At 70.1% G+C, this 57,333-nt stretch carries 49 protein-coding genes, 1 tRNA gene and 1 riboswitch (2 of these 51 cut by a window edge); of the genes, 18 read left to right on the top strand and 32 right to left on the bottom strand.

Features of this window, described 5'->3' with window-relative positions:
* The 5 genes from hisS to mfd all read right to left on the bottom strand — a co-directional run.
* Positions 1–388, bottom strand: partial view of a histidine--tRNA ligase gene (hisS, locus tag GV015_RS10035; RefSeq protein WP_159878163.1) — the 5' portion only. It extends 920 nt beyond the left edge of the window; 388 of the gene's 1,308 nt are visible here — the first part of the coding sequence; the start codon lies at positions 386–388; its stop codon lies off the left edge, out of view.
* A gap of 60 nt (positions 389–448) precedes the next feature.
* Positions 449–1,117 carry a MazG nucleotide pyrophosphohydrolase domain-containing protein gene (locus tag GV015_RS10030; protein ID WP_371416555.1) on the bottom strand — a complete coding sequence of 223 codons (669 nt, stop codon included), beginning with the start codon at positions 1,115–1,117 and terminating at the stop codon, positions 449–451.
* Positions 1,114–2,565 (bottom strand): aldehyde dehydrogenase family protein, encoded by a 1,452-nt coding sequence (locus tag GV015_RS10025; RefSeq protein ID WP_159878162.1) that lies wholly within the window; start codon positions 2,563–2,565, stop codon positions 1,114–1,116. The genes GV015_RS10030 and GV015_RS10025 overlap by 4 nt, the downstream gene beginning before the upstream one ends.
* 77 nt (positions 2,566–2,642) lie before the next feature.
* Positions 2,643–3,587: an alpha/beta fold hydrolase gene (locus tag GV015_RS10020; protein ID WP_124768960.1), complete on the bottom strand. Its 945-nt coding sequence runs from the start codon at positions 3,585–3,587 to the stop codon at positions 2,643–2,645.
* 86 nt (positions 3,588–3,673) lie between these two features.
* Entirely contained in the window at positions 3,674–7,285 is a 3,612-nt protein-coding gene (mfd, locus tag GV015_RS10015; RefSeq protein WP_079705469.1) for a transcription-repair coupling factor, read from the bottom strand.
* A gap of 124 nt (positions 7,286–7,409) precedes the next feature.
* On the opposite strand from mfd, the gene folP reads away from it, so the two are divergent.
* From folP to GV015_RS10000, 3 genes are all read left to right on the top strand, one after another.
* Positions 7,410–8,342, top strand: a complete 933-nt coding sequence (gene folP, locus GV015_RS10010; RefSeq protein WP_159878161.1) for a dihydropteroate synthase — start codon at positions 7,410–7,412, stop codon at positions 8,340–8,342.
* 22 nt (positions 8,343–8,364) lie between these two features.
* Positions 8,365–9,117 (top strand): pyrimidine reductase family protein, encoded by a 753-nt coding sequence (locus GV015_RS10005; protein ID WP_159878159.1) that lies wholly within the window; start codon positions 8,365–8,367, stop codon positions 9,115–9,117.
* Positions 9,118–9,211: 94 nt separating this feature from the next.
* Entirely contained in the window at positions 9,212–11,305 is a 2,094-nt protein-coding gene (locus GV015_RS10000; RefSeq protein ID WP_159878157.1) for a hypothetical protein, read from the top strand.
* Positions 11,306–11,312: 7 nt separating this feature from the next.
* Here GV015_RS10000 and pth read toward each other — a convergent pair whose 3' ends face one another.
* The 3 genes from pth to GV015_RS09985 form a co-directional block, all read right to left on the bottom strand.
* A complete protein-coding gene (gene pth, locus GV015_RS09995; protein WP_159878155.1) occupies positions 11,313–11,894 on the bottom strand; it encodes an aminoacyl-tRNA hydrolase in 582 nt (193 codons plus the stop codon).
* 128 nt (positions 11,895–12,022) lie between these two features.
* On the bottom strand, positions 12,023–12,631 hold the full coding sequence (locus tag GV015_RS09990) for a 50S ribosomal protein L25/general stress protein Ctc (RefSeq protein WP_079705465.1): 609 nt from the start codon (positions 12,629–12,631) through the stop codon (positions 12,023–12,025).
* Positions 12,632–12,805: 174 nt separating this feature from the next.
* Complete coding sequence (locus GV015_RS09985) at positions 12,806–13,309, bottom strand: gluconokinase (protein WP_229938709.1); 504 nt, start codon at positions 13,307–13,309, stop codon at positions 12,806–12,808.
* Between the two features lie 266 nt (positions 13,310–13,575).
* Here GV015_RS09985 and gndA point away from each other — a divergent pair, with 266 nt between their 5' ends.
* The gene (gene gndA / locus GV015_RS09980; RefSeq protein ID WP_159878153.1) at positions 13,576–15,036 is read left to right on the top strand and encodes an NADP-dependent phosphogluconate dehydrogenase; all 1,461 of its coding nucleotides are present in this window, start codon (positions 13,576–13,578) and stop codon (positions 15,034–15,036) included.
* 75 nt (positions 15,037–15,111) lie between these two features.
* Here gndA and GV015_RS09975 read toward each other — a convergent pair whose 3' ends face one another.
* The 3 genes from GV015_RS09975 to GV015_RS09965 all read right to left on the bottom strand — a co-directional run bounded on the left by GV015_RS09975 (position 15,112) and on the right by GV015_RS09965 (position 17,725).
* Positions 15,112–16,089: a ribose-phosphate diphosphokinase gene (locus tag GV015_RS09975; protein ID WP_079705464.1), complete on the bottom strand. Its 978-nt coding sequence runs from the start codon at positions 16,087–16,089 to the stop codon at positions 15,112–15,114.
* Between the two features lie 35 nt (positions 16,090–16,124).
* Positions 16,125–17,606, bottom strand: coding sequence for a bifunctional UDP-N-acetylglucosamine diphosphorylase/glucosamine-1-phosphate N-acetyltransferase GlmU (gene glmU, locus GV015_RS09970; RefSeq protein ID WP_124768955.1), 1,482 nt, complete (start codon positions 17,604–17,606; stop codon positions 16,125–16,127).
* A gap of 47 nt (positions 17,607–17,653) precedes the next feature.
* Positions 17,654–17,725, bottom strand: a tRNA-Gln gene (locus GV015_RS09965).
* Positions 17,726–17,837: 112 nt separating this feature from the next.
* Between GV015_RS09965 and GV015_RS09960 the strand changes: the two genes are divergently transcribed.
* Positions 17,838–18,332, top strand: coding sequence for a MarR family winged helix-turn-helix transcriptional regulator (locus tag GV015_RS09960; RefSeq protein ID WP_064296482.1), 495 nt, complete (start codon positions 17,838–17,840; stop codon positions 18,330–18,332).
* Between the two features lie 83 nt (positions 18,333–18,415).
* Here GV015_RS09960 and GV015_RS09955 read toward each other — a convergent pair whose 3' ends face one another.
* From GV015_RS09955 to GV015_RS09940, 4 genes are all read right to left on the bottom strand, one after another.
* Entirely contained in the window at positions 18,416–19,075 is a 660-nt protein-coding gene (locus tag GV015_RS09955) for a methionine ABC transporter permease (RefSeq protein ID WP_064296483.1), read from the bottom strand.
* Position 19,076: 1 nt separating this feature from the next.
* Entirely contained in the window at positions 19,077–20,105 is a 1,029-nt protein-coding gene (locus tag GV015_RS09950) for a methionine ABC transporter ATP-binding protein (protein WP_159878151.1), read from the bottom strand.
* A 103-nt stretch (positions 20,106–20,208) separates the two neighbouring features.
* On the bottom strand, positions 20,209–21,117 hold the full coding sequence (locus GV015_RS09945) for a MetQ/NlpA family ABC transporter substrate-binding protein (protein ID WP_124768953.1): 909 nt from the start codon (positions 21,115–21,117) through the stop codon (positions 20,209–20,211).
* 138 nt (positions 21,118–21,255) lie between these two features.
* A complete protein-coding gene (locus GV015_RS09940) occupies positions 21,256–23,055 on the bottom strand; it encodes an ABC-F family ATP-binding cassette domain-containing protein (RefSeq protein WP_159878149.1) in 1,800 nt (599 codons plus the stop codon).
* Between the two features lie 61 nt (positions 23,056–23,116).
* Between GV015_RS09940 and GV015_RS09935 the strand changes: the two genes are divergently transcribed.
* From GV015_RS09935 to GV015_RS09925, 3 genes are all read left to right on the top strand, one after another.
* The gene (locus GV015_RS09935) at positions 23,117–23,992 is read left to right on the top strand and encodes a spermidine synthase (protein WP_159878147.1); all 876 of its coding nucleotides are present in this window, start codon (positions 23,117–23,119) and stop codon (positions 23,990–23,992) included.
* Positions 23,993–24,108: 116 nt separating this feature from the next.
* Entirely contained in the window at positions 24,109–24,675 is a 567-nt protein-coding gene (locus tag GV015_RS09930) for a TetR/AcrR family transcriptional regulator (protein WP_121289883.1), read from the top strand.
* Positions 24,672–25,703: a diacylglycerol kinase family protein gene (locus GV015_RS09925; protein ID WP_121289880.1), complete on the top strand. Its 1,032-nt coding sequence runs from the start codon at positions 24,672–24,674 to the stop codon at positions 25,701–25,703. The genes GV015_RS09930 and GV015_RS09925 overlap by 4 nt, the downstream gene beginning before the upstream one ends.
* Positions 25,704–25,838: 135 nt before the next feature.
* Here GV015_RS09925 and GV015_RS09920 read toward each other — a convergent pair whose 3' ends face one another.
* Genes GV015_RS09920 through GV015_RS09910 form a run of 3 tightly spaced genes read right to left on the bottom strand, consistent with a single transcriptional unit; the run spans position 25,839 to position 28,998 of the window.
* On the bottom strand, positions 25,839–27,503 hold the full coding sequence (locus GV015_RS09920) for an FAD-binding oxidoreductase (protein WP_159878145.1): 1,665 nt from the start codon (positions 27,501–27,503) through the stop codon (positions 25,839–25,841).
* Positions 27,500–28,204: a 1-acyl-sn-glycerol-3-phosphate acyltransferase gene (locus GV015_RS09915; protein ID WP_138946648.1), complete on the bottom strand. Its 705-nt coding sequence runs from the start codon at positions 28,202–28,204 to the stop codon at positions 27,500–27,502. Before GV015_RS09915 ends, GV015_RS09920 begins: the two co-directional genes overlap by 4 nt.
* Entirely contained in the window at positions 28,201–28,998 is a 798-nt protein-coding gene (locus GV015_RS09910; RefSeq protein ID WP_159878143.1) for an SDR family oxidoreductase, read from the bottom strand. Before GV015_RS09910 ends, GV015_RS09915 begins: the two co-directional genes overlap by 4 nt.
* Before the next feature lie 79 nt (positions 28,999–29,077).
* Between GV015_RS09910 and GV015_RS09905 the strand changes: the two genes are divergently transcribed.
* The 3 genes from GV015_RS09905 to GV015_RS09895 are packed head-to-tail and all read left to right on the top strand — an operon-like array spanning position 29,078 to position 33,157.
* Positions 29,078–29,980 (top strand): hypothetical protein, encoded by a 903-nt coding sequence (locus tag GV015_RS09905; RefSeq protein WP_229938712.1) that lies wholly within the window; start codon positions 29,078–29,080, stop codon positions 29,978–29,980.
* Positions 29,977–32,373: an SDR family oxidoreductase gene (locus GV015_RS09900; protein ID WP_159878141.1), complete on the top strand. Its 2,397-nt coding sequence runs from the start codon at positions 29,977–29,979 to the stop codon at positions 32,371–32,373. Before GV015_RS09905 ends, GV015_RS09900 begins: the two co-directional genes overlap by 4 nt.
* Complete coding sequence (locus GV015_RS09895; protein WP_124768945.1) at positions 32,363–33,157, top strand: ferritin-like domain-containing protein; 795 nt, start codon at positions 32,363–32,365, stop codon at positions 33,155–33,157. Before GV015_RS09900 ends, GV015_RS09895 begins: the two co-directional genes overlap by 11 nt.
* A gap of 72 nt (positions 33,158–33,229) precedes the next feature.
* Here the strand turns inward: GV015_RS09895 and GV015_RS09890 are convergent, their stop codons facing one another.
* The 6 genes from GV015_RS09890 to rsmI form a co-directional block, all read right to left on the bottom strand.
* A complete protein-coding gene (locus tag GV015_RS09890; RefSeq protein WP_064296493.1) occupies positions 33,230–34,168 on the bottom strand; it encodes a 4-(cytidine 5'-diphospho)-2-C-methyl-D-erythritol kinase in 939 nt (312 codons plus the stop codon).
* Positions 34,169–34,208: 40 nt separating this feature from the next.
* The gene (mgrA, locus tag GV015_RS09885; protein ID WP_159878139.1) at positions 34,209–35,276 is read right to left on the bottom strand and encodes an L-glyceraldehyde 3-phosphate reductase; all 1,068 of its coding nucleotides are present in this window, start codon (positions 35,274–35,276) and stop codon (positions 34,209–34,211) included.
* 9 nt (positions 35,277–35,285) lie between these two features.
* Positions 35,286–36,137, bottom strand: a complete 852-nt coding sequence (gene rsmA / locus GV015_RS09880; protein ID WP_124768943.1) for a 16S rRNA (adenine(1518)-N(6)/adenine(1519)-N(6))-dimethyltransferase RsmA — start codon at positions 36,135–36,137, stop codon at positions 35,286–35,288.
* 75 nt (positions 36,138–36,212) lie between these two features.
* Positions 36,213–37,118 (bottom strand): TatD family hydrolase, encoded by a 906-nt coding sequence (locus GV015_RS09875; protein WP_159878137.1) that lies wholly within the window; start codon positions 37,116–37,118, stop codon positions 36,213–36,215.
* The gene (gene metG, locus GV015_RS09870; RefSeq protein WP_159878135.1) at positions 37,115–38,695 is read right to left on the bottom strand and encodes a methionine--tRNA ligase; all 1,581 of its coding nucleotides are present in this window, start codon (positions 38,693–38,695) and stop codon (positions 37,115–37,117) included. Before metG ends, GV015_RS09875 begins: the two co-directional genes overlap by 4 nt.
* Positions 38,696–38,736: 41 nt before the next feature.
* On the bottom strand, positions 38,737–39,594 hold the full coding sequence (gene rsmI / locus GV015_RS09865) for a 16S rRNA (cytidine(1402)-2'-O)-methyltransferase (protein ID WP_159878133.1): 858 nt from the start codon (positions 39,592–39,594) through the stop codon (positions 38,737–38,739).
* 68 nt (positions 39,595–39,662) lie between these two features.
* Here rsmI and GV015_RS09860 point away from each other — a divergent pair, with 68 nt between their 5' ends.
* Both GV015_RS09860 and GV015_RS09855 read left to right on the top strand, forming a co-directional pair.
* Complete coding sequence (locus tag GV015_RS09860; protein WP_236555392.1) at positions 39,663–41,225, top strand: dolichyl-phosphate-mannose--protein mannosyltransferase; 1,563 nt, start codon at positions 39,663–39,665, stop codon at positions 41,223–41,225.
* A 13-nt stretch (positions 41,226–41,238) separates the two neighbouring features.
* A complete protein-coding gene (locus tag GV015_RS09855) occupies positions 41,239–42,258 on the top strand; it encodes a YeiH family protein (protein WP_159878131.1) in 1,020 nt (339 codons plus the stop codon).
* Positions 42,259–42,286: 28 nt separating this feature from the next.
* On the opposite strand, the gene GV015_RS09850 is transcribed toward GV015_RS09855, so the two are convergent.
* A complete protein-coding gene (locus GV015_RS09850; protein ID WP_079003866.1) occupies positions 42,287–42,610 on the bottom strand; it encodes a multidrug efflux SMR transporter in 324 nt (107 codons plus the stop codon).
* 14 nt (positions 42,611–42,624) lie between these two features.
* Positions 42,625–42,688: riboswitch (guanidine-III (ykkC-III) riboswitch) on the bottom strand.
* Between the two features lie 108 nt (positions 42,689–42,796).
* Between GV015_RS09850 and GV015_RS09845 the strand changes: the two genes are divergently transcribed.
* The 3 genes from GV015_RS09845 (at position 42,797) to GV015_RS09835 (ending at position 48,164) form a co-directional block, all read left to right on the top strand.
* The gene (locus GV015_RS09845; RefSeq protein WP_159878129.1) at positions 42,797–44,086 is read left to right on the top strand and encodes an O-acetylhomoserine aminocarboxypropyltransferase/cysteine synthase family protein; all 1,290 of its coding nucleotides are present in this window, start codon (positions 42,797–42,799) and stop codon (positions 44,084–44,086) included.
* 199 nt (positions 44,087–44,285) lie between these two features.
* Positions 44,286–44,777, top strand: coding sequence for a CoA-binding protein (locus GV015_RS09840; RefSeq protein ID WP_370282230.1), 492 nt, complete (start codon positions 44,286–44,288; stop codon positions 44,775–44,777).
* A 111-nt stretch (positions 44,778–44,888) separates the two neighbouring features.
* The gene (locus tag GV015_RS09835) at positions 44,889–48,164 is read left to right on the top strand and encodes a BTAD domain-containing putative transcriptional regulator (protein ID WP_159878125.1); all 3,276 of its coding nucleotides are present in this window, start codon (positions 44,889–44,891) and stop codon (positions 48,162–48,164) included.
* A 24-nt stretch (positions 48,165–48,188) separates the two neighbouring features.
* Here the strand turns inward: GV015_RS09835 and GV015_RS09830 are convergent, their stop codons facing one another.
* On the bottom strand, positions 48,189–49,004 hold the full coding sequence (locus GV015_RS09830; RefSeq protein WP_064296503.1) for an ABC transporter permease: 816 nt from the start codon (positions 49,002–49,004) through the stop codon (positions 48,189–48,191).
* Positions 49,001–50,014 carry an ATP-binding cassette domain-containing protein gene (locus GV015_RS09825; protein WP_159878123.1) on the bottom strand — a complete coding sequence of 338 codons (1,014 nt, stop codon included), beginning with the start codon at positions 50,012–50,014 and terminating at the stop codon, positions 49,001–49,003. Before GV015_RS09825 ends, GV015_RS09830 begins: the two co-directional genes overlap by 4 nt.
* 179 nt (positions 50,015–50,193) lie before the next feature.
* On the opposite strand from GV015_RS09825, the gene GV015_RS09820 reads away from it, so the two are divergent.
* Both GV015_RS09820 and GV015_RS09815 read left to right on the top strand, forming a co-directional pair.
* A complete protein-coding gene (locus tag GV015_RS09820; RefSeq protein ID WP_124768937.1) occupies positions 50,194–51,567 on the top strand; it encodes an L-serine ammonia-lyase in 1,374 nt (457 codons plus the stop codon).
* 72 nt (positions 51,568–51,639) lie between these two features.
* Entirely contained in the window at positions 51,640–52,101 is a 462-nt protein-coding gene (locus tag GV015_RS09815) for a rhodanese-like domain-containing protein (protein ID WP_159878122.1), read from the top strand.
* A 34-nt stretch (positions 52,102–52,135) separates the two neighbouring features.
* Here GV015_RS09815 and GV015_RS09810 read toward each other — a convergent pair whose 3' ends face one another.
* The 5 genes from GV015_RS09810 to GV015_RS09790 form a co-directional block, all read right to left on the bottom strand.
* Complete coding sequence (locus GV015_RS09810; RefSeq protein ID WP_159878121.1) at positions 52,136–54,067, bottom strand: thioredoxin domain-containing protein; 1,932 nt, start codon at positions 54,065–54,067, stop codon at positions 52,136–52,138.
* A gap of 21 nt (positions 54,068–54,088) precedes the next feature.
* On the bottom strand, positions 54,089–54,868 hold the full coding sequence (locus GV015_RS09805) for a DUF1684 domain-containing protein (protein WP_159878120.1): 780 nt from the start codon (positions 54,866–54,868) through the stop codon (positions 54,089–54,091).
* 132 nt (positions 54,869–55,000) lie between these two features.
* Entirely contained in the window at positions 55,001–55,936 is a 936-nt protein-coding gene (locus GV015_RS09800) for an ABC transporter substrate-binding protein (RefSeq protein ID WP_159878119.1), read from the bottom strand.
* Between the two features lie 89 nt (positions 55,937–56,025).
* On the bottom strand, positions 56,026–56,829 hold the full coding sequence (locus tag GV015_RS09795) for an ABC transporter permease (protein ID WP_159878118.1): 804 nt from the start codon (positions 56,827–56,829) through the stop codon (positions 56,026–56,028).
* Positions 56,826–57,333: the 3' portion of an ABC transporter permease gene (locus GV015_RS09790; RefSeq protein WP_079705429.1), read on the bottom strand. Its footprint extends 203 nt past the window's final position; only the last 508 of its 711 coding nucleotides appear in the window; its start codon lies off the right edge, out of view; the stop codon is at positions 56,826–56,828. The genes GV015_RS09795 and GV015_RS09790 overlap by 4 nt, the downstream gene beginning before the upstream one ends.

The following is a 57,333-nucleotide window of genomic DNA, read 5'->3' as shown; positions in this document are numbered from 1 at the left end:
GCGGACGTTCGCCGCGCCAGACCGGAGCGATCTGGATCGAACGGAACACCGGCGGGAGCTCAGCCCGGTGCGTCGCGTAGAACCGGGCGAGCGGCACGGTGAGGTCGAAGCGCAGGCCGAGGTCGGTGAGTTCGGTCTGGTTGTCCGCCGCGGCCACGATGGCCTCCGGGGTGAGCTTGCGCCGGAGGATGTTGAACGCCATCTTCTCGTTGTCGCCGCCGAGCCCGGAGTGCAGCCGGTCGTACTCCTCGACCACCGGCGTCTCGATCTCGTCGAAACCGTGCGCGGTGAAGACCCGACGGATGGTGCCCAGCGCGTGCTCCCGACGGGCCTTGTCGGCGGGGAGGAAATCGCGCATGCCGCGCGGCGGGTTCACTGGAGCTGCCATGCCTCAATTCTGGCATGGCGGGGAACCGGCACCGTGAGCAGGCGCCCGGCGACCCCTCGCTCAGCCATCGGTCGGTGACGCCACCGGACGCTCGGCGTCCTGCACTCGCGCGCTCAACCGACGGACGGCACCCCGGAGCGCCCGTTCCGCGTCGAGCCCGTTCGCCCGTGCTGCAGCGACCACGGCGAGGAGCTGCTCCCCCAGGGCGTCCTCGTCGTCCACGACATCAGCGTCGACCGTCGGGCCCACCCCGAGCGGCACGGCCCTGCCCAGCACCTTGTCGGCGAGGGCGAGCGACGGCATCCCCTGCGGGATCCCCTCGAGCGCGCTGCTGCGCTTCGCCTTCTCCTCGGCCTTCGCAGCGTTCCAGACGCGCACCACGTCCTCCGGGGTCGGCGCTGCTTCGTCGCCGAACACGTGTGGGTGACGGTGGACCATCTTGCGGGTGACGGCCTCGGCGACGTCGTCGAAGTCGAACGGCGCATCGGCGTCACGGGACGCGATCTCCGCATGGAAGACGACCTGCCACAGCACGTCGCCGAGTTCCTCGACGAGTTCGTCGCGCGTCCCGGCCTCGACCGCTTCGACGAGCTCGTAGCTCTCCTCGATGAGGTACGGCACGAGCATCTCGTGGTCGATGCCCTGCGTCCAGACGCAACGGTCGCGGATCTGCCGCATGGCGTCGACGAGGCGCTCAGCGGAGGTGTCGCCGACGGGCTCGCTGCTCACCGACGGGCTCCCCACGGGCGGCGGTCGTCGGTGCTGCCGGTCTTCGAGATCAGTCGCGCGATCCGGTCGCGCGCTTCGGTGAAGGGCGGGTAGACGAGCGACAGCGTGTCCGGGGACAGCGGCTTGGAGAACACCGCCTTCGCGTGACTGAACGTGTCGAAGGAATGGCGACCGTGGTACGCGCCCATCCCGCTTGCCCCGACGCCGCCGAACGGCAAACCCGGCACGAGGAGGTGCGCGGCCGGCACGCCGAACGCCAACGCGCCAGAGGAGGTGTCGCGCGTGAACCGCTTCCGCGTGGCGCGGTCGTCGCTGAAGACGTAGAGCGCGAGCGGCTTCTCCCCTGCCCGGATGTGCGCGATGGCCTGTTCGAGCCCGGACACGTGGAGGATCGGCAGGATCGGACCGAAGATCTCCTCCTGCATGATCGACGCCGTAGCGTCGACGCCGTTCACGACCGTCGGGGCGATGTACCGCTCCGAGGCGTCGACCACGCCGCCGAGGGCCGGCTCGAGACCGTCGAGCAGACCGCTGACCCGGGCGAAGTGCTTGTCCGAGATGATGCGGCCGTAGTCGGCACTGTCGGCGGGGTCCGGGCCGTAGAGGGCTGCGATCGCGTCGCGCAGGTACGGGACGAGTCGATCGGCGACCGAGCGCGTCGCGAGCAGGTAGTCCGGGGCGACACAGGTCTGGCCGGCGTTCATGAGCTTGCCCCAGACGATCCGGCGGGCCGCGTCCGCGAGGTCCACGGTGTCGTCGACGTACACCGGCGACTTCCCGCCGAGTTCCAGGGTGATCGGGGTCAGATGTTCCGCCGCGGCACGGGCGACGACCTTGCCCACGGCGGCTCCACCCGTGTAGAAGATGTGGTCGAACCGCTCGGCGAGGAGGGCCGTGGCGACCTCCGCATCGCCCTCGACCACCGCGACGGCACGGTCGTCGAGGTACTCCGGGAGGAGACGAGCGAGTGCGGCGCTCGTGGCGGGGGCGAGCTCGCTGGGCTTCAGCAGGACGGCATCACCCGCGGCGAGCGCCCCGATGACGGGACCGATGCAGAGCTGGACCGGATAGTTCCACGGGCCGATGACGAGGACGACGCCGACCGGTTCCGCCACGACCGATGCCGACGCCGGGGCGAGGGTGAGTGGCACCGCGACGCGTCGGGGCCGCACCCAACGCTTCAGGTGCTTCAGCGTGTGATCGATCTCGCCGACGAGGAGGCCGATCTCGGTGATCTGCGCCTCGGTTCCGCTCTTGCCCAGGTCGGTCGCCAGCGCCCGCTCGAGCTCGACGCCCCGTTCGAGGAGCAGTTGCTTCAGCGCACGGAGCTGGCGGAGCCGCCAGGCGACGGGCTTCGTGGTGCCGCGGTCGAAGGCCTGTCGGAGCCGGGCCACGGCGTCGGCCACGACCACCTTCGGCTCCTGCTTCGTCCGGATGCTGGTCGCCATGGGTTCCTCCGACTCGACGGGATCGTGGGCACCAGCATACGTCCGTCCGCAGACCGACGGCCTGGCCCGTCGACCGGCTACCCGACGCCTGGAGTCGCGAGGAAGCGGTCGACGTCCGCGGCGATCTCGCGGGACTTCGTGTGGTGCAGGTAGTGGTCGGCGTCGAGCGGCACGACCTCTCCTCGGTCGACGCTCGCAGCCTGCTCCTCATGGAGCGGCAGCCACCCCGCCACCGTCGGGTTGTCCCGCTGGGCGAAGAGCAGCACCGGGAGGTCTGCCGGGAAGGTCTTCCCCTTCGCCGCTCGGAAGTTCGCCGCGATGCGCGACATCTCGTCCGAGGACGTCGCACTCGAGGTGTTGCGCAGCGAGATCATCCCGAGCTGCTCACGCGTGTGCTGGTCGTACGGCGGATCCGGGTACGGGTCGCCCGACAGCGCCGTGACGACCCGGGTGATGCCGAGTGCCTTCGCCGCACGCAGGGCGTCGACCGGCAGCGCGGCATCCATGCCCGGCTGATCGGGCACGCTGCTGTCGATGCCGACGAACGCCGTCACCTCGCCGCGGAACCGCTCGACGTAGTCCAGCGCATAGATCCCCGCGATGGAGTGCCCCATCAACACGTACCGGTCGATGCCGAGCCCGGCGACCGCCTCGTGGATCTCGGAGACGATGTTCTCGGTCGTTCGCGGCACGTCGGTCTGGTCGCTCAGCCCGTATCCGAAGGGCTCGACCACGACCACCCGGTACGACGACGAGAGCTCCCCGACGAGCGGCGAGAAGTCGAGCACGGGCGAACCGGTGCCGAAGCCGGGCAGGAGGACGATCGTCTGATCACCCTCCCCCGTGATCGACACGTTCATGCGTTTGCCGTCGACCTCGACCCGCTGCCCGTACTCCTCGATGCGCGTGGCCTCAGAGGCCGATGCGGCGGTGTTGACGATGGTGGTCGTGAGGAGCCCGGCGAGCACGAGCGCGACGAGCGCTGCGATCCCGGTGAGGACGATGCGGAGGAACTTCTTCATCCCTCCACGCTAGGGATGGACGACGACCGTCGGATCGGCCGCGGGTACCGACGCTGTCGTCCCGCGGGCCCATCTGCGGCTGCCCGCTAGGACGACGTCGAGCCCTCCGGCAGCGGGTAGATCGCGTTCAGGAACTGCTGCACCCAGGCTATGAGGTCGGTGTCGGCCAGCGGTTCGTCGCCGACGCGCGGCAACGGCACGATGACGGTGTTCGTCTGGGCCAGGTACTTCGCGCCGGGATACATGCGTCGCAGCCGCGTCTGGATGGAGTCGGGGAGGTCGGCGGGCGTGACCCGCAGGTTCGGTCCGACGGCGATGAGGTCGCTGAGTCCCGAGCGCTGCGCACGCTGACGGAGCCGCGACACGGCGATGAGCGTACTCACCTGCGCCGGCGGCTCGCCGTATCGGTCGGTGAGTTCGTCGATCACGAGGTCGATCTGGCCGTCCTTGGCCGCAGGTCCGGACGCGGCCGACAGCTTCTGGTAGGCCTCCAGCCGCAGCCGCTCGCTGTCGACGTACTCCTCGGGGATGTGCGCGTCGACGGGCAGTTCGAGCCGCAGCTCGGTCTGCCCTTCGGCGACGTCGCCACGGAAGGTGGACACGGCCTCGCCGATCATGCGGAGATAGAGGTCGAAGCCGACGCCCGCGATGTGGCCGGCCTGCTCGCCCCCGAGCATGTTGCCGGCGCCACGGATCTCGAGGTCCTTCAGGGCGACCTGCATGCCGCTGCCGAGCTCATTGTTCGCCGCGATGGTCGAGAGCCGGTCGTGGGCGGTCTCGGAGAGCGGCTTGTGCTCGTCGTAGAGGAAGTACGCGTAGGCGCGCTCGCGGCCTCGACCGACACGACCCCGCAGCTGGTGCAGCTGGCTCAGGCCGTACTTGTCGGCGCGGTCGATGATGATCGTGTTCGCGTTCGAGATGTCGAGGCCGGTCTCGATGATCGTCGTGCAGACGAGGACGTCGAAACGGCGCTCCCAGAAGTCGACCACGACCTGTTCGAGCGCGGCCTCGCCGAGCTGCCCGTGGGCGATGGCGATGCGCGCCTCGGGGACGAGCTCCGCGAGGTCCGCCGCGACGCGGCTGATGGACGAGACCCGGTTGTGCACGAAGAAGATCTGGCCCTCGCGCAGGAGCTCGCGCCGGATCGCCGCACCGACCTGCTTGCCGTTGTACGGACCGACGAAGGACAGGATCGGGTGGCGGTCCTCCGGTGGCGTCGCAAGCGTGGACATCTCCCGGATGCCGGTGACCGCCATCTCGAGCGTGCGCGGGATCGGGGTCGCGCTCATTGCCAGGATGTCGACGTTCGTCTTCAGCTTCTTGAGGGCGTCCTTGTGCTCGACACCGAACCGCTGCTCCTCATCGATGATGACGAGGCCGAGGTCCTTGAAGTGCACCTTGTCGGTCAGCAGACGGTGCGTCCCGATGATGACGTCGACCGTGCCGTCGGCGAGTCCGGCGAGCGCCTCCCGCGCCTCCTTGTCGGACTGGAACCGGCTGAGCGGCCGCAGGTGCACGGGGAACCCGGCGAACCGCTCCTGGAAGGTCTCGAAATGCTGCTTGACGAGCAGGGTGGTCGGCACGAGCATCGCGACCTGCTTGCCGTCCTGGACGGCCTTGAACGCGGCACGGACGGCGACCTCGGTCTTCCCGAACCCCACGTCGCCGGAGAGGAGGCGGTCCATCGGGATCTCGCGCTCCATGTCGGCCTTGACCTCGTCGATGGTCTGCAGCTGGTCGGGGGTCTCCGCGAACGGGAACGCCTCCTCGAGCTCGCGCTGCCACGGGGTGTCGGGGCCGAAGGCGTGCCCCTTCGACGCCATGCGCGCCGAATAGAGCTTGACCAGCTCGACGGCGATGTCGCGGACGGCCTTGCGCGCCTTGCTCTTCGCCTGCGACCAGTCGCTGCCGCCCATCTTGCTGAGCTGCGGAGCCTCGCCGCCCACGTAGCGGGTGAGGAGATCGAGCTGGTCCGTGGGGACGAGCAGCTTGTCGCCCGGGTAGCCGCGCTTGGAGGGTGCGTACTCGAGCACGAGGTACTCGCGGGTGCTCTTCACCGGGTTGCGTCCACCGCTCGAGACCTCGCGCTGGGTCATCTCGACGAACTTGCCGATGCCGTGGGTCTGGTGCACGACGAAGTCGCCGGACCGGAGCTGCATCGGGTCGACGACGTTCTTGCGTCGGGTGGCGAGCTTCTTGACCAGGCGCGAGTCGTACCCGGCGGTGCGTCCGTAGAACTCGGTCTCGCCGAGCAGCATGAGCTTCGACGTCTCCAGCTCGAAGCCGCCCTCGACGTCGGCCTGCAGCAGGTAGGCGACCCCGGGCTCCGGGTCGGCCGGCAGCTCGTCGACCATACGGGCCGCGATCTCGTGCTCGGCGAGGACGTCCGCCGCACGCTCGACGAGACCGACCCCGCGGGCGGCGACGATGACCGTCCACCCCTCGCGGATGCGGTCGGCGACGTGTTCGATGGCGCCCTCGACGTTGCCGTGGAAGCTCGGCACGGTGTCGCCGTCGACCGTGACGGTGAGGAGCTCGTCGAGTTCGAGGTGCTCCGGGAGCGTCTCGACGTCGGGGCCGGCGCGGAATCCGCTGAACGTCCACCACGGGTGGTCGGGCGCCGGCTGGCCAGGAGCGCTGAAGGTGACGGACTCCTTCAGAGCGCCCAGCGAGATGAAGTCACCGGAGGCGAGGTCGATCGGCGCGTTCGCACCGACGGTCGCGGCGCTCCATGCGGCGGCGAGGAACTCGCGGTTCGTCTCGGCGAGGCTGATCGACCTCGTGACGACGCGCTCCGGCGAGACGACGGCGATTGCCGCTCCATCCGGCAGGTAATGGGTGATCGGGACGAGGCGGTCGACGAGGGCCGGGGAGAGCGACTCCATGCCCTCCACCGCGATGCCCTCCGCGATCTTCTCGAGGATCCCGGTGAGGCTCGGGAACTCGTGCTGCATCTCCGCGGCGCGCTGCCGGACGGCCGGGCTGAGGAGCAGCTCACGGGACGGCGGCAGTCGGATCGCGTCGACCGGCTCGGGCAGCGATCGCTGGTCGGCGACCGAGAACGCCCGGATGCCGTCGACCTCGTCGCCGAAGAACTCGACCCGGTACGGGTGGTCGGCGACCGGCGGGAAGACGTCGAGGATGCCCCCGCGCAACGCGAACTCACCACGCCGCGACACCATGTCGACCCGGGTGTACGCGAGTTCGACGAGTCGCAGCGCGATCGCGGCGAGGTCGTGGCCGCGACCGCCCTGGACGAGTTCGATCGGAGCGGTCTCGGTGAGGTTGTCGGCCACGGGCTGCAGCGCGGCGCGCACCGACGCGACGAGGAGGAACGGTCGCTCCCCCGTCCAGGCGCCGAGCCGCCGCAGCGCCTCCAGGCGTCGGCCGACGATCTCGGCGCTCGGGCTGAGGCGCTCGTGCGGCAGGGTCTCCCAGGCCGGGAACTCGACGATCTCGGCCTCTGGCATGAGGTCGCTGAGCGCGGAGCGGAGCCGCTCGGAGTCGCGGCCGGTCGCGGTGACGACGAGGGCCGCCTGGGCGGCACCCTGCCGACCGCGCTCGTCCATGAGCGCCGCGAGGAGCGGTGCACGCAGCCCGTCGATCACGGAGAAGTCCGCGCTCTTGCCCGCGTACGCGAGGGCATCGTCGATCGTTGCGGCGCGCCGAAGCGCGTGAGTCAAACCCTGAAGCGTCACCGGGACAGCCTACGCCGAGCCACCGACACCCATGACCCCATCGCCCACCGGCCACCGCTGTCAATCGGCTGCGGACGACGCGTCACGCGGCATCCTCTCGCGCCGGACGCGTCATGATTGACCCATGACGAGCACGGAGCCCCGGTCAGACCGACACCCCGAACGGACCGGCGGCTTCCCACTCCCCCCGATCCGCCAACCGATCCGCCGGATCGGAGCGCGGACGTTCGACTTCTCGAAGCAGGTCGCGGTCATGGCGATCATCAACCGCACCCCGGACTCCTTCTTCGACCAGGGCGCGACGTTCTCGCTCGACCGAGCCGTCGACGCCGCCGTGACCGCCGCAGAACAGGGCGCCGACTGGGTCGACATCGGCGGAGCCAAGTTCGCCCCTGGGCCGGAGATCCCCACCGCCGAGGAGATCGACCGCGTGCTCCCCGTCGTCGAGGCGCTCGCCGCACGGAGCGACGTCGTCATCTCCGTCGACACCTTCCGCCCCGAGGTGGCGGCGGCATGCATCGCGGCGGGCGCCTCCGTCATCAACGACACCACGGGGATCCACGACCCGGCGCTCGCGGACGTCGTCGCCGCGAGCGAGGCCACGCTCGTCATCACGCACAGCCTGGCCAGGCCGAGGCAGCCGCATCCCCGCCCCCACTACGACGACGTCGCCGGTGAGGTCGCCGCCTTCCTGACGGCCCGCGTCGACCTCGCACTCTCCCACGGCGTCCCCGAGTCACGGCTCATCGTGGACCCCGGGCACGACCTCAACAAGAACACCGTGCAGACGCTCGAACTCACCCGACGGTTCGACGAGATCGCCGCGCTCGGGCTGCCGACGCTCGCCGCGGTGTCGAACAAGGACTTCATCGGCGAGTCCCTCGACCGCCCGAAGTCGGAACGTCTCGAGGGGTCCCTGGTGTCCGCTGCGGCGTGCATCCTCCTCGGCGCCCGCATCGTGCGGATGCACGCCGTGCCCGAGTCGATCGCGGCCGTGCGGATGACCGAGGCGATCCTCGGCTTCCGTGCACCGGTGGCGCCCGTCCACAACGTCTGATCCGGAACCCTCGAGGAGTCACATGAGCACCCCCAGCATCACGAGCCTGGTCCCCGCGCAGGACCGACCGCTGTCGGTCGACGAGCTCGTGGCGGCCTACACCGTCGAGGACCGCTCCGCCACGACCGTCCGCGTGAACTTCGTGACGAGCCTGGACGGTGGAGCGACCGTCGACGGCGTCTCCGGCGGGCTCGGCGGCCCGGCCGACAAGACCGTGTTCGACATCCTGCGTCGGCTCTCCGACGTCGTGCTCGTCGGTGCCGGAACCGTGCGCGACGAGGGCTACGGTGCCATGCGGCTCGACGTCGACGCCGCGGCGTGGCGCGACGACCACAACCTCCCCCTGCACCCGGTGTTCGCGATCGTGTCGGGCTCGCTCGACCTCGATCGCCGCTCGGAGGTCTTCACCCAGGCGCCGGTCCGGCCGCTCGTCGTGACGACAGACCACGCCGACCCCGCGAAGCGCGCGGCGCTCGAGGCGGTCGCCGACGTGGTGGCGTGCGGCGACGAACACGTCGAACCGGCGCGTGTCGTCCAGGCGCTGTGCGACCGCGGCCTGCGGCAGATCCTGTGCGAGGGTGGTCCGGCACTCTTCGGCTCGTTCATCGCCGCTGACGCCGTCGACGAACTCTGTCTGACGATCAGTCCGTCGCTCGTCGGCGGGGAGAGTGTCCGGGTCTCCGCGGGTCCCGCGTCCGAAGCACCGCGACCGATGCGGTTGCAGCACCTCCTGCGCTCGGACGAGCTGCTGATCTCGCGGTACGTACGCGCCTGAGCCGTCGCAGGCCACGCGACACTCGACTGAAATCTAGAACATCAGCGGTTGATACAGTGGTGATCCTCCCCCTGCCATACCGTTGGGATCCCGCGTGCGCGCTCTGCTCCATACTCATCCGTCCGGTCGCCGCTTCCGAGCCGGTTCGGCCTCACTCGCCGTCGTCGTCGCCGTAGCCGGCAACCTCGCACTCGCCTCGTCGCCGGCGACGGCGACGGCGACGGCGACGGCGGCGGCGGCGGCGGCGAGGATGACGATGCCGTCCGCACCGGTCCGGTCCGTCAGTGCCGTCGCCGGGACGGCACCGGCACATCCCCCGGTCTTCCTCGAGGACTTCGAACGCGCGCCGGACACGGGGAGCGGCACCTCCATCCGCGACTACGTCGGCGCCGACGGTGCCCGCTTCGAGGCTGACGACTTCTGGGCCGACCGCTCCGCCTGCAACGGCCTCATCCTCTCGTCGGCGAACGTCGAGGAGGACTCGTCGGACTGCTCCGGTTTCCCCGGCAACCATGCGCGGGTCCGCGCCCTCGCAGGCGTGCTCGGTCTCGTCAACGGAACCGACCCGGCGACGAATTCGGCGGTGGCGGCCTACACGGAGCGGAGCGGCCCGGACGACGCCGTCGAACTCGAGACCACCACGTCGATCCCGCTGACCGGCGGGACCGGCCGCTTCCTCACGGCCACGGTGAATGCGGCCGCCACGAACTGCGGCGATGCGATCTCCCCGGCGCTTCGATTCTCCCTGCGGACGGAGGACGGTGCTGAGCGGCCGGTCTCGGACGCCGCCATCGACCCGTGCAACGACGACCGTGCTTCCGACCACACCGCTGTGGGATACGCCGTCCGTGCCGGCCATTTCGCGGCGGACTCCTCCATCCTCATGGACGACGGTCCGATCGGTGTCGTGATGCGCAACGATCACGGCGGCGGATCGGGCAACGACCACGCCTTCGACGATCTGAGCATCATCGACGTGACCCCGACCCTCGATGTCGAGCTGTCGCAGGACACCGCCTTCGTCGGGGACACGATGCGTCTCCGCTTCGTCGTGCGCAACACCCCGGAACTCGCCGCGAAGGCCGGTTGGTCCGTGCAGACGGCCTTGCCCGGTGGACTCGCGGTCGCCACCGATCCGCGAGTGACCACGAGCTGCTCGGCGGAGGTGACCGCTCCGGCGTCCGGGGCCGACATCACATTCACCGGCGACCTCGCGGCGGGCGAGGAGTCCTGCACGATCGAGGTCGACGCAACACCGGTCGCTCGCGGCGCGCTGACCGTCACCGTGGCGGGAGACGCCGTCCGTGGGCTCGACCTCGGCTCACAGCCCGCCCTGACCGCCATCGACCGGGTCGCGATCGAGAGCCCGGCATCGGGCGCCCTCGTCGAGTCCTCACAACCGATCTCCACCGGAACAGGCGAGCCGGGCGCCGGCATCACGGTGCGCGACGGCGAGAGCCACACCCGGTGTGAGACCACCGTGGACCCGGCCGGCCGGTGGAGTTGCGCGAGCTCCGAGGTCGTCGAGTCCGGCGAGGCGGTCGTGCGCGTGGAGCAGACCGCCGCGGGGCTCAGCAGCACGGACGAGACCACCTACCGCGTGATCGTCCCCGCGCTGGCCGTGGAGGGCACCGTCCGCCTCGAGATCCAGGGTGCCGACGGATCGTGGGTTCCGGTCGGGGGCGAGACCGTCGCGGCCGACCCCGGTGACCGCTTGCGCGTCATCGCGACGGTCACCAACACCGGCGAGAACGCGCTGGGCGGCATCACCCTCGCGGAGACACCGGACACCCGCCTCACCTGCAGCAGCGAGCTCATCGAGCCTGGTGCCTCGACGGTCTGCACCAGCACCGAGCCGCTCGTCCTGACACCGAAGGCGATCGACGACGGCTCGTTCGCCCACACGTTCGAGGCGGTCCTGACCGGGTACTCGCGCGCGTCTGACCGAGCCGACACCGGTCGCCTGCCACTCCCGGACGCACCCCGCGTCTCGACGGGGGCGCTGCACACCTCGCTCGGCATCGTGTGGAGGGTCGCGCCACTCGAACCGCAGGCGCCGTTGGTCCGGACGGGAGCCGAGGTCCCGCTCTCCATCGCGCTGCTCATCAGCGGACTGCTCCTGGTGGGCGCGGTGCTCGTCGGCGCCGGCACGCGCCAGGGCCGACGCGTCCGCTCACCGCGCGGCTGAGCGGGCGTCAGGCGCCGTGGAAGCGGGTCTGTGCAGCCAGCAGGCCCTCGTTCACGAGGAGCTCGACCGCATCGGCCGCGTCGGAGACCAGCAGGGGAAGCTGCTCCCGCTCGGTTCCCGCGAAGTCCTTGAGGACGAAGTCGGCGGCGTCCTGACGACCCGGCGGCCTCCCGATACCGACGCGGACGCGCAGGAACTCTGGGGTCTTCAGCGCTGAGGCGATGTCGCGGATGCCGTTGTGCCCACCGTGCCCGCCGCCCTGCTTGAGCTTGATCGAGTCGAACGGGATGTCGAGCTCGTCGTGGACGGCGATGACGTGGTCGGGGTCGACGGAGAAGAACTGGGCGAGCGCTGCGGTGGGGCCGCCGGAGAGGTTCATGTAGCTGTTGGGCTTGCCGAGGACGAGCTTCGGGCCGCCCGGCACGAGCCGCCCCTCGGCCACGCGCGCGTTGCCCTTGTGGGTCTTGAAGGTTCCGCCGATGCGCTTCGCGAGCTCGTCGAGGACCATCTGCCCGACGTTGTGCCGGTTGCGGGCATACTGCTCGCCCGGGTTCCCGAGCCCGACGATGAGCCACGTGTCTGCAGCCATGCTGCCTTCCTGATCGAACGCCTCGGCTCGACCGGTGAGACCGGCCAGAAACCGAGCGAACCTGCCGCCTGCCATGCACCGAGACTATCGGGGCGGGCGGGCGACAGGTTCGTCTGCTGGAGTGGTGACTACTCCGCGGCCTCGGCTGCGGTCTCCTCGGCGGCGGCCTCAGCGGCCTCCGTCTCCTCGTCCGCCGGAGCGGCCGGGACGGTGATCGCCACGATGAGGACGTCGGCCTCGGTGATGAGCGAAGCGCCCTTCGGGAGCTCGAGGTCGCCGGCCAGGATCTGGGCGCCCTCTTCGAGGCCCTCGACGCTGACGGTGACGCGCTCGGGGATGTGGGTCGCCTCGACCTCGAGGCTCACCGTGGTGGCGTCCTGGTTGAGGATGGTGCCGGCGGCGGACTCGCCCTCGATGGTCACGGGGATGTCGACCTGGACCTTCTCGCCCTTCTTGACCACGATGAGGTCGAGGTGCTCGATGATCTGGCGCACGGGGTCCTTCTGGACGTCCTTGACCAGCGCGAGCTGGCCCTTGCCGGCGATGTCGAGCTCGAGCACCGCGTTGGACTTGCGGAGGATGAGCAGCATCTGGTGGCCGGGCAGCGAGACGTGCACGGGCTCGGTGCCGTGGCCGTAGAGCACGGCCGGGATCTTGCCGAGGGCACGGAGCTTGCGGGCTGCGCCCTTGCCGAACGATTCGCGGAGTTCCGCGGTGACCTTCAGGTCATCGGACATGATGTTCTCCTCACGGGTCTTGCACCCGGTTGGTCGTGCCGCGACGATGCGCGGCGGAATGGATGAGTCAACTCGAACGCGTATCTGCGTGAGGAAAAGCCGGAAGCCAGACCACCGCGTCGATCACGGAAGCTGCCACGGGCCGCTTCCCTCGCCGAAGTTCAGTGGGAGAGTCTATCGCACCGCGCTGAGGCCCGCGACCGCCTCGTCCACGATCTCGTCGACGGTGGCGTCGACGTCCACCACGAAGCCCGGTTCGTCGGCGTCCAGGTCTTCGAGGAGCGCGAACTGCGAGTCGAGGAGCGACGGCGGCATGAAGTGACCGCTCCTGCCCTCCATCCGGCGTCCGAGCACCTCGCGCGAGCCGTGCAGGAGCACGAACCGCACCCCGGGCGCCTCCGCGAGGATCGCCTCCCGGTAGGCCCGTCGGAGTGCGGAGCAGGCCATCACGAGGCCCGTGTCCGAGGCGTCGGCGAGGGCTTTGCCCACGAGGGCCAGCCAGGGCCAGCGGTCGGGGTCCTCGAGCGGCGTTCCGGCGGCCATCTTCCGCACGTTCTCGAGCGGGTGCAGGGCGTCGGCGTCGACGAAGGGCACCCCGAGCCGGTCGGCGATCAGCACCCCGGTCGTGCTCTTCCCGGACCCGGACACGCCCATGACGACGACGAGCGGTGCATTCACACGGAACCCCCTGTGGTCTCCGGCCGATGACCGGGCGGCCGGCTCGCCCGACCCGCACAGCACGATACCGGACACCTTCGCACGGTCCGCTCGGACCTCACCTGCACGCTGGGTCATTGAGAGGTGGAGCGACACCTCCCTTTGCTACGGTTGCAGGACGGGCCGTGCCCGGATCGACGAGGGTGTCGCCGCTGTCCTGCAGCCGCCCCGTCGACTCCTGAGCACTCGGAACGCTTCCCGCATCACCCACTCTGAAGGAGAACCACATGGTGAACACCGCCGAAGCTCGCGCCAACATCGGCGTCGTCGGTCTGGCCGTCATGGGCAGCAACCTCGCACGCAACCTGGCGAGCCGCGAGGGCAACACGGTCGCCGTGTACAACCGCTCCCCCGAACGCACCGACCTGCTCGTGAGCGAGCACCCCGAGGCCGGCTTCGTCGCGTCGAAGACCATCGAGGAGTTCGCCGCGTCGCTCTCGAAGCCACGTACGGCGATCATCATGGTGCAGGCGGGTAAGGGCACCGACGCCGTCATCCAGCAGCTCTCCGAGGTCTTCGAGCCCGGCGACATCATCGTCGACGGCGGCAACGCACTCTTCACCGACACCATCCGCCGCGAGAAGGCCGTCCGCGAGACCGGCATCAACTTCGTCGGCGCCGGTATCTCCGGCGGCGAGGAGGGCGCCCTCAAGGGACCGTCGATCATGCCGGGCGGCTCCGCCGAAGCGTGGGAGACCCTCGGCCCCATCCTCAAGTCGATCGCCGCGATCGCCGAGGGTGAGCCCTGCGTCACCCACGTCGGCACCGACGGCGCCGGCCACTTCGTCAAGATGATCCACAACGGCATCGAGTACGCCGACATGCAGCTCATCGCCGAGGCCTACGACCTCATCCGTCGCGGCACCGGCAAGTCGCCGGCCGAGATTGCGGAGATCTTCGCCGAGTGGAACCGCGGCACGCTCGAGAGCTACCTGATCGAGATCACCGCCGAGGTCCTCAAGCAGGTCGACGCGAAGACGGGGCAGCCGCTCGTCGACGTCATCCTCGACCAGGCCGGCGCCAAGGGCACCGGCGCGTGGACCGTGCAGACGGCACTCGACCTCGGCATCCCGGTGTCGGGCATCGCGGAGGCCGTGTTCGCCCGTTCGCTGTCGTCCAAGCCGGCGCAGCGCGCAGCGGCCCGCGAGCTCGCGGGCCCGTCCGAGGAGTGGACCGTCGCCGACCCCGACCAGTTCGTCGAGGACGTGCGCCAGGCGCTCTACGCGTCGAAGATCATCGCCTACTCGCAGGGCTTCGACGAGATCGTCGCCGGTGCCGAGCAGTACGGCTGGGACATCAAGAAGGGCGAGATCGCGAAGATCTGGCGCGGCGGCTGCATCATCCGTGCGCAGTTCCTCAACCGCATCACCGAGGCCTACGAGGAGAACCCCGAGCTGGTCGCCCTCGTGACGGCGCCCTACTTCAGCGACGCCGTCGCTGAGGCGCAGGACAGCTGGCGCCGCGTGGTCGTCGCGGCCGCCCAGGCGGGCATCCCCTCGCCGGCGTTCTCGTCGTCGCTGTCGTACTACGACGGCCTCCGCGCCGAGCGTCTGCCCGCAGCGCTCGTCCAGGGCCAGCGCGACTTCTTCGGAGCGCACACCTACAAGCGCGTCGACCTCGACGGCACGTTCCACACCCTCTGGTCGGGCGACCGCAGTGAGGTCGAGCAGGCGGGCTCGAGCCACTAACCCACGGCCTGCAGACGCAGAACGCCCGGTCCGAGTTCGGACCGGGCGTTCTGCGTACCAGCGGAAGGTGACGGGCTACGCGGCGCCGTCGAACATGCTCGTCACGGAGCCGTCGTCGAAGACCTCGTGGATCGCGCGGGCGATGAGCGGCGCGATCGAGAGGACGGTCAGCTTGTCGAAGCGCTTGGCCTCGTCGACCGGGAGCGTGTCGGTGACGACGACGGAGTCGATGGCGTCGCTCTGCAGGAGCTCCACCGCCGGGTCGGAGAAGACCGCGTGGGTGGCCGCGACGACGACGCCGATCGCGCCGGCGTTCTTGAGCGCCTCGGCCGCCTTGACGATCGTGCGTCCGGTGTCGATCAGGTCGTCGACGAGCAGGCAGACCCGGCCCTCGACCTGGCCGACGATCTCGTGGACGCTGACCTGGTTGGGGACCAGCGGGTCGCGGCGCTTGTGGATGATGGCGAGTGGTGCACCGAGCTTGTCGCTCCAGATGTCGGCCACGCGGACGCGGCCCATGTCGGGCGAGACGACCGTCAGCGTGGACGCGTCGAGCTTCGCGCGGAAGTGCTCGAGGAGGACCGGCATCGCGAAGAGGTGGTCGACGGGACCGTCGAAGAAGCCCTGGATCTGCGCGGCGTGGAGGTCGACCGACATGATGCGGTCGGCACCGGCGGCCTTGAAGAGGTCGGCGACGAGGCGGGCGGAGATCGGCTCGCGTCCGCGTCCCTTCTTGTCTTGGCGCGCGTAGGGGTAGAACGGGGCGACCACGGTGATGCGCTTGGCGCTCGCCCGCTTGGCCGCGTCGACCATGATGAGCTGCTCCATGAGCCACTCGTTGATCGGAGCGGTGTGCGACTGGATGACGAAGACGTCGGTGCCGCGGATGCTCTCGTCGTACCGGGCGTAGATCTCGCCGTTGGCGAAGGTCCTGGCATCGGTGGGGAGGAGCTCGGAGTCGAGCTCCGCCGCGATCGCCTCGGCGAGTTCCGGGTGGGCTCGTCCGGAGACGAGAACCAGCTGCTTCTTGTTGTCCGCCGTGATGCCTGACACAGACCCTGCCTTCTGCCGGAATCCTCCGGCCTCACTCACGAGTCGACGTTACCAGCCGCAGCCGTGTCGTCCGACACGGCATCCACGGTCGGTGCCGCCGAGGCAGCGCCGGCAGCCGTCGCAGCCGCCGTACCCGGGCGCTTCTGCTCGACCCAGCCCTCGACGTTGCGCTGCTGCGCGACCGTCAACGCGAGCGCCCCTGCCGGGACGTCCTTGCGGATGACGGTGCCGGCACCGGAGTAGGCGCCGTCGCCGACGCTGACCGGGGCGACGAGCGTGTTGTGCGCGCCGGTGCGGACGTGCGATCCGATGGTCGTGCGGTGCTTGTGCACACCGTCGTAGTTCGAGGTGATCGTGCCGGCACCGACGTTCGACTCGACGCCGATCTCGGTGTCGCCGATGTAACTGAGGTGCGGGACCTTGCTGCCCTCACCGATCTGCGCGTTCTTCGTCTCCACGAAGGTGCCGATCTTGCCGCGCTCGCCGAGCACCGTGCCGGGTCGCAGGTAGGCGAACGGCCCGACCTCGGCGCCGGCACCGATGACCGACAGCGTCGCGTCCGTGCGGCGGACGCGCGCACCAGCGCCGACCTCGGTGTCGATGAGCGTCGTGTCCGGACCGATCGTCGCACCGGACTCGACGACCGTCGCGCCGAGGATCTGCGTCCCGGGAAGCAGAGTGACGTCGGCGTGCAGCCGCGCCTTGATGTCGATCCACGTTGTGGCCGGGTCCTGGACGGTCACGCCGGCGAGCTGCCAGGCGCGCACGAGGAGGGCGTTCAGCTTGGCCGCGGCGGCACTCAGCTGGGCGCGGTCGTTGATGCCCTCGACCAGCCAGGAGTCGCTCACCGGGAGCGCCGAGACCTCGGAGCCCGCGCGCCGCAGGAGGCCGATGACGTCCGTGAGGTACTTCTCCCCCTGGGCGTTGTCGGTGGTGACCTCGGCGAGCGCGTCGCGGAGCTGGCTCACGCCGAAGAGGTAGACCCCGGCGTTGATCTCGTTGACGGCTCGCTCGGCGTCGGTCGCGTCCTTCTGCTCGACGATGTAGTCGAGTGCCCCGGCCTCGGTGCGGATGATGCGTCCGTACCCGGTCGCGTCGTCGGGCATGGCCGAGAGGATCGTCGCCGCGACGTCGTGGTTGCGGTGGCGTTCGATGAGCGTGGTGAGCGTGGCGGCGTTCAGCAACGGGACGTCGCCGTTGACCACGAGGACGTCGCCGTCGAAGTCGTCGGGCAGCGCCAGGAGCGCCTGCTCCACCGCGCGACCGGTGCCGGGCACCTCGTCCTGGTCGACGATGGTCGCACCGGGGAGCTCCGACTCGATGGCCTCGACGAGGCGGTCGCGCTCGTGGCGGACCACGGCGATGACGTGCCCGGCGTCGAGCGAGCGGGCGGTCGCCAGCACGTGGCCGACGATCGGCACGCCGCCGAGCGGGTGCAGGAGTTTCGGCAGCGCCGACTTCATGCGGGTTCCCTGGCCAGCAGCCAGGATGATGATGGCCAGACGGTCGTCGGTCACGTGTGCTCCCCCTCGGTCCGGGCACTCGCCCGGTCGGTGATCGGTCGCTCCGCCACCAGGATTCGAACCTGGACCGAACAGCTCCAAAGGCTGCCGTGCTGCCGTTACACTATGGCGGACCACCCCGCGAGACGGCGGAGCGTGGTCAATTCTGCCATGGATGTGCCGCCTCGGAATCAGCTCGCGGCGGCCGATCGAGCCCCGACGCCCGCGTGCCTCGATAATGGTGGGATGCCAGCTAGCACCGATGAGGTCGACCGGATCGTCGACGCCTGGAACCGCGAGCGCCCGGACCTCGACTTCTCGCCCCTCCAGATCCTCTCCCGTGTCGCCCGGCTGTCACGCCACCTCGACCGGGCGCGTCGGGCAGCCTTCACCCGGTCGAACCTGGAGCCGTGGGAGTTCGACGTCCTCGCGGCGCTCCGTCGCGCCGGCTCCCCCTATCGGCTGAGTCCGAAGGCCCTGCTGCTCCAGACGCTCGTCTCGAGCGGCACAATGACGAACCGCATCGACCGCCTCGTCGAGCGCGGACTCGTCGAACGCCAGGGCGACCCCAACGACGGCCGCGGCATCCTCGTGCAGATGACGAACGCGGGACTCAACACGGTCGACGCGGCCATCACGCGCCTCGTCGACGCCGAGGCGGACCTGCTCGACGGGCTGAGCTCGACCGAACAGGCCCGACTGACCGTCCTGCTGCGGAAGCTCAGCCTCGACTTCGACTAGCGGAACACGCTCGGTCACTGAGCCTGTCGAAGTGCGCCCTTCGACAAGCTCAGGGACCGGACTGGGGGGGGCTCAGGGACCGATCAGCGGCGGAGGATCTTCCGGGCCAGCCAGTTGCCGAAGAACTGGATGAGCTGCACGAGCAGGATGATGATGATCACCGCGGCCCACGTGACGACCGGCTCGAACTGGCGGAAGCCGTACTGGATCGCGAAGGCACCGAGTCCACCGCCGCCGATGAAGCCCGCGACCGCCGACATGTCGACGATGACCACGAACACGAAGGTGTAGCCGAGGATCAGCGGACCGAGCGCCTCCGGGAGGACGATGCTCAGCAACGTCCGGAGCCGGCTCGCACCCGCGGCACGCGAAGCTTCGATGACGCCGGGCGAGACGGTCAGCAGGTTCTGCTCGACGATCCGGCTGATGCCGAAGGTCGCCGCCAGGGAGATGATGAAGATGAACGCGTTCGCGCCGATGCCGGTGCCGATCACGAGTCGTGAGAGCGGCTGGGCGGCCGCGAGGAAGATGATGAACGGGATCGGCCGGAAGATGTTCACGATCACGTTGAGCACGCCGTAGAGCACCGGGTGCGAGTAGAGGTTGCCGGGCCGCGTCACGTAGAGCCCGGTGCCGACGACGAGTCCGGCGATCCCACCGAAGAGCAGGCTGAAGGAGACGAGGTAGAGGGTCTCGACGGTCGCGTCGCCGAGCTTCGGGAGCAGATCGATCAGTGCGTCCATGTCAGCGCACCTCCGTCACGGTGGCCTGGGATCCGATGGCGGTCAGCGCTCCGTCGATCGTCTGGTCGTCGCCGCGGAGGGCGAGCGTCAGGTGGCCGAATGCACGACCCTGGATGTCGTTGATCCCGCCGTAGACGAGCTCGAAGTCGACGCCCGCCTGCGCGAGCGTGAGGAAGACGCCCGCCTGCGAGGCGTCGCCGTCGCGGAAGGACAGGGTGACGATGCGCCCGACGTGTCGTTCCTTGAGTACCGCCAGCTCGGCCGGTGACGGGACGCCCTTGATGACCGTCGACACGAAGCGCTTGGACGCGGCGTGCTGCGGGTCGGAGAACACCTCGAAGACGTCGCCCTGCTCGATGACCTTGCCGCGCTCCATGACGGCGACCTTCGTCGCGAGCGACTGGATCACCTCCATCTCGTGGGTGATGACGACGATGGTGACGCCGAGGTCGCGGTTCACCTGCTTGAGCAGCGCGAGGACCTCCTGCGTGGTCTCGGGGTCGAGGGCGCTCGTCGCCTCGTCCGCGAGCAGGATCCGGGGCGAGGTCGCGAGCGCGCGAGCGATGCCGACGCGCTGCTTCTGCCCGCCGGAGAGCTGGTCGGGGTAGTTGTCGGCCTTGTCGGACAGCCCGACGAACTTCAGCAGCTCGTCGACCCGGGTGCGGATCTCGGCCCGGGAGCGCCCGGCGACCTCGAGCGGGTACGCGATGTTCTTCCGCACCGACTTGGAGTTGAAGAGGTTGAACTGCTGGAAGATCATCCCGATGCCGAGGCGGAGGTCGCGGAGACCGCGCTCCGAGAGCGTCGTCACCTCGGTACCGTCGACGACGATGCTCCCCGACGTCGCGGGCTCGAGCGCGTTGATGAGGCGGACGAGGGTCGACTTGCCGGCTCCCGAGTAGCCGATGATCCCGAAGACGTCACCGGCCTCGATGTCGAGGTCGACGCCGTCGATCGCGGCGATCGGTGCGGCGCCCTTCTGCGGAGACGGGTACCGCTTCGCGACGTCTCGGAGGCTGACGAGTGGCATGGGGGTGTCCTCGGTGTGTCGGGTGATCAGGAGGCGGTGAAACGACGAAGCGTTCCTGTGGGAGCGGATGACAGCCTCCCACAGGAACGCTCTGAACGTTGGATCAGCCCTTGGCCTTGATGTCCTTCTGGACGGTCTCGAGCGACTTGACGAGGTCCTTGACCGGGGTCTTCAGCGGAACCGCGGTACCGCCGGAGTTCTCCACGACGCCGTCGACGACGGACTTCGTGTCCTGGTAGATCTTCACGAGCTTCGCGTACGTCTCGTTGTCGGCGTCTGCGGCCTTTGCGGCAAAGATGTTGACGTACGGCAGCGCGTTCGGGTCGGACGGGTCGTCCTCGGCGATCGCGTCGGACGCTTTGAGACCGGAGTCGTTGATGAAGTCGTTGTTGATGATCGCGCCGGTGACGTCAGGCAGCGAGGTCGGCGTCAGCGATGCCTCGAGCGAGGTGACGGTGACCTTCGACTTGTCGGCGATGATGTCGTCCGGCGTCGAGAAGATGTTGCCGCCGTCCTTCAGCTCCAGCAGGCCTGCGGACTGCAGGACGAGGAGCGCACGAGCCTGGTTGCTCTCGTCGTTCGGGATGGCGATCGTGTCGCCCTTCTTGATGTCCTTGACGCTGTCGACCTTGGTCGAGTAGAGGCCGAGGGGGTAGATCGCCGTCGAGCCGATCGGCGTGAGGTCCTCACCCGAGGCCTCGTTGTACTGCGCGAGGTAGACGATGTGCTGGAACTGGTTGAGGTCGATCTCGCCCTCGGTGAGCGCCGGGTTCGGCTGCGTGTACTCGCCGAAGTCGACGATGTCGACGAAGATGCCCTCCTTCTCGGCGGCCTCCTTGTACGTCTCCCAGTAGGGATCGCTCGCGCCGACGACGCCGATCTTGACGGGGTTCGCCTCGGTGCCCTTGTCTTCAGCGGCGGCGCCTGCGCCTGAGCCGCCGGCGCATCCGGCGAGGAGCGCGATGGCGGGGATGATGGCCAGTCCGGCCAGAAGCTTCTTCGAGAAGGTCATTGCTGTGATTCCTCTTTCGGGTGGTGCGCGCCGGTGGACGCTGATTCGACGGTACGTCGGCCTAGCAGGGATGACGAACCGGTGCGTAACACTTCGGAACAGAGCGACGATCGAGGTGGTCCGGCCGCCGCGAGTGGACTACTCGACGAGCTCGGAGAGCTCCAACCAGCGGACCTCGAGGTCGGCGATCTCGCCGTACATGGCCTGGATCTTCGCGCCGAGCGCGGTGATCCCGGCGAAGTCGTTCTGGTCGTGGACCGCGACCTTCTCGTGCGCCTGCTCGATCTGACCGTTGAGCTTGTGGAGCTTGCGGTCGATCGCCTTGATCTCCTGCTGCGCGTTCCGGAGCTCCGCACCGCTCAGCTTCGGCGTCTTCTTGGTCGGGCCACCGCCGGAGGCCGTCGGGCGGTCGTGCTCCTGCGAGCGGCTGCCGGCCGTCCCGGCGTTGAGCTCCAGGTACTGGTCGATACCGCCGGGCAGGTGCCGGAAGTGGCCGTCCATGATCGCGTACTGCTGGTCGGTCACGCGCTCGAGGAAGTACCGGTCGTGCGAGACGACGAGCAGGGTGCCCGGCCACGAGTCGAGGAGGTCCTCCATGGCGGCGAGCATGTCGGTGTCGAGGTCGTTGGTCGGTTCGTCGAGGACGAGGACGTTCGGCTCGTCGAGGAGGATGAGCAGAAGCTGCAGGCGGCGGCGCTGGCCACCCGAGAGGTCCTTCACCGGCGTCGACAGCTGCGCGCTCGTGAAGCCGAGGCGCTCGAGCAGCTGTCCCGGCGTCATCTCCTTGCCGCCGGCGACGTAGCTCGTGCGCTTGCGCCCGATGACGTCGCTCACGCGGTCCTGCTCGTACTCGGCGAGCTCGTCGAGCTGCTGCGTGAGCGTCGCGACCTGCACGGTCTTGCCGCGCTTGACGCGACCCTCGGTCGCTTCGACCTCGCCCGTGACGAGCCCGAGGAGGGTGGACTTGCCGGCGCCGTTCACGCCGAGGATGCCGGTGCGCTCGCCCGGGGCGATGCGCCACTCGACGTCCTTGATGACCGTCCGGTCGCCGTAGGACACGGTGACGTCGAGGATGTCGACGACGTCCTTGCCCAGGCGGGCGGTCGCCATGCCGGCCAGCTCGACCGCGTTGCGCACAGGCGGCTCGTCGGCGATGAGCGCGTTGGCGGCCTCGATGCGGAACTTCGGCTTGGCCGTGCGGGCGGGAGCGCCACGGCGCAGCCAGGCGAGCTCCTTCTTCATGAGGTTCTGGCGCTTGGCCTCGGAGACCGCGGCGGAGCGGTCGCGCTCGACGCGCTGCAGGACGTACGCCGCGTACCCACCCTCGAAGGGCTCGACGATGCGGTCGTGCACCTCCCACGTGGCCGTGCAGATGGCGTCGAGGAACCACCGGTCGTGGGTCACGACGAGCAGGCCGCCGGAGTTCTTCGACCAGCGACGGTTGAGGTGCTGCGCGAGCCAGGTGATGCCCTCGACGTCGAGGTGGTTCGTGGGCTCGTCGAGGAAGAGGATGTCGTGGTCGCCCACGAGCAGGGCCGCGAGCGCGACCCGGCGGCGCTGACCACCGCTGAGGTCGGCGACGAGGGCGTCCCAGGCGATGTCGGAGGCGAGGCCGGAGATGACGTCGCGGACCTTCGGGTCGCCAGCCCACTCGTGCTCGTCGAAGCCGCCGACGATGGTCTGCCCGACGGTCTTGTCGTGGTCGAGGGTGTCGGACTGGTCGAGCACGGCGACCGTGACGCCGTTGCGCACCGTCACGCGGCCGGAATCGGGCTCCTTGCGGCCGGCGAGGAGGCCGAGGAGCGTGGACTTGCCGTCGCCGTTGCGGCCGACGATGCCGATGCGGTCGCCCTCGTTCACCCCGATCGTGATGCCGTCGAAGACGACCTTGGTCGGGTACTCGAGGTGGAGCGCTTCAGCGCCGAGAAGGTGTGCCATATCCGGTCAACGATACCGGGCCCGGGCGTCGACCACCGCCCGTGCACCGTAGGCTGCACGGGTGCCTCTGTTCTCCCGTTCCCGCCGGCTGCCGTTCGGCCGTCGCGACGCCCGGATCACCCTCCTCGACAAGCGGACGCTGCGCTACGAGCTCAGCGTCGACGACATCCCGCAGTCGGTGGTCTCCCTCGCGGACCCCCGCTTGCTCGAGTACCCGTACATCCGGCACATCGCGCGCGTGATCGACGCCGAGGCGCCGGCGGGCGAGGAGCTCTTCGTCGTCCACCTCGGAGCCGGAGCGTTGACGCTCCCCCGCTACGTCCAGGCGACGCGTCCGGGATCGTCGCAGCTCGTCGTCGAGTTCGAGCCGGAGCTGTACGCCGGGATGCTGAAGGCGCTCCCGCTCCCGGACGGCCATCGGGTCGAGGTCCGCTTCGGCGACGCCAGGGCCGTCGCGGACGAGCCGATCGACGAAGCCGCCACCACCGACGCGGACGTCACGGCGTGGCGGGACGCGAAGGTGACCGTCGTCGACCTCTGGGACGCCGCGGTGATCCACCGTCGGGTCGCGAGCCTCGAGTTCTACCGCCGAGTGGCAGCGCGGTCCGCGGACGACGGCGTGATCGCGGTGAACCTCCTCGACGGCAGCCCCTTCGACTACTCGCGACGCCAGGCGGCGACCCTGCGGACGGTGTTCGCGCATGTCGCCGTCGTCCTCGACTTCGATCCGGTCGACGACGAGGGGCCGCTCGGCAACGTCGTCGTCTTCGCGAGCGACGCACCGCTCGCGGCCGTGACGCACCCGCAGCTCTTCGGCGCTCCCGCCCCTGAGCAGCTGCACGGTGACGCTCTGACGGCCTGGATCGACGGGGCGACGATCATGACCGACGCCGACGGCGAGGACTCCCCCGACCCCGACGACCCCCGCTGGGACTGACGACCACACCGTCACCGGGGCCCTCCCTATGCGCGCCCAGCCCATTGCGCTACGGTGGGCGTAGCGCAATGGACCGATCCGACCGGACTCCGGCGTCGCGCGGAGGAGGTTGGTCGGTGCCCGTCTCCCGACGCGTCTCCCGCGCTCAGCAGATGAGCGACCGCATCCTCGACGCAGCCCTCGACCTCATGCGCTCGCGTGGCTCGGTCGCCGTCAACATCGAGGCGGTCGCGGAGACCACCGGCGTGGCGAAGACGACGATCTACCGGCGGTACCGCAACCGCTCGGAGCTGCTCACGGCGGCCGTCGCCCGCGCCATGGAGACTCCCGTGGAGATCCCCGAGAACCTCTCGACCTACGACACCTTCACCTGGCTGCTCCACGAAGCCCGGGCGATGATCGAGGACGTGGTGGGCCGGGGCACGATCGCGTCGATCCTGCTCCAGGACGACCCGGAGTTCTCGACGCTGCTCCGCGACCTCACGAGGAACCGGGCGCGCGCGCTGTCCAACCTGGTCGACGAACGGATCTCCACCGGCGATCTGAAGCCCGGACTCGACGGCCGGCTCGTCGCGACCCTGCTCCTCGGCGCGGTCCTCGGACAGCTCGTCCGCGGCGCCGACATGGACGACGACTGGGCGGAACAGGTCCTGTCCGTCCTCTGGCCGGCACTGGCCGCATGACGCGAGGCAGCACCCCGCCGCACGCTGCGGTGATCTACAACCCGACGCGCATCCAGCTCGAGCGCGTGACGAGGCTCGTCGACGCCGCAGCCGCCGAGGCCGGCTGGGGCCCGACCAGCTGGATCCCGACCCGCGAGCGGTCGACCGCGGTCGACCAGGTCGCGGAGGCGCTCGGGGGCGGTGCGGCGCTCGTGATCGCCGCCGGCGGTGACGGGACGGTCCGCGAGGTGGCCGGGGCGATGCGTCACACCCGGACGCCGTTCGCCGTCGTCCCCGTCGGTACCGCGAACCTCTTCGCGCGGAACGCCGGGATCCCGATCGACACGGTCGCCGCGGTGCGGGCCGCGTTCACCGGCGAGGACCGCAGCGTCGACGTCGGCCTGATCGAGTACCGGAACCCCGAGGGCGTCCGGCGCAGCACCCCGTTCCTCGTCATGTCGGGCTTCGGTGTCGACGCGGACATGGTGGCCTACGCCGACCCGGTGCTCAAGCGCCGCTTCGGCTGGATCGCCTACGTCGTCCCGATCATCCGCGGACTCTTCCGCCGCGACCGGCCCCGCGTCTCCTGGAAGGAGGACGGCGGACCGATCCGGAGTGGACGGACGCACACGATGTTCGTCGGGAACTGCGGCACCGTCTCAGCGGGCCTCGACGTCCTGCCCGACGCCCTCCTGGACGACGGTGTGCTCGACGTCCTCATGGTGCGCTCCCTCGAAGGGTGGGACGGGGTCCGCGTCACGCGCTGGCTGCACCGCGCGAACAATCCCGTCGCCCGGTTCTCCAAGGGCAGACGGACGCGGGGCCGCCGCGTGCAGCCGAGTGCCGTCGAGACGGCCGGCTCCGCCGGAGGTGCGCTCCGCTACCTGCGGGTGCGCCGTATCGACGTGACGGTCTCACCGCCCGCCGAGTTCCAGGCCGACGGCGACGGGATCGGCCTGGTCTCTGCGGCCCGGCTGACCGTCGACCCCGGTGCGCTCATCGTCCGGCTGCCGGCGACTGCGGTGCGATCGGGTCGGCTCCGGCCCTGAGCCCGCCCTTCGACAGGCTCAGGGACCGGAGGAGCGGCTCAGGGACCGGAGGAGCGGCTCAGGACCGGAGGAACGGCTCAGGGACCGGAGGAACGGCTCAGGGACCGGAGACCGCGCATGGACCGGAGGAACGACTCAGTCCGCGAGGATCTTGCCGGGGTTGAAGTTCGAGCCGGGGTCCGCGCTGTCGAAGAGGCCGCGCATGATCGCGACGCCCTCGGTCGAGATGTCCTGCTCCATCCACGGCGAGTGCTCGACGCCGACCGCGTGGTGGTGCGAGAGGGTGCCACCGTGGTCGACGAAGGACTGCTGGATGGCCGACTTGACCTGCTCGTACTCGCCGATCGGGTCGTCGCCGGTGATGAACGCGAAGGTGAAGTACAGGCACGCGCCGGAGTGGTACGAGTGCGAGAGGTGGCACATGATCCACCCGTGCACCCCGAGCTTGTCGTACGCGGCGTTGGCGGCGTCGTTCGCGGCGTCGTAGACCTCCTGCAGGCGCGACCAGGGCGCTGCGGTCTCCGAGACGTCGGCCGCGGCTCCGCGGTCGAGGAGGAAGTCGCGCAGGTACGGGGTGTCGAACTTCTTCTGGTCGTAGAGGGCGCCGGGGCCCTTGCCGACGCCGATGCCGCCGTGCTTCCGGACGATCGAGCCGACGAGGCCCTTCTCGTATCGCACGTGCGACGCGCTGCCCTCGTAGCCGATGAAGGAGAGGCACAGCTGCTCGAGGTCCCAACCCCTTGCCGTGAGCACCTTCATGAGCCCCTTGGTGACCTGCGCCGAGACGCCGGTGCTGGCCTTGCGGGTCGCGAGCGAGAAGCCGCTCTCCCGGGCGTTCGACACCCGGGTGACCGAGGGGCTGGCGTCGCTCTCCGCGATCTCGTGCATCGCCGCGAGCCCTGCCTCCCAGGTGGGGAAGAAGTAGCCGAGGACCTCGCGGACGGCCGGCGTCCGGTGGACCTGCACGGTGACCTCGGTGATGATGCCGAGTCGACCCTCGCTGCCGATGATCATCTCGCGGACGCTCGGTCCGGTCGACGCGCTCGGGACGGGACGGATCGCCACGATGCCGTTCGGGCGGACCATCCGCAGGCCCTTGGTGATGTCGGCGATGTCGCCGTACTTGTCGGACTGCATGCCCGAGGAGCGGGTCGCGACCCATCCGCCGAGCGTGGAGTGCGTGAAGCTGTCGGGGAAGTGGCCCATCGTCCAGCCCTTGGCGCCCAGCTGCTCCTCGATCGAGGGGCCCTGCGCGCCGGCCTGGATGGTGGCGAGACCGGAGCCCTCGTCGATCGACAGGACGCGGTCGAGCCGGCCGAGGTCGAGCGAGATGATGACCCGCTCCTCCGTCGGCTGCGGGTCGAGCGAGCCGGCGATGTTGGTGCCACCGCCGAACGGGATGATCACGGCGTCTGCGGCGACGGCTGCAGCGACGACCGACGCGACCTCGGCCTCATCAGCCGGGTAGACGACGAGGTCGGGCGTGCGGGGCAGGTCGTTCGCGCGGATCCGGAGCAGGTCGCGGATGCTCTTGCCGTAGGTGTGGACGACGCGTTCCTGGTCGTCCGTGGTCACGTGCCCCTGACCGACGAGCGTCGAGAGCTCGGCGATGAACTCGTCGGACGCGCGCGATGCCGGGACGGTGAGCTCGTCGAAGCTGAGGTGTGCCTGCGCCGGCTTCCGGAGGTCGAGACCGACGGCCTGCTTCACGAACGGCGCGAAGTCCGGCTTGTTGCTGTGCTCGAAGGCGACCCCTTCGACTCCCCAGCCCCACCACTTCATGTGCTCCACAGACGTCATCCGGCTTCCTTTCGTGGTGTGTCGATCGAAACGTGTGTTCCCGGCTCGACCGAAGCGCGCAGCGCGACGATCTCAGCGACGACGCGGTCCATGAGCTGGACGGGCGTCTCGTTCGGCTGCGGGTGGATCGGTTGCCCGAAGACGACGCGCACCGGCGGTCGTCCGGGGACGGGCCAGTTGCGACCCTTCGGCATGGCGGAGTGGGTGCCGAGGACGGCCACCGGGAGGCAGGGGATGCCCTGGCGGGTGGCGAGTGCCGCGGCACCGGGCTTGAACCGGCCGAGCTCACCCGTCCGCGATCGGCCGCCCTCGGGGAAGATGAGGATCGGGACGCCGCTCTCGAGCAGCTCCCGTGACACGCCTGCACGCTTGCGGTCGCCCGAGCGGTCGACCGGGAACGCGTTGAAGAAGAGGGCGGCGAAGATGCGGCGGGCGGGGACGTCGAAGAAGTAGTCGGCGGCGACACCGGCGGCGAGATAGCGCGACAGTCGACGCGGCATCGCCCCGACGACGAGCGGTGCGTCGAGGTGCGACTGGTGGTTGGCGACGACGATGTACGGCCCGGTGACGCCCGACAGGCGCTCGCGACCCGTCACCGTCACGCGGGTCAGCGACCAGACGAGCGGCTTCAACAGCAGACGCTGGGCGACGAACCGCGCGTTGGCGTGGAGGGAGGAGGTGAACCGCGGCTCTGCGGTCATCGGTGGGCTCCTGACTGGGCGGCGTTGGCGGCTCGACGGCTCGAGGACATCCGGCCGGAGATCCACCGGATGGACGCACGGGGCGCGAACTTGACGAGGGCCATGAGGGCCTTGAAGCGGAAGCTCGGGATGGAGACGACGACCCCTCTCCCGGCGTCGCGGAGGGCGTCGGCGACCAGCCGGTCCACATCGATCCACAGACCCGACGGGATCGATCGGGTGCTGATACCGGCGCGATCGTGGAACTCGGTACGGACCCACCCGGGGCACAGAGCCGTGACGCGGACACCCGAGCCGGCGAGCTCGACCGCGAGCGCCTCGGTGTAGGTGGTGACGAACGCCTTCACCGCCGAGTAGCCGCCGGTGGTGATGTACCCCGCCGTGCTCGAGACGTTGATGATGGTGCCGCGTCCGCGTTCCCGCATGGCGCGGGCCGCGGCGCCCGAAAGCGTGGCGACGCTCCGGCACATGACCTCGATCGCGGTGTCGAGCTCGCTCGTGTCGGGATCGGTGAGGCGGGCGTGCACACCGAACCCGGCGTTGTTCACGACGACCTCGATCGGCGACGCCTGATCCTCGATCCGTGCGGCGAGTCTCGCGACGTCGGCGCGGTCCGAGAGGTCGGCACTGATCACCTCGACGGTGCGACCGGTCGCGCGCAGCCGCTCGGCCGATCGCTCGAGCCGCCCGACGTCACGGGCGACGAGCACCAGGTCGAAGCCCCGTCCGGCGAGCGCCGTGGCGAACGCGGCACCGATGCCGGACGTCCCACCGGTGACGAGAGCTGTAGCCATGGGGATCAGAATACGCTACGCGTTGCGTATCGTTGCAAGCTACAGTGATGAGGTCGGATCGTCACGGAACGGAGACGCCATGGTGAACCGGGATTCGCCGCGCGGAACAGCACCCGCGGCCCTCGAGGACGCGGAGCAGGAGAGCGCCATGCTGCGGCCTGCCCACGGGTTCAGCGTCCGCGACTACGCGAAGTCCGCCGTCGGCAGTCGTCGCAAGGAGATCGACGCCGCGGCTTTCGCCGAGACGCCGCTGAGTGCTGAGACGGTCGCACTGCTCCGCGCCCTGTCGGACATCGAGCGCGCGACCATGCAGTACCTCCGCGGGGTGCTCGTCACCCCCACCCATAAGGACGCCAGAGTCACCGCGTTCCTGATCACCTGGGCGTACGAGAAATACTGGATCACCGACACCCTCGACACCGTCCTCAAGGCGAACGGGACCCCGCGCGACAAGACGCGTTCGACGGGTCTCCGGCGCACCGTCCACGGTGTGCGCGACCGCTTCGCGCCAATCGGCCAGGCGCTCATCGCGAACGTGCTCGGCGAGGACATCATCGCCTGGCACATGACGATCGGGACGATCGACGACCTCATCACCCACGCGGCCTACCGTGCGGTGCGCGAGCGCGAGCCGCACCCCGTGCTCGACCGCCTCGTCGACGAGATCCTCGAGACGAAGGCCCGGCACCTCGAGTTCTTCACCGCACAAGCGAGCGACCGCCTCGCCGCATCGCCCCGTGCGCAGGGCATCACCCGTCGCCGCATCCGGAACGCCGTGTGGCCCACCGGCTCCGATGCGAACGGCCCCCGACAGACGGCGCGGTTCGCCGCGCTCGTGTTCCGCAGCACCGCCACCTGGAGCGACCCCGCCGTCCTCGGCATCGACGCGTCGATCGACGCGCTGCCCGGTCAGTCGGGCCTCCATCTCGCCGCCAGACTTGCCCGCCGCGGACGCCGCGGCAGCCTCGAGGAGAACCGATGACCGACAACCCCACCCCAGACGCCGAACAGCCCGACGCTCAGGAGCCGGAGGCTCAGCAGCCCGCCACCGCCCCGGATGCCCTCGACGGCGCGCACGTGCTCGTCACCGGCGGCACCGGCTTCCTCGGGCAGGCGGTGCTCGAGCGCCTGCTCGCCGATCACCCGACCACCCGCGTCAGCCTGCTCATCCGGAAGAAGGGGTCGGTCCGCGGGAGCGACCGTCTCCAGACCCTGCTCCGCAAGCCGGTGTTCAAGGCCTGGCGCGAACGCGTCGGCGCCGAAGCCGCTGCGGCGATCGTGGCCGAGCGCGTCAGTGTGATCGAGGGTGGCCTCGACGAGATGGCGCTGCCGGCCGACCTCGACGTCGTCATCCACAGCGCGTCGACCGTCTCCTTCGACCCGCCGATCGACGAGGCCTTCGCCACGAACGTCGGCGGCGCGACCACCCTGTACGCGGCGCTCGCGAAGAGCGGCGCGACCCCGCACGTCGTCCACGTCTCAACCGCCTACGTCGGCGGCACGCGGAAGGGCATCCAGCCGGAACGCAGCCTCGCGCACGACGTCGACTGGCGCGTCGAGGCCGAGGCAGCCCGCTCGGCGCGCGTCCGCACCGAGGAGTCGTCCCGTCGTCCGGAGGTCTTGCGCAAGCTCATGCAGACCGCCCGTCGCGAGCACGGCAAGGCCGGCCCCCAGGCCGTCTCGAACGCCGCCGAGGCTGCACGCATCGCCTGGGTCGACGCCCGACTCGTCGCCCACGGCCGTGCACGCGCCGAGAGCCTCGGCTGGACCGACGTCTACACCTTCACGAAGGCGATGGCCGAGCGGGTCGCCGAAGAGCGCTGGGCCGGCGAGGGCAACCGACTCTCCGTCGTGCGTCCGTCGATCATCGAGAGCGCGCTCGCGCACCCCTTCCCCGGCTGGATCGACGGCTACAAGGTCGCCGACCCGCTGATCATCGCCTACGGGCGCGGACAGCTGCCCGACTTCCCGGGCCTCCCCGACAGCGTGCTCGACATCATCCCCGTCGACTTCGTCGTCAACGCGATCCTCGCTGCGGCCCAGACCCCGCCGGAGCCGGCTGCGGCGCGCTACTTCCACGTGAGCTCCGGAGCCAGCAACCCGCTGCCGTTCCACAAGATGTACGCGAACGTGCACAGCTACTTCACCGAGCACCCGATCCCGGCAGACGCCGGTGACATCAGTGTGCCGACCTGGAACTTCCCCGGCGGGCGCGCGATCGAGCGCTCCATCGACCGGCGGCAGAAGGCGACGACGGCGGCCGGCCGGGTCGTCTCCCACCTGCCGGCGAACGCGACCACCCGCGGGTGGCAGGACCGGATCCGCAAGGCGTCGAGCGACCTCGGCTCGCTCCGCGACTTCACCGGGCTCTACCGCTCCTACGTGCAGAGCGAGATCGTCTTCGACGACCAGCGCACCCGTGCCCTGCACGCCTCACTGACGCCCGAGCAGCAGACGGACCGCGGGTTCGACGTCACCACGATCGACTGGGACGACTACTTCCAGCGCATCCACTTCCCCGCCGTCACGACCCTGACCCGGGCCTTCGCCAACCGCAAGGCGGGCGCCGCGAAGCAGCAGAAGATCCTGCCCGTGCGCGACGACGTCCTCGCGGTGTTCGACCTCGAGGGCACGGTGCTCGCCTGGAACCTCATCGAGCAGTACCTCTGGCTGCGGCTCGCCGCGACCTCGCGGTCGCGCTGGCCCATCGAGATCGCCACGCTCGGCGCGTCCATGCCGGGGTACATCGGTGCTGAACTCCGCGACCGCGGTGAGTTCATCCGCACGTTCATGCGTCGCTACGAGGGCGTCGACGTGGCGCAGCTCGAGAAGATCGTCCGGGGCGGCTTCGGCAAGGCCGTCCGGTCCCGCCTCCTCCCCCAGGCGCTCGAGCAGATCGCCGCGCACCGGGCGGCCGGTCACCGGACGATCCTCGTCACCGGCACCATCGACCTCATGACGGCTCCGCTCGAGCCGTTCTTCGACGAGGTCGTGGCCGGGGCGATGCACGCCGAGAACGGGCGCCTCACGGGTTACCTCGACAGCCCGCCGCTCGTCGACGAAGCGCGCGGCGCCTGGCTCACGCAGTACGCCGAGCAGCACGGCATGGACCTCGCGCACTCCTACGGCTACGGCGACTCCCATGCGGACGCCGCCTGGCTGCAGCTGGTCGGGAACCCGGTCGCCGTCAACCCCGACCACACCCTGTACAAGCTGGCGCAGGCCGGCCGGTGGACGGTGCGAGAATGGGCACGAACCACCGGAGGCGTCCGCTCCGAAGACGAACTGACCCGCGCACCGCGCCCCGCACAGCCGAGAGGAGAGCGGACGGCCGAGGACACGATCCCCGACCGCCCCACCGCACATGGCGTTTGACATCGACAAGTTCACCGAGACGAGTGTCTCGGTGAACTGGAGCGACCTCGACTTCGACGAGTTCAAGACGAACCCGCTCCCCGCTTCCACCCTGCGCAGCCTGCGCTACATGTGCGACATCGAGTACCACACGGTCTGCTACCTGCGCGACATGCTCATGACGCCGTCCCACGAGGACGACGACGTCGGCGCGTTCATGACGATGTGGAACCGTGAGGAGTTCTGGCACGGGGAGGCGCTCGCCGCCGTCCTCGCCGCCCACGACATCACGGTCGACTTCGACGAGCTCAAGGCGACGCGCCTGAAGCTCGGCTGGAAGGACCGCCTCGACCCCATCAAGCAGTCGATCCTCGGCAACCTCGTTGGCACCGACTTCATCGCGGTGCACATGAGCTGGGGCGCGGCAAACGAGTGGTCCGCGACCGCCGCGTACACCCGCCTCGCGCAGTTGGAGCGGCACCCGGTGCTCTCGGTGCTCCTCAAGCGGATCGCGAAGCAGGAGACGCGTCACGTGGCGTTCTACGCGAGCCAGGCCAAGGCGCGCCTGGAGTCGTCGAAGAGCGCACGTCGACTCACCCGCTTCCTGCTCCGCAAGGTGTGGGGCCCCGTCGGCTCGGGCGTCATGCCCGACTCCGAGGTCACGCACGTCATGGGCCACCTCTTCGGCGACGAGGACGGCCTGGCCGAGGTGCGCCGCATCGACGGGCACATCGCCAAGCTCCCCGGCATGGAGGGGCTCACGATCATCGAGAACTCGCTCCGCGTGCGCGGCGTCGCGGCCTGAACCGCGCCACCTCGTACAGCAGCCCCGGTCGGATCTCCGACCGGGGCTGCTTCGTGTCGTGCGGGCCGCGTCTCAGCTCTGCGAGACGATGCGGGCACCGTGGACCGGTCCGTGGGCACGGATGACCTTCAGCCCGGACGAGGCGAGCGTCACCTGCAGTTCGACGGCGTCGTCGGTGTCCGCCGCCAGGAAGGCGATCGTCGGCCCGGAGCCGGAGACGAGGCTGCCGAGGGCGCCCTGGGAGTCGCCGAACTCGAGCACCTCGCCGAGCACCGGGCGCAGCTGCAGCGCAGCGGCCTGCAGGTCGTTGTAGAGGACCTCGCCGAGGAGGTGGGCGTCGCCCGCCCGCAACGCCTGGAGCACCGCGGCGTCGACCGTCGGCTGGCGACCGGACGGAGAGATGTCGAGGATGTGCCGCGCCCGGTGGGCGTCGAGCTCCTGGTAGACCTGCGGGGTCGACATGCCGAAGTCGGCGAGGGCGAGCACCCACTCGAACTGCCCCTTGGCCAACGCACTGCTCAGTTGGTCGCCGCGGCCGGTGCCGACAGCGGTGCCGCCGAGCAGGGCGAAGGGCACGTCGGCGCCGAGGCGTGCCGCCAGCGCCAGGAGGTCGTCGCGGCTGCGTTCGGTCCCCCAGAGGGCGTCACAGGCGAGCAGCGTGGCCGCGGCGTCGGCTGAGCCGCCGCCCATCCCGCCGGCGACCGGCACGTGCTTCTCGATCTCGAGCCGGACACCGCCGCGGTACCCGGTCCGTCTCGCGAGGGCCTTCGCGGCGCGGATGGCGAGGTTGCTCGTGTCGGTCGGCACACCCGACACGTCCACCGAGCCGGAGAACGACACACTGAAGTCGTCGGCCGGGTACGCGTGCACGTCCTCGTACAGCGAGATCGCCTGGTACGCGGTCGCGACGTCGTGGTAGCCGTCGTCCATCACTTCGCCGACTTTGAGGAAGACGTTGATCTTCCCCGGTGCTCGCACGTGGACGTGCTTGAGGATGGCCTCGGTGGTCATTGTTCCAAGTTAGTCGATCGAGCAGGCGCCTCAGACCGCGTCACTTGTCGGAGGAGTCCGCCCAGATGTTGACGTCGGCGCCCTCCGCGAGTCGGTCGATCTCCTCGAGCTCCTCGGTCGTGAACGCGGGGCCGTCGAGCGCCGCCAGGTTCTCGTCGAGCTGCTCGGGGCGGGAGGCACCGATGAGGGCGGAGGTGATCGCGGGGTTGTTCAGGACCCAGGCGAGCGACATCTGCGCGAGGGTCTGCCCGCGCTCCACGGCGATGTCGTTGAGGGACCGGAGGCGGGTCGCCATCTCCTCGCTCACCTGGCGGTCGGGCAGGGAGGGACGGTTCGTCGCACGTTCGGCCGGGCCGTCGCCGAGGTACTTGTCGGTGAGCAGCCCCTGCGCGAGCGGCACGAACGCGATCGCGCCGAGGCCGGTCTCGGTCAGCACCTCGGTGAGGCCGTCCTCGACCCAGCGGTTGAGGATCGAGTACGACGGCTGGTGGATCACGAGCGGCGTGCCGAGCTCGCGAGCGACGGCGTGTGCGGCGGCCGTCCGCTTGGCCGAGTACGACGAGATGCCGACGTACAGGGCCTTGCCGGAGCGCACGATCGCGTCGAGCGCGGCCACGGTCTCCTCGATGGGCGTGACCTCGTCGACCCGGTGCGAGTAGAAGACGTCGACGTAGTCGAGACCCATCCGTTCGAGCGACTCGTCGAGGCTCGCGGTCAGGTACTTCTTCGAACCGAAGTTGCCGTACGGGCCTGGCCAGAAGTCGTAACCGGCCTTCGACGAGATGATGAGCTCGTTGCGGTACGGACCGAAGTCCTCGCGCATCATGCGACCGAAGTTCGTCTCGGCGGAGCCGTAGGGCGGGCCGTAGTTGTTCGCGAGGTCGAAGTGGGTGATGCCGTGGTCGAACGCGTGGCGCAGGAGCGCGCGCTGCCCGTCGAACGGCCGGTTGTCGCCGAAGTTGTACCAGAGGCCGAGCGAGATCGGTGGGAGGAAGAGCCCCGAGGTGCCGACCTGGCGGTAGTCGTTCCGCGCGTAGCGGTCGTCCGCCGCGGCGTACGGGCGGTGGATGTCGGGGACGTTCAGCGGGAATCGAGCATCAGCGGTCATGCGCCAACGTTATCGTCCCGCACGCACGATCGACAGGAAGTCGTGGACCGTGAGCTCCTCGCCGCGCGCCGTCGGTTTCACTCCGGCGGCCTCCATCTGCTCCGTCGCGGCCTGGGAGCTGCCGAGGACGCTCCCGAGAGCCTGCCGGAGCATCTTGCGACGCTGCTGGAACGCCGCGTCGATGAGCGCGAAGGTCTTGATGCGCTCCTCCTCGGTGCCGATGACGTCGGCGCGTCGCTCGAATCCGACGAGCACGGAGTCGACGTTCGGAATGGGCCAGAACACCTGGCGGCTCACCTGGCCGGCGATGCGCCACGCGCCGTACCAGGCGGCCTTCGCGCTCGGGGCGCCGTAGACCTTACTGCCCGGGCCGGCGGCGAGCCGGTAGCCGACCTCGGCCTGCACCATGACGACGCCGGCCGTCAGCGAGGTGAAGTGCTCCAGGAAGTGCAGGAGGACGGGCACGGAGATGTTGTACGGCAGATTGGCGACGAGTCGGTTGGGCTGCGCGGGGAGTTCCTCGATGCGCATCGCGTCCTCGTGAACGACCGACAACCGGTCGATCATGCCCGGTGCCATCTCCCCCACGGTGAGCGGCAGCTGCTTGGCGAGCCGGCCGTCGATCTCGACGGCGACGACGCTCGCGTCGGCCTCGAGCAGGCCGAGGGTCAGCGAACCGAGTCCAGGGCCGATCTCGACGACGACGTCGCCCGGAGCGACGTGTGCGACCGACACGATCTTGCGGACGGTGTTCGCGTCGATGACGAAGTTCTGACCGAGCTTCTTCGTCGGCGTCACGTCCAGCAGGGTGGCGAGATCTCGGATCTCGGCGGGGCCGAGCAGGGCGACGGAGGCGGTCATCCCTCCAGTATCCCTGATCGGGGAGCCGGTCCTCGTCGGGCGACGGGCGCGAGGCTCGGCGACGGGCTCAGTCGCTCAGTCGGCCCAGGAGCCGTAGACGCGCTCGGTGTTCGTCGCGAGCTGCGTCGCGAACGCGGCGACGTCCTCACCCAGGTGCTCGGCCATACCGCGCACCGTGTACGGGAGGAGGTACGGCGCGTTCGGCCGCCCGCGGAACGGTGCGGGCGTGAGGTAGGGCGCATCGGTCTCGACCATGATCAACTCGCGGGGCATGATCGCGAGCGCCTCACGCAGCGGTGCGGCGTTCTTGAACGTGACCGTCCCGGCGAAGGAGGCGTACCAGCCGTGCTCGGCGCACAGCTCGGCGAGCTCCGGGCCGCCCGAGAAGCAGTGGAAGACGGTGCGTTCCGGAGCGCCCACTCGCAGGAGCGTCTCGACGACCTCGTCGTGGGCGTCGCGATCGTGGATCTGCAGTGCGACACCGTGGCGCTTCGCGATGGCGATGTGCGCTTCGAACGATGCGAACTGCGCCGCGCGGCCGTCCTCCTCGGTGCGGAAGAAGTCGAGGCCGGTCTCGCCGACGGCGCGGACGCGAGGCTCCGCCGCCAGACGGTCGATCTCGGCCAGCGCCTCGTCCAGGGTGCCCGCGCGGTCGAGGTCCGGTGCGTCGTTGGGGTGGATCGCGACCGCCGCGAGCACGCGGGGGTCACGAGCGGCGATCGCCGCCGACCAACGCGAGGTCTCCACGTCGGTGCCGACCTGCACGATGCCGCGGACCCCGACGGAGGCCGCACGGTCCAAGTGCTCCGACGGGGTCAGCGGGGCGTCGCCGTCGGCGTGCTCGAGGTGCGTGTGGTTGTCGTAGACCGCGACCGGCAGCGCCTCAGGAACCTCGGGGTAGCTCAGCTGCTTCCGCTCCCCCGCTTCGCGCTGCCGCAGGTGCGGTGTGGCGGCCGGATCCGGCGCGACGCCCCCGCTCATTCGGCGACGGCCTCGATCCGCGGGAACAGGGGCTCGAGCCCTGCAACCGAGGTGCCGGCGGGCAGCTGCCCCCAGGTGCCGACGTCGCCGATGCGCTGTGCGCCGAGCTCGCCGAGGGCGGCTTCAGCGCCGAGGGCGGACCACAGCTTGGTGGTCGCCTTCGGGACGAAGGGGTGGAGCAGGACCGACAGGGCGCGCAGGCCCTCGACCGCCGTGGCGAGCACAGTGCCGAGCCGCTCCCGCTCGGCCTCGTCCTTCGCGAGCGCCCACGGCTCCTGCTCGGTGATGTAGCCGTTCAGCTCGTCGACGATCCGCCAGATGGCCGCGAGCGCGTCCTGGATGGCGAGACGCTCGATCGCGGCGTCGGCGTCCGCAGCAGCCCGGGCGACCGTCTCCTGGATGGCCACGTCGGCCGGTCCGGCGGGGCCACTCGCCGGCACGACGCCGTCGAAGTACCGCGTCACCATGGCGAGCACGCGCGACGCGAGGTTGCCGAAGCCGTTCGCGAGCTCCGCCTGGTACCGCGCGGAGAGGTCCTCCCAGCTGAACGAACCGTCCTGCCCGAACGCGATGGCGCGCATGAAGTAATAGCGGAACGCGTCGGATCCGAAGGTGTCGGTGATCTCACTCGGTGCGATACCGGTCAGCTTCGACTTCGACATCTTCTCGCCGCCGACCAGCAGCCAGCCGTGACCGAAGACCCGCTTCGGGACCTCGAGCCCGGCGGCCATGAGCATGGCCGGCCAGATGACCGCGTGGAACCGCAGGATGTCCTTGCCGACGATCTGCGTGGCGGGCCAGCGCTCGGCGAACGCCTCCTCGTCGGAGCCGTACCCGGCGGCGGTGATGTAGTTGAGCAGGGCGTCGAACCACACGTAGACGACGTGGCTCTCGTCCCATGGGACCTTGATGCCCCAGTCGAATGTCGAGCGGGAGATGGACAGGTCTTTGAGCCCCTGGCGCACGAACTGGATGACCTCGTTGCGCGCCGACTCCGGCTGCACGAACTCCGGTCGCTCCTCGTAGAGGGCCAGCAGGCGCTCGGCGAAGTCGCTCATGCGGAAGAAGTAGTTGCTCTCCTGGAGCAGTTCGACCGGCTTCGAGTGGATCGCGCACACGAGCTGCCCGACGTACTCGCCGGTGCCCTGCACGAGGTCGCTCTCCTGCTTGTACTCCTCACAGCCGACGCAGTAGTACCCCTCGAACTCACCGGCGTAGATGAAGCCGGCGTCGTACAGGCGCTGGAGGAAGAGCTGGACGTTCTGTTCGTGCCGCACGTCCGTCGTGCGGATGAAGTCGTCGTTCGAGATGTCGATCGTGTCGAGCAGCGGGTACCAGGACTCGCTCACAAGCTTGTCGGCCCACTCCTTCGGCGTCACGCCGTTCGCGGTCGCCGTGCGCAGGATCTTCTGGCCGTGCTCGTCGGTCCCGGTCAGGAACCAGGTGCGGTCGCCGGCCTGACGGTGCCAGCGCGCGAGGACGTCCGCGGCCACCTCCGTGTAGGCGTGCCCGATGTGCGGGGCATCGTTGACGTAGAAGATGGGCGTGGTGATGTAGAACGAGTTGCCGTCGGCCATGGGGTCAATCCTAGGACGAGCGGGCGTGGCCACCGTGCCTGTTACGGCGAGGGACGCACCTGCGCGTCCGGCGACGCTTTCGGAGGCCGGGCTGCGAGGGCCGCCTGGTACAGGTCGCGCTTCGAGAGGCCGGTGGCCTCGGCGACCTCGTTGGAGGCGTCCTTCAGGCGTGTGCCCGAGGCCACGAGCGCGAGTACCTGCTCGAGCGCGGTGGCCGGATCGGCCTCGACGGCCTCAGCACCGGCGATGACGATGCAGATCTCGCCCTTCACACCCCCGGACGCCCATTCGGCCAGTTCAGCGGCCGTCCCCCGCTTGACCTCCTCGAACAGCTTGGTGAGCTCCCGGCACACCGCCACGCGACGATCGGCTCCGAGCACGGAGGCGATGTCCTCGAGGGAGGAGGCGAGTCGGTTGGGCGATTCGAAGAACACCATCGTGCGCGGCTCGGTCGCGAGGGCTCGGAGGCTGCTGCGTCGGTCGCCCGGCTTCCGCGGGAGGAACCCCTCGAAGGTGAAGCGGTCGGTCGCGAGGCCGGACACGGCGAGCGCCGTCACGACCGCCGACGGCCCGGGGATCGCGGTGACCTGGACGTCTGCGGCCGCCGCCGCGTCGACGAGGTGGAAGCCGGGGTCGGACACGGTCGGCATGCCGGCGTCGCTGAGCACGAGGACGTCGGTCTCGCGGGCCAGTTCGACGATCTCGGCGGCACGTTCGCGCTCGTTGTGGTCGTGCATGGCGATGAGCCGCGGCCGCGATTCCACACCGAGGGCGCGCAGCAGGTGGATGGCCGTCCGGGTGTCCTCGGCGACGATGACCTCCGCCGCGGCCAGCGCCTCCCGGAGTCGTGGCGACGCATCGCCGAGGTTGCCGATGGGGGTCGCTCCGAGGATGATCACCGGACCAGTCTCCCATCCGGTCGGGGTGGTTAGATGAGACGGTGTCGGTCGATCTTCTGGAAGCCCCTGTGACGGGATCCCGCCTCGACCGCTGGTGGGAGCGGATGCTCCGCACCGAGCGCCGCCGGAAGCTCTGGATCTGGGGCGGCCCAGCCGCCGTGACGCTCCTCGCGTTCGTGCTGCGGTTCTGGAACCTCGGTCACCCGCACTCGCTCGTCTTCGACGAGACCTTCTACGTGAAGGACTCGTGGTCGCTGTGGCTGAACGGCTACGAGAGCACCTGGCCGGACGGGGCCGACGAGGGCTTCGCGAACGGCGACGCGGGCAGCCCGAGCACGAATCCCTCCTACGTCGTGCACCCACCACTCGGCAAGTGGCTGATCGCGCTCGGCATCGCCGTGTTCGGCATCGACGACAGCACCGGTTGGCGCATCTCCACCGTGATCGCCGGAACGCTCGCGGTCCTGCTCGTCACGCTCATCGCCAAGCGGTTGTTCACCTCGTCGATCCTCGCCGTCCTGGCCGGGTTCCTGTTCGCGATCGACGGGCACGCGATCGTCATGGCCCGGGTCTCGCTGCTCGACAACTTCGTGATGTTCTTCGTGCTCGCGGGATTCGGCGCGATCCTGTTGGACCGGTCGTGGCACGCGTCACGCCTGGCGGCGAAGGTCGCGTCCGCCCGGGCGAGGGGCGCCGATCCGGCCTGGGGTCCCGTCCTCTGGTGGCGGCCGTGGCTGCTCGCCGCAGGGGTCGCGTTCGGCGCGGCCACCGCGGTCAAGTGGAACGGACTGTACTTCCTCGCCGCGTTCGGCGTGTACGTGATCGTCACGGATCTCCTGCTCCGACGCCGACTGGGCCTCCGCCTGTGGGCGAGCGCGGCGGTCCTCAAGCAGGGCCCCGTGTCCTTCGTGACCCTCGTCCCGGTGGCCGCCGTCGTGTACCTCGCCAGCTGGACCGGGTGGATCAGGACGTCCGGCGGGTACGACCGCCAGTGGGCGGACGCGGTGGGGAACGCCTGGACCGGGACCTTCGCGTGGGTCCCCCACTGGTTCCAGAGCCTCCTGCACTACCACCAGAGCGCCTACAGCTTCCACGTCGGCCTCAGCACCCCGCACCCCTACGCCGCGAACCCGCTCGGCTGGCTGCTCATGATCCGGCCGACGAGCATGTACTACCAGTCCCCCGCCACCGGGACCGACGGCTGCGCGTGGGACGCCTGCTCCTCCGCGATCACCTCGATCGGCAACCCGCTCATCTGGTGGGGCGCCGCCGTCGCGCTCGGGTACTGCGTCTACCGGCTCGTCCGGTACCGCGAGTGGCAGGTCGGGCTCATCGTCCTCGGGGTCGCAGCGGGGTACCTGCCCTGGCTGCTCTACCTGAACCGGACGGTGTTCCAGTTCTACACGATCGTCTTCGAGCCGTACCTCATCCTGGCGCTCGTCTTCGCGATCGGGAAGATCCTCGGGTCCCGCGACGACCCGGAGGAACGACGGTTCGCCGGCGTCGGCGTCATCGGGGTGTTCGTGACCATCACGACGCTGTTGAGCATCTTCTGGTATCCGCTCTGGACCGCCATCACCGTGCCCTACTGGTTCTGGCACCTGCACGCCTGGTTGCCGTCATGGGTGTGACGGGAGGACGACGATGAAGGCGCTCCCAGGGGTGCTCGTCGCCGGTGCAGCGGCGCTCGCCGCCCTGGGCCTCCACACCCTTCTGCCGGTCGTCCCCCTGCTGACCGCGAGCGTCCTGCTCGGCATGGTGGTGGGCCAGCTTCCGCCGTTCCAGCGGCTCGCGGCGGGTGTCCTGAAGCCCGGACTCGGCATGAGCGCGAAACGGTTCATGCGGATCGGCGTCGTCCTGCTGGGGCTGAAGCTGAGCCTCGTCGACATCGCCGGCCTCGGGTGGGTCACCCTCGCCACCACGGTCGCGATCGTCGTCGTCACCTTCTTCGTCACCCTCTGGCTCGGCCGGAGACTGGGGCTCGCGGGCCCCGAACCGCTCCTCATCGCCACGGGCTTCTCCATCTGCGGCGCCTCCGCCATCGGCGCGATGAGCGGCGTCGTGAAGGCGAAGGACGAGGAGCAGGCGACGCCCGTCGCGCTCGTCACCCTCTGCGGGACCCTCGCGATCTTCGTCCTCCCGGCACTCCGCGGCCCACTCGGGCTCAGTGACGAGCAGTTCGGCCACTGGGTGGGGGCGAGCGTGCACGACGTGGGTCAGGTCGTCGCGACCGCCCAGATCGCCGGCACGAGCGCACTCGCGATCGCCGTCGTCGTCAAGCTGACCCGCGTCGTGCTCCTCGCCCCCATGGTCGCCGCCGCCGCGACGATCGAGCGCCGCCGACTCCTGGCGGTGTCGGCCGGCGCCGGTGCTCAGGTCGATGCCGACGGGACCGCGACCGCAGCCCGACCGCCGATCGTCCCGCTGTTCGTCGCGGGCTTCATCGCCGCGGTCCTCGTCCGCACCCTGCTCCCGGTGCCCGAGCTCGTCCTCGACGTCGCCGACGGCGTGCAGACCGCACTGCTGGCGATGGCGCTCTTCGCACTCGGCGCCGCGATCCGCGTCCGCACGCTCGTCACCACCGGGTGGCGCGCGCTCGTCGTCGGGCTCGTCTCCTGGCTCCTCATCGCGGTGCTCGCGCTCGGAGCGGTGCACCTGGCCTGAGGAAGGGGTGCGTGCCCGACCAGCGCGGCTAGTGCTCGCCGCCCACGATCTTCAGGCCGATGACGCAGCCGATGAGCCCGAGGATGAGCAGCACCTTGACGACCGACAGCTGCTCGCCGCCGAAGGTCATGGCGTATCCGACGGTGAGCGCTGCGCCGATCCCGACCCAGACCGCGTAGGCGGTGCCCACCGGGATGTCGCGCATGGCCCAGGCGAGGCCGGCCATGCTGAGCACGAGCGCCCCCGCGAACGTCACGGTCGGCCAGAGCTTCGTGAAGCCTTCGGACTTGCCGAGCGCGGTGGCCCAGACGGCTTCCAGGACCCCGGACGCGATGAGTACGATCCAAGACATGACGATCACTCCCCAGTGGTCAGTCTTGTCGCGTTCCGGGTACTGCGCCCTCGTCCGGCAGCCCTATGAGGGCTGTGTCCCACACGATACGCCGACGCCCTGGGCAGGCCCTGTGCAGTGCGGTCGAATGCGACGCAATGTTGCAGCACGGTGAAGCGCTCGACGGCGCTCCGGTAGCGTGAACCCATGGCAGATCGTGAGTATGGCTTCCGCACGCGTGCGATCCACGCGGGCAACATCCCCGACCAGGTGACCGGCGCACGGGCGCTGCCCATCTACCAGTCGAGCGCCTTCGTCTTCGACGACACCGCCGACGCCGCCGCCCGCTTCGCCCTGCAGAAGTACGGGAACATCTACTCCCGCCTCGCCAACCCGACGGTCGCGAGCTTCGAGGAGCGCATCGCCAGCCTCGAGGGCGGCCTCGGTGCCGTCGCGACCGCCTCCGGCCTCGCCGCGCAGTACATCACCTTCGCCTCGCTGGCCGGACAGGGCGACCACATCGTCGCCTCGGCCAACCTCTACGGCGGCTCGATCACGCAGCTCGACGTCACCCTCCGCCGGTTCGGCATCGAGACCACCTTCGTGCAGTCCTCCGACGCCGCCGACTACGCCGCCGCCATCCAGGAGAACACGAAGCTCGTCTTCGCAGAGACGGTCGCGAACCCCTCGGGCGAGATCGCCGACATCGAGGGCCTCGCCGACGTCGCGCACGCGCACGGCATTCCGCTCATCATCGACTCGACCATCGCGACGCCCTACCTCAACCGCCCGATCGAGTGGGGTGCCGACATCGTCACGCACTCGGCCACCAAGTTCCTCGGCGGCCACGGAACGACCCTCGGCGGTGTCGTCGTCGAGAGCGGGCGCTTCGACTGGAACACCGACAAGTTCCCCCTGTTCGGCCAGCCCGTCCCGAGCTACGGCGGCCTGCAGTGGTCGGGCAACTTCGGCGAGTACGCCTTCCTCACCCGGCTGCGCGCCGAGCAGCTCCGCGACATCGGTCCGGCGCTCGCACCGCACTCGGCCTTCCTCCTCGCCCAGGGCGTCGAGACGCTGCCGTTCCGGATCCAGGCCCACGTCGACAACGCGCGGATCGTCGCCGAGTGGCTCGACGCCGACCCGCGCATCGCCGCCGTCAACTGGGCCGGGCTCCCGGCCCACCCGCACCACGAGCGCGCGAACAAGTACCTGCCGAAGGGGCCGGGCTCGGTCTTCAGCTTCGAGGTGAAGGGTGGCCGTCAGGTCGGCCAGAAGCTCATCGAGTCCGTCGACCTCGCGACCCACCTGGCGAACATCGGCGACGCGAAGACGCTCATCATCCACCCCGCATCGACGACGCACGCGCAGCTGTCCGACCAGCAGCTCGTCGACGCCGGTGTGCTGCCGGGCATCGTCCGGCTGAGCGTCGGCATCGAGGACCCTGACGACATCATCTACGACCTCGACCAGGCGCTCGCCGCAGCGGTGAAGGAGTAGTGGCATGAGCACTTCGACAAGCTCAGTGACCGTTGTGGACGCGACCGTGACCGGTGTGGACGCGACCGCGACCGGTGTGGACGCGACAGTGACCGGTGCGGATGCGACCGCGACCGTGACCGACCAGGACGCGACCGAGACGGTCCGGCTCACCAACGGCCTCACCTGCTCGCTGCCTGCCGATTCGCCGCTCGCGAAGCTGCTGCGTTCGCAGCGCACGTGGGCGGGCCCCGACGCGAAGGCCCGCCTGAAGCTCCTCCGCGAGGCGAAGTCCGTCGCGATCGTCGGCGCCTCCCCGAACCCGGCGCGTTCCTCGTACTTCGTGGGCACCTACCTGCAGCAGTCGAGCGACTTCACGATCTACTTCGTGAACCCGAACGCCACGGAGATCCTCGGTCAGCCCGCCTACCCCGACCTCGCCTCCCTGCCGGAGGTACCCGACATCGTCGACGTCTTCCGCAAGGCGAGCGACATCCCCCAGGTCATCGACGAGGTCGTCGCCATCGGAGCACCGACCGTCTGGGTGCAGCTCGGCATCTGGAACCAGGAGGCCGCCGAGTACGGCGAGTCGAAGGGTCTGAACGTCGTGATGGACCGCTGCATCAAGGTGGAGCACGCCCGGTTCCACGGTGGCCTCCACCTGCTCGGCTTCGACACCGGGCAGATCACCGCCCGCAAGACCCTGCGCTGACGCCTCGGTTCCCTGAACTCGTCGGCAGGTCGCACTTCGACAGGCTCAGTGACCGGGGACGGCTCAGTGACCGGGCCGGTCCAAGTAACGAGCCGTGGATACACTCGTGACGTGCCTGCGTCGAACCTCCGAGTGACCGTCCTGGGGCCGGTGCTCGTCGAGGGACGCACCGGTCGGCTCGTCGAACCCGGCGGCCGGCTCGCCAAAGCGCTGGTGACGATCCTGGTGCTCGCGGACGGGCGCGCCGTGTCGACGGCCGCCCTCATCGACGAGCTGTGGGACGACGCACCGCCCGCAGGTGCCAAAGCCGCGCTGCAGACCCTGGTCTCACGGGTGCGCGCCGTGTCGGCGCCGGACCTCATCGACTCCTCGGCTGCCGGGTATCGACTGTCGATCGACCAGTCCCTGGTCGACCTCCGCGTCGCCGCGCAGGCCGCCGATGCGGCGTCGACGGCTATCCGCGCCGCCGACCCGCACACCGCGGGCACGCTCGCCCGGGACGCGCTCCTCCTCTGGACCGGTGATCCAGGCGCGGAACTGGACGGCCCGCTCGGCGACGAGCTGGCGCACCGCGCGGCGCGGCTCCGCGACGAGCTCCGCCGGGTGCGTGCCCAGAGCCGCCTCGAGCTCGGCGACGGCGCGGCCGTCATCACCGATCTCGAGGCGCTCGTCGCCGCCGATCCACTCGACGACACCACCCAGCTGATGCTCTTCAACGCCTACGCGCAGAGCGGACGTCGCTCCGATGCGATGCGGCTCTTCGCAGACCACCGTCACCGGCTCCGGGACGAACTCGGCGCCGACCCGACGTCGGCGCTGGTCGCGGCACACGCGTCGCTCCTGCAGGACGCCGTCGAGCCGTCTCCGCCGGCGGCCACACCAGCGACCGCCCGGGTCTCCAGCATGGTGCTCGGACTCCGGACGGCGCCGAACGAGCTCCTCGGTCGCGACGCCGACCTCGATGCGATCGGCACGCTCGTGTCCGAGGTCCGCCTGACCACGATCCTCGGCCCCGGTGGCCTCGGGAAGACCCGACTCGCCCAGGAGGTCGCCCGGCGTGCCACCACGACCACGCCCGGCGTCGTCGTGGTGGAACTGGCGAGCGTACGGGACCCGGAGGATCTGCCACTCGCGGTCGCGACCGCACTCGGCATCCGCGAGGCCCCGACCCCGCGTCGGCTGAGCGAAGCGATCATGGTGCAACCGGTCGAGCTGCACGAGCGCATCATCGACCGACTCTCGGAGCGGCCGACGCTGCTCGTGATGGACAACTGCGAGCACCTCGTGGATGCGGCGGCGCGCTGGATCGCCGATGCGCTGGCCTGGGCCGGCGACCTCCGCGTCCTCGCGACGAGTCGGAGCCCGTTGTCGATCGCCGCCGAGCACGTCTACCAACTCGACCCGCTGGACGCTGCCGTGGACGGCACCGACCTCGAACACGCGGGCCCGGCGGTGCGGCTGTTCGTCGAGCGTGCGCGCGCCGCCCGTCCGGGACTCCATGTGCCACTCGACGTCACAGCACGTCTCTGCGCGAGACTCGACGGCTCCCCGCTGGCGATCGAACTCGCGGCGGCGCGCACCAGATCCATGTCGGTCGAGGAGGTGGAGCGACGACTCGGGAACCGCTTCACCCTGCTGACCGCCGGTGATCGCAGTGCTCCTGAGCGCCACCGCACCCTGCTCGCCGTCATCGACTGGAGTTGGAACCTCCTGGGCGAGCACGAACGTGTCGTCCTCCGTCGCATGTCCCGGTTCCCCGACGGCTTCGATCTGGAGGCGGCTGCAGCGCTCGCCCCCGAGGTCGAGGTCGTGGAAGCGCTCGACGCGCTCGTCGGCCAGTCGTTGCTCACCGTGCAGGACGACCCGGCCACTGGGACCGTCCGATTCCGGATGCTCGAGACGGTCCGCGAGTTCGGCGCGATCAAGTCCGCCGAGGCGCACGAGGACGACCTCGTACTCGACCGCACTCGGACGTGGGCGGTCGCACTCGCGGAGACGCTCCTCCCCGCCATGCAGGGACCGCGACAGGTGGCGGCGTTCGCGCGCCTCGCCCTCGAACAGGACACCCTGGTGGACGTGCTGCGCGGGGCTGTCGCCGACGATCGCGCCGATGTCGTCGCCCCGGTCTTCGCAGGACTCGCCCTCTTCTGGACGATCCGCAGCGCGCATCAGGAGGTCCTGGTCTTCGGAACGGCCGTCCTCGACGTGCTCCGCCATCAGGACCCGGAGTCGGTGTCGACCGATACCCCGGCCATCGCCGTCGCCATCATCACCGTGACCTTCCTCGCCACCGATCCCCGGACGTCCGCGCGGGCGATCGGCGTGCTCCGCCGACTCGAACGGGCGCGGACGACACAGGCCCCACGGATGCGCGCGATGGTGGGCCTGTTGCTGGTCGCGGGTCGCCCCGAACGCGCGGAGGCCCTCCTCCGCGAGTACTCCCGGTCGACCGACCCGCACGTCGCGAACCTCGGAAACCTCATGTCGGCCCAGGCGGCGGAGAACGACGGCGACCCCCGCGCCGCCGAGGCGGCCGCCGTGCGCGCGAACGACCTCTCGCTCGCGCTCGGGGACGTCTGGGGCGCCGCCATGAGCGCGCACATGCTCGCCCAGCTGCACAGCCAGAACGACGAGCCGGAGGAGGCGCTCGTCTGGGCGGCCCGCGCTGCCGAGGGGCTGACCGCGATCGGTGCCGAGGCGGACCTCCGTCAACTCGAGTGGCTGATCGCGATCGGCGACATCGCCCGCGGTGACCACGCCGCCGCCACCACCGTGCTCGACCGGTTCCTCTCGGACGACGTCTCGTTCTCCGCGTTCGCCCCGCTCCCCGAACGGCGGTCGATCGGCTGGGCCGGTCTCGCCGAGATCGCGCGGGCACAGGGCGACGCCGCACGGGGAGCCGAGCTCTACGGGAAGGCGCTCGTGGCGTTCGCTCCGGGTGAGTCGCGCCGATCGCCGTGGTTCACCCTCGTCGGCTCCGCCGCGATCGCCGCCGCCGTGCTGGACGGTGTCCCGGACGCCACCGAGGTCCAGCGTCTCGCGCGGCGGGTCCGCACCCGCACCATCGCGCTGGGACGCCTCCTCCCGAACCGGTTCGACCGACCGGTGCTGGGCTCCACCGTCATCGCCCTCGGCGCCTGGTACGTCCGCTCGGACGACGCCGAGGTGCGGTTGATCGGCGCCGAGCTCGTCGCGCTCGCCAGTGCGCTCGCCTCCCGTCAGGACATCCCATCGCTCGTCCGCACACCACACGAGGCAGCAGCGGCGGCGCGCCTCACGGCGACCGAGCGCGACCGCCTCGCCGAGCGGACCCTCACCCTGCAGGCGCACGAGAGCGCCGCCAGGGCGTTCGAACTGCTCGGCAGTCCTGCCCTGGCGGCGCGCTGATCGGTCGCTGCGGTCGTCTCGTCGTCAGGCGCGGCGCATGTACGCCCGCACGGTGAGCGGTGCGAAGACCGCGACGATGACGGCGGCTCCGAGGAGCGCCAGCCAGGCGTCGCCGCCGAAGACACCCGTGTTCGCGAGGTCGCGGACCGCGGTCACGAGGTGCGAGACGGGGTTCACGTCCACGAAGCCCTGGAGGAAGCTCGGCATCGTCTCCGGGTTCACGAAGGCGTTCGAGAGGAACGTGAGCGGGAACAGGACGAGGAACGAGATGCCCTGCACGCTGCTCGCGCTCCGGGCGATGACCCCGAAGAACGCGAAGATCCAGCTGATGGCCCAGGCGCAGACGATCACGAGGAGGCCGGCGAGGGCCACGAAGCCGATGCCGCCCTCCGGTCGGTACCCCATGACGAAGCCCATCGCGAAGGTGAGCGTCGTGGCGATCGTGTAGCGCACCGTGTCGGCGAGGAGGGCACCGGCCAGCGGTGCGATGCGGGCGATGGGCATCGACTTGAAGCGGTCGAACACGCCCTTGTCCATGTCCTCGCGGAGCTGGATGCCGGTCACGACCGAGGTCGTGATGACGGTCTGGACCAGGATGCCCGGGATGATGATCGGCAGATAGCTCGCGACGTCGCCGGCGATCGCGCCGCCGAAGATGTACGTGAACATCAGCGTGAAGATGATCGGCTGGACCGTCACGTCGATCAGCTGCTCGGGCGTGCGCTTGATCTTGAGCAGTCCGCGGTACGCCATGGTGAAGGAGTTGCGGACCGTCTGCGAGAGGCTGACGTGGTTCCGGAGGGACCGGTCTGCGGCCGGGGTGATGGTGATCGTGCTCATGCGTGGACCTGCTCTGCGGTGTCGAGGGAATCGGTGTCGGACGTGGCGTCGGCGTCGTCCGCCTCGACGCCGTGCCCGGTGAGGGTGAGGAAGACCTCGTCGAGTGTCGGCTTCTGGACGCTCATCTCCGCGAGCCGGATCCCGGCTTCCCGGAGCGTGATGAAGAGGTCGGTCACGGCGTCGGGGTCGCGCATCGGGGCCGTGATGCGGGTGGCCTCCGGCGAAACGATGGTGTCGACGCCGAGGACGCTCGAGATGACCCGACGTGCATCCTCCAGGTCGGTGGGATCCGCGAGCCGCAGCTGCAGCGACGACTCGCCGACGGAGGCCTTCAGCTCGTCGGAGGTGCCCTCGGCGACCACGAGACCGCGGTCGATGACGGCGATCCGGTCGGCGAGCTGGTCCGCCTCGTCGAGGTACTGGGTGGTCAGGAGGACGGTCGAGCCCGTCGCGACCAGGCGTCGGATCGTGTCCCACATCTGCGCGCGGGTCCGCGGGTCGAGGCCCGTGGTCGGCTCGTCGAGGAAGATGAGGGGAGGCTGGGCGATGAGGCTCGCCGCGAGGTCGAGACGACGACGCATGCCGCCGGAGAACTTCTTCAGGGGTCGCGACGCCGCGTCGCTCAGGCCGAACTCCTCGAGGAGTTCCGCGCTCTTGCGCTTCGCCTCCGCGCGGCCGAGTCCGAGCAGTCGCGAGAAGATGACGAGGTTCTCGGTGGCCGAGAGGTTCTCGTCGACGGACGCGAACTGCGCGGTCACGCCGATGAGCTGGCGCACGACCTGCGACTCCCGCTGGATGTCGTGACCGAAGACGGTGGCGGTGCCGGCGTCAGGACGCAGGAGCGTCGCCAGCATGCTGATGGTGGTGGTCTTGCCGGCGCCGTTCGGGCCGAGGACGCCGTAGACGGTGCCGGTGCGGACCGAGAGGTCGACGCCGTCGACCGCCCGGTTGTCGCCGAAGGTCTTCACGAGGCCGTGGGCTTCGATCGCCCAGTCGGAGCTGATGCTCATGCGGATGCCTTTCGAAATCAGGTGTGGGCCGCCGGTGGGCGACCTGGACAACAGTGTGGGCGGGGGCACTCACGGATCGCTCACCTGCCGCTGACACCCGCTGACGGCCGCTGACACCGCACCCGGCGCCGAAGACGCTTAGAGTGAGAGGAGCCAGTCGCACCGAAGGGGGTCGTCCAGTGACCGCATACGTGTCCGCGTTCGACCTCTTCTCCATCGGGATCGGGCCGTCCAGCTCGCACACGGTCGGACCGATGCGGGCGGCCCTGGCCTTCGCCACCGGGCTCGCGGACGACGGACTGCTCGACCGGGTCGACCGCGTCACGTGCTCGTTGTACGGATCGCTCGGCGCGACCGGCATCGGCCACGGCACCCCCGACGCTGTCGTCGCGGGACTCCAGGGGCTCACTCCCGAAGGGTGCGATCCCGCCGAGGTCCGCCGGGCCTGGAGCGACCACCCCGACGGCGCTCCCCTCGCGCTCGCCGGGACGCGGGCCATCGCGTTCTCGAAGGACGACGTCTCGTTCGTGCCCAGGACGAGGCTGCCGGGCCACCCGAACGCCATGACGCTGCACGCCTGGGATCAGCGGAGCGACCTCCCGGTGCGCTCCGAGACGTACTACTCGGTCGGCGGCGGCTTCATCCGTCGTGACGGCGACGACCCGAGCACGGTGCTGCCGTCGACACCCGTGCCGATGCCGTTCCGGACCGCTGAGACGCTCATCGGCCTCTGCGACGAGACAGGGCTCCCGATCGACGCGATCGCGAGACGCAACGAGGAGGCCCTGCGGTCCGCGGTCGAGGTCGACGCCGGCCTCGACGCCATCTGGACGGCCATGCACGAGTGCGTGACCGCCGGGCTCGCCGACACCGGCACCCTCCCGGGCGGTCTCGGCGTCAAGCGCCGGGCGCGTGCCGTCCGTGAGCGCCTCGACGTGGCCGAGGCCGAGAGCGGGCGCGAGCTCCCCACGGAGTGGCTGCACGCGTTCGCCCTGGCGGTCAACGAGCAGAACGCCTCGGGCGGGCGGGTCGTGACCGCACCCACGAACGGGGCCGCGGGGATCATCCCGGCGGTCGGGAGCTACTACCTGAGGTTCGTGCCGGGCGCCTCGCTCGACGGCATCCGTCGGTACCTGCTCACGGCGACCGCCATCGGCTCGCTCTTCAAAGCCAACGCGTCCATCTCGGGCGCCGAGGGCGGTTGCCAGGCCGAGGTCGGATCGGCCTGCGCCATGGCCGCCGGCGCCCTGTGCGCCGTCCTCGGCGGCACACCGCGCCAGGTCGAGAACGCCGCGGAGATCGCGATGGAGCACCACCTCGGCCTCACGTGCGACCCGGTGGGCGGGCTCGTCCAGGTCCCGTGCATCGAACGCAACGCGATCGCCTCCTCGACGGCCGTCAGCGCCGCACGCCTGTCGTTGCACGGCGACGGGACGCACCTGGTGTCGCTCGACACCGTGATCGAGACCATGCGCCAGACCGGCGTCGACATGTCGACGAAGTACAAGGAGACGAGCGAGGGCGGTCTCGCGGTCAACGTCATCGAGTGCTGAACCGCGGCGTCGTGTGACCGCGTGTTGCCGACCACCGTGGTCATCCGGGCCGCGGCCTCCTACGGTGGGCGCATGACCTCCACGCACGCGCCGTTCCTGGTGGACCCGCTCGTCTCCACCCAGTGGCTCGCGGACCATCTCGGCAGCGAGAGCCTCATCGTCCTCGACGCGAGTGTCGTCGAGCTGCCTCCGCTGGACGGCGGCCCGGTGCGATTGGTGAGCGGCTACGACCTGTACCTCTTCGACGGGCACGTACCCGGCGCCGTGTTCGTCGAGCTGCTGGACGCGCGTCAGGGGCTCGGAGCATCCTCAGCGGACGAGATCCGACGCGGTGCGGCCTCCATCGGCATCACGGAGCAGCACACGATCGTCCTGTACGACCAGCTGGACGGGCGCTCCGCCGAGCGCCTTCGTGCGGCGCTGACCGGAGCCGGATACGAGCGCGTCGCGCTCCTCGACGGTGGACTCGGACGCTGGCGCTCCGAAGCCCGCGAGCTGCGCTTCGGTGGACCGGACGGCACGTTCGGAGCCTGACCCGTCGACGTGACGGGTCGGTCGGTGGGCTGGTTCAGCGGGCGTCGAGCTGCGCCGCGTCCGTCACCGGGAGGCGGCAGACGAAGTCCCGGCAGTGGTAGGCGGTCAACCGGCCGTCCCGACTGGTCCGTTCGGCGAAGACGTCGAACCCGCTCGTCGCCCAGGCCACCGCCTGCCGCTCGGAGACCACCGCCACGACGTCGTCCCGGCGCGTCCTGACCGCGTCGCGCATCGCCCGATCCGCCGTCGCGCGATCTTCGTCCTCGTCCGGGTCCACCCGATCCGGCCCGACGACGATGAGTTGCGACGCCGGCCCGGTGAGCGATGCCGCCAGGGCCAGACTCGCGCCGAACGCGGTCGGTGCCGACAGCGCAGCCGACGCGGCGAACCGGACCGCGCCCTCGGCGGCGTCCCGGAACCGGCCGTCGGCCGTCAGCTGGAACAGCAGCAGCGACGCGCGTCCGAGCGACGATATCCCCGAGGGATACGCGCCCTCCGACGGGTCGCCGTCGATCCGCATGCCCTGGGCCGACAGCACCGGGTCGCCGCCGCCCGGCAGGATGAAGCCGGCCACCGCGGCGGAGGAGGCGTCGGTCACGGTCTCGTCGGTCACGGTCTCGTCCGGCAAGCACCGGTCGACGAGGTCGCGGGCGACTTCCGCGTAGCGGACCTCGCCCGTCGCGAGGCCGAGGCGCAGGAGCCCCTCCGCGAGCATCCCGTAGTCCTCGAGGGCCGCCGCCGCACCCGACCGCCGTTCGTCGAGCGAGGCCCGGGCGAGCGTGCCGTCCGAGCCGAGGTGGTTCTCGACCACCGCGTCCGCCGCCCACCTCGCTGATTCGAGCCACTCGGGGCGGTCGAAGACCGTCGAGGCCTCCGCCAGCGCGCCGATCGCGAGCCCGTTCCAACCGGTGAGCACCTTGCGGTCAACGGCCGGCGGGGTCAGCATCGCCCGGCCGTCCACATCGCGTCGGTAGTAGCCACCCTCCGATCCGACGCCGTCGACGACGCTCTCGGAGTCCTGCGCCGACCCGAAACCGCCGCTCGGCTGCTGCAGCGTGCCGATGAGGAACTCGGCGATCCCGGCGGCGACACTGGCCGCCCACGAGCTCGGGCGCTCGGTCCAAGCCCGCGTGTACGCGGTGAGGAGGAGCGCGTTGTCCGTCAGCATGCGTTCGTAGTGTGGCTCGGTCCAGTCCCGGTTGACCGCGTACCGGAAGAACCCGCCTTCGACCGGATCCCGGAGCGCCGAGGCCCCCATCGTCCTGAGGGTGCGTTGCGCGAGGTCGACACCGCGGCGGGCGACCTCCCCCTCGCGCGGCGTCAGCAGGAAGTCGAACAGCGGGGCCATCGGGAACTTCGGAGCCGTGCCGAAGCCGCCGAGCTCCCGGTCCTCGAGCGCCTCGACCGCCACGATCGCCGCGTCGAGGTCGCCGGGCTCCGGCAGTGGGGCGTCATCCGTGGACGACATCGTCTCGGCGATCGCCCGCGCGAGTCCGTCGGCGCTCGCGACGACCTGCTCCCGTCGCTCGGTCCACGCGACACGGACGGCCTCGAGCACCTGCGGGAACGAGGGATGCCCGCGGAGCGGCACGGGAGGCGAGTAGGTCCCCGCGTGGAAGACGTGTCCGCGCGGCGTCACGAACACGTTCAGCGGCCAGCCCAGGTCACGGGTGAACGCGCCGGCGGCGGCGAGGTAACTGGCGTCGACGTCGGGATGCTCCTCGCGGTCGACCTTCACCGCCACGAAATCGCGTCGGAGGAGCTCGGCGATGTGCTCGTCCGAGAACGACTCGCGTGCCATGACGTGACACCAGTGACACGTCGAGTAGCCGATCGAGACGAGCAGGGGGACGTCACGACGGGCCGCTTCGGCGAAGGCCTCCGGCCCCCAGGGGTACCAGTCGACCGGCTGCTCGGCGTGCGAGCGGAGGTACGGGCTCATCGCCTCGGCGAGCCGGTTCGTCATGCGGGATCCGTTGCCCGGGACCTACTGGCCGAGCGGCAGTCGCTCGCCCGCCGTGATCCGGGTGCGGAGCCGGTTGTTCGGCGCAGGCAGCGGGCACACGTAGTGGTCGCTGAACGCGCACGGCGGCAGGTACGCGCGGTTGAAGTCGACGAGGACGTGGCCGTCCGCGGTCGGCGCCGGCATGCTGATGAACCGGAACCGGTAGCTCTCGTCGCCACTCGTGCCGTCGGAGAAGACCGCCCAGAGTCCGTTCGGGCCGCCCGTGACCGTCAGCGACACCGCTTCATCACCGAGCTCGAACTCGACCCGGCCGACGGGGGTCTCGGTCGTGACGTGGCCGTCGATCGACTCGGTCTCGACCGTGACGTCCGGGGACGGCACGAACCGCGCCGGCCGGATCCAGGCTACGTCGGGGGCGAAGGCGCTGATGCCTTCGAGCGAGGTCCGCGTCGGCGCCTCCGGGTCGAGCACGCGGAGGGCGTAGACGCCGTCCCGCTCCATGCCTCGGAGCAGCGCGTCGCCGAAGTGCAGTTCGTCACCGTGGACCAGCTCGACGCGGTCGGTCATGATCTGCGCGCCGCTCGGCGTGGTCAGTCCGGTACCCGTGAGCCGCTCACCGACGATGCCGGTCGCGTCCGCACGCCAGGTGCCCGGCGCACCCTCGAGGGCGGTCGCCTCCTCGGTCAGCCAGTGGGTGAACCGGAGGGCGGCGATGCCGTGGGGTGCTCGGACGGAACGCTCGCGAGCGGTGTGCCAGGCGGTCCAGGACGCGATGAACTCTGCGGGGGTCTCGGAACTCATACCCTGACGCTACCAACTCCTCAGGTGTCGGAGACCCCCTGGACATCCGGCTGCGGCCGGATGCGCTCCCCGCGAACAGCGCGATGGCGCCGCCCGGAGAACCGGACGACGCCATCGACGTGTGGCTGCTGCTCAGCTGAAGAGCTTCTTGTCCTTCAGCCAGTCGGCCGCGAGGGTCTTCGGAGCGGCCTTCTCGTCGCCCTGGTTGCGGGCGTTGAGCTCGATGAGGTCCTCGGTGGTCAGCTCCGCGGACACGGCGTTCAAGACCTCCTTGACCTTGTCGCTGGCCTTGGCCGAGTTGATCAGCGGCAGGACGTTCTGCGGGAGGATCAGGTTCTCCGGGTCCTCGAGCGTGACGAAGTCGTTCTCGGTGATCGACGGGGTCGTGGTGTAGATGTCGGCGAGCTGGACCGTGCCGTCGAGCAGGGCCGCGGTGGTCTGTGCGCCGCCGCCGTCGCTGATCGGGACGAAGGTGAGCTTGTCGGCGGGGACACCGTACACCTCGGTCAGGCCCTTCGGGCCGTACGGGCGCTCAGCCAACTCGGGTGCGCCGCCGATGGCCAGCGGGATGGAGAGCGCCGCGAGGTCGGCGAGGCTCGTGACGTTGTTCGCCTCGCTGAACTCCTTCGTGACGTTGTAGGAGTCCTTGTCCTCCGCCTTGGACTGGTCGAGGACCTCGTAGCCCTTCGGCGTGGCCTCCTGGAGGGCGGAGTAGACCTCGTCGCTCGACGTGGCCGTGGCGGAGTCGTCGAAGAACTGCAGCAGGTTGCCGCTGTAGTCGGGGACGAGGTCGATCGAGCCGTCTTCGAGCGCTGCGATGTAGACGTCGCGCGCGCCGATGTTGAGGGACTCGGCCGTCTTGATGTCGTTGGCCTCGAGCGCCTGGATGTAGATCTGGGCGATGATCTCCGACTCGGGGAATCCGGCGGAGCCGACCGTGATCGTGTCGGATGCCGCGGTCTCCCCGGCGGTCGGGTCGCCTGCGGAGCAGGCGCTGAGTGCGAGGGCCGCGACGGCGGTCGCGGCGATGCCGACGGCGAGGCGTCGACCCTGTCGAACTGTGAACATGGTGTTTCCTATCTGTGATGGGCGAGAACGGTGGTGCCGTTGTGGGTCTGGGAGCCGGGCGGTGCTGTCGCCCGGGATGGTGGAACGCGTCAGTTGTTGCGGTATGCCGCGGTCTGCATGTTCGCCTCCGCTTCTGCGACGGCGGGGTCTGGTGCGGTGGAGCGGTCGCCGCCGGTGGCGTGACCCCGGGTCTCGTCGACCCGCGTGTGGGTCGCCTGGACGCCGCGCGGCACGACGGCGCGCTGCAGCAGGGAGAAGACGCCCTCGAGGAGGAGGGCGAGCACGATGATGATGATCGAACCGGCGAGCATCTGCGCGTAGTCCCGTACCGGGAGGCCGTCGAGGATGTAGCGACCGAGACCGGGGCCGTTGGTGAGGAAGGCGACGACGGTGGCGGTCGCGATCGTCTGCAGGACCGCCGAGCGGACGCCACCGATCATGAGCGGGAGGGCGAGCGGGATCTCCACCTTGCCGAGGATCTGCCACTCGTTCATCCCGACGGCACGCGCGGCGTCGATGGTCTGGCGGTCGATCGACTCGACCCCGCCGTACGCACCGGCCAGGACGGGCGGGACGGCGAGCACGACGAGTGCGGTGATCGCGGGGACGAGACTCGTGCTGGAGAAGCCCCACCCGAGCGTGATGAGCGCGAGGAGTGAGAGCAGACCGAGGGTCGGCAGCGCCCGGAGCGCGCCGGTGATCGCGACCGCGATCTCCCGTCCCTTCCCGGTGTGCCCGATGAGGAGCCCGAGCGGGATCGCGATGACGCAGGCGATGAGGACGGTCAGGCCGGTCACGGCCAGGTGCTGGAGCACCCGCACGGGGATGCCGCCTGGGCCCTCCCAGTGCGCGGGGTCGAAGATCCAGGCGAAGGCGGCGAGGAAGTTGATCATGCTGCTCCTCCCCCGGCGGTCGCCAGCTCACGGGCTTCGGTGGCCGCGCGACGACGACGGATCGCACCCTTCGAGCTGATCCGCGTCCACGGCATGAGGAGCCGGCCGAGGAGCACCAGCAGGACGTCGAACACGATCGCGATCACGACCGTCCCGACGATGCCGGTCAGGATCTCGATCGGGAACTGCCGGTTGTAGCCGTCGGTGAAGAGGTAGCCGAGGTTCGTGACGCCGATGAGGGCGCCGACGCTCAGCAGGCTGATCGTGCTCGCGGAGACCACCCGGATGCCGGCGAGCATGAGCGGACCCGCAAGCGGGAACTCGACCCGCCAGAAGCGCTGGCCGGTGGAGAACCCCACGGCCTGTGCCGACTGCCGCACCCCGGCGTCGACGGCGTCGAGCGCGTCGGCGACCGTGCGGACGAGCAGGGCCACGGCGTAGATGGTGAGCGCGATCACGACGTTCGCCGGATCGAGGATCTTCGTGCCGATGAGGGACGGCATG

It is taken from the genome of Plantibacter sp. T3 (assembly GCF_902506515.1).
Taxonomy (GTDB): domain Bacteria; phylum Actinomycetota; class Actinomycetes; order Actinomycetales; family Microbacteriaceae; genus Plantibacter; species Plantibacter auratus.
Note: the sequence above shows the minus strand (reverse complement) of the source record. Positions and strands in the feature narration are given on the sequence as shown.

Excerpts from the sequence above, each read along its gene's own strand:
- GV015_RS09950 (WP_159878151.1), bottom strand. The coding sequence starts at position 20,105 with ATGCCACTCGTCAGCCTCCGAGACGTCGCGAAGCGGTACCCGTCTCCG.
- GV015_RS09795 (WP_159878118.1), bottom strand. The coding sequence starts at position 56,829 with ATGATCAACTTCCTCGCCGCCTTCGCCTGGATCTTCGACCCCGCGCAC.
- GV015_RS09940 (WP_159878149.1), bottom strand. The coding sequence starts at position 23,055 with ATGGCACACCTTCTCGGCGCTGAAGCGCTCCACCTCGAGTACCCGACC.
- gndA (WP_159878153.1), top strand. The coding sequence starts at position 13,576 with ATGGTGAACACCGCCGAAGCTCGCGCCAACATCGGCGTCGTCGGTCTG.
- metG (WP_159878135.1), bottom strand. The coding sequence starts at position 38,695 with ATGGCCGACGGCAACTCGTTCTACATCACCACGCCCATCTTCTACGTC.
- GV015_RS09825 (WP_159878123.1), bottom strand. The coding sequence starts at position 50,014 with ATGAGCATCAGCTCCGACTGGGCGATCGAAGCCCACGGCCTCGTGAAG.
- GV015_RS09855 (WP_159878131.1), top strand. The coding sequence starts at position 41,239 with ATGAAGGCGCTCCCAGGGGTGCTCGTCGCCGGTGCAGCGGCGCTCGCC.
- GV015_RS09875 (WP_159878137.1), bottom strand. The coding sequence starts at position 37,118 with ATGAGCGGGGGCGTCGCGCCGGATCCGGCCGCCACACCGCACCTGCGG.
- folP (WP_159878161.1), top strand. The coding sequence starts at position 7,410 with ATGACGAGCACGGAGCCCCGGTCAGACCGACACCCCGAACGGACCGGC.
- GV015_RS09890 (WP_064296493.1), bottom strand. The coding sequence starts at position 34,168 with ATGACCACCGAGGCCATCCTCAAGCACGTCCACGTGCGAGCACCGGGG.
- GV015_RS10005 (WP_159878159.1), top strand. The coding sequence starts at position 8,365 with ATGAGCACCCCCAGCATCACGAGCCTGGTCCCCGCGCAGGACCGACCG.
- GV015_RS09925 (WP_121289880.1), top strand. The coding sequence starts at position 24,672 with ATGACGCGAGGCAGCACCCCGCCGCACGCTGCGGTGATCTACAACCCG.
- GV015_RS09810 (WP_159878121.1), bottom strand. The coding sequence starts at position 54,067 with ATGACGAACCGGCTCGCCGAGGCGATGAGCCCGTACCTCCGCTCGCAC.
- GV015_RS09945 (WP_124768953.1), bottom strand. The coding sequence starts at position 21,117 with ATGACCTTCTCGAAGAAGCTTCTGGCCGGACTGGCCATCATCCCCGCC.
- GV015_RS10025 (WP_159878162.1), bottom strand. The coding sequence starts at position 2,565 with ATGGCGACCAGCATCCGGACGAAGCAGGAGCCGAAGGTGGTCGTGGCC.
- rsmA (WP_124768943.1), bottom strand. The coding sequence starts at position 36,137 with ATGACCGCCTCCGTCGCCCTGCTCGGCCCCGCCGAGATCCGAGATCTC.
- pth (WP_159878155.1), bottom strand. The coding sequence starts at position 11,894 with ATGGCTGCAGACACGTGGCTCATCGTCGGGCTCGGGAACCCGGGCGAG.
- GV015_RS09960 (WP_064296482.1), top strand. The coding sequence starts at position 17,838 with ATGCCAGCTAGCACCGATGAGGTCGACCGGATCGTCGACGCCTGGAAC.
- mgrA (WP_159878139.1), bottom strand. The coding sequence starts at position 35,276 with ATGACCGCTGATGCTCGATTCCCGCTGAACGTCCCCGACATCCACCGC.
- GV015_RS10020 (WP_124768960.1), bottom strand. The coding sequence starts at position 3,587 with ATGAAGAAGTTCCTCCGCATCGTCCTCACCGGGATCGCAGCGCTCGTC.
- GV015_RS09900 (WP_159878141.1), top strand. The coding sequence starts at position 29,977 with ATGACCGACAACCCCACCCCAGACGCCGAACAGCCCGACGCTCAGGAG.
- GV015_RS09805 (WP_159878120.1), bottom strand. The coding sequence starts at position 54,868 with ATGAGTTCCGAGACCCCCGCAGAGTTCATCGCGTCCTGGACCGCCTGG.
- GV015_RS09955 (WP_064296483.1), bottom strand. The coding sequence starts at position 19,075 with ATGGACGCACTGATCGATCTGCTCCCGAAGCTCGGCGACGCGACCGTC.
- GV015_RS09800 (WP_159878119.1), bottom strand. The coding sequence starts at position 55,936 with ATGTTCACAGTTCGACAGGGTCGACGCCTCGCCGTCGGCATCGCCGCG.
- GV015_RS09815 (WP_159878122.1), top strand. The coding sequence starts at position 51,640 with ATGACCTCCACGCACGCGCCGTTCCTGGTGGACCCGCTCGTCTCCACC.
- GV015_RS09850 (WP_079003866.1), bottom strand. The coding sequence starts at position 42,610 with ATGTCTTGGATCGTACTCATCGCGTCCGGGGTCCTGGAAGCCGTCTGG.
- GV015_RS09905 (WP_229938712.1), top strand. The coding sequence starts at position 29,078 with ATGGTGAACCGGGATTCGCCGCGCGGAACAGCACCCGCGGCCCTCGAG.
- GV015_RS09895 (WP_124768945.1), top strand. The coding sequence starts at position 32,363 with ATGGCGTTTGACATCGACAAGTTCACCGAGACGAGTGTCTCGGTGAAC.
- GV015_RS09990 (WP_079705465.1), bottom strand. The coding sequence starts at position 12,631 with ATGTCCGATGACCTGAAGGTCACCGCGGAACTCCGCGAATCGTTCGGC.
- GV015_RS09910 (WP_159878143.1), bottom strand. The coding sequence starts at position 28,998 with ATGGCTACAGCTCTCGTCACCGGTGGGACGTCCGGCATCGGTGCCGCG.
- GV015_RS09920 (WP_159878145.1), bottom strand. The coding sequence starts at position 27,503 with ATGACGTCTGTGGAGCACATGAAGTGGTGGGGCTGGGGAGTCGAAGGG.
- GV015_RS09830 (WP_064296503.1), bottom strand. The coding sequence starts at position 49,004 with ATGAGCACGATCACCATCACCCCGGCCGCAGACCGGTCCCTCCGGAAC.
- GV015_RS09915 (WP_138946648.1), bottom strand. The coding sequence starts at position 28,204 with ATGACCGCAGAGCCGCGGTTCACCTCCTCCCTCCACGCCAACGCGCGG.
- GV015_RS09845 (WP_159878129.1), top strand. The coding sequence starts at position 42,797 with ATGGCAGATCGTGAGTATGGCTTCCGCACGCGTGCGATCCACGCGGGC.